33 protein-coding genes (1 of these 33 running past the window's edge) are annotated in these 41,713 nt (G+C 73.6%); 20 read left to right on the top strand and 13 right to left on the bottom strand.

Annotation, left to right across the window (positions count from 1 at the left end; all coding sequences use genetic code 11):
* Nucleotides 1-1,798, bottom strand: a 1,798-nt coding sequence (locus Q0795_RS01810; protein WP_298885754.1) for a hypothetical protein, incomplete at its 3' end; no start/stop codon positions are given.
* A gap of 205 nt (nucleotides 1,799-2,003) precedes the next feature.
* Here Q0795_RS01810 and Q0795_RS01805 point away from each other — a divergent pair.
* The 8 genes from Q0795_RS01805 to Q0795_RS01770 all read left to right on the top strand — a co-directional run bounded on the left by Q0795_RS01805 (nucleotide 2,004) and on the right by Q0795_RS01770 (nucleotide 11,990).
* Entirely contained in the window at nucleotides 2,004-3,434 is a 1,431-nt protein-coding gene (locus Q0795_RS01805; RefSeq protein WP_298885753.1) for a mycothione reductase, read from the top strand.
* A 9-nt stretch (nucleotides 3,435-3,443) separates the two neighbouring features.
* Entirely contained in the window at nucleotides 3,444-4,907 is a 1,464-nt protein-coding gene (ahcY, locus tag Q0795_RS01800; protein WP_298885750.1) for an adenosylhomocysteinase, read from the top strand.
* 34 nt (nucleotides 4,908-4,941) lie between these two features.
* Nucleotides 4,942-5,619: an MtrAB system response regulator MtrA gene (mtrA, locus tag Q0795_RS01795; RefSeq protein ID WP_298885748.1), complete on the top strand. Its 678-nt coding sequence runs from the start codon at nucleotides 4,942-4,944 to the stop codon at nucleotides 5,617-5,619.
* Nucleotides 5,588-7,255 (top strand): MtrAB system histidine kinase MtrB, encoded by a 1,668-nt coding sequence (gene mtrB / locus Q0795_RS01790; protein WP_298885746.1) that lies wholly within the window; start codon nucleotides 5,588-5,590, stop codon nucleotides 7,253-7,255. Before mtrA ends, mtrB begins: the two co-directional genes overlap by 32 nt.
* On the top strand, nucleotides 7,255-9,033 hold the full coding sequence (locus tag Q0795_RS01785; protein ID WP_298885744.1) for an LpqB family beta-propeller domain-containing protein: 1,779 nt from the start codon (nucleotides 7,255-7,257) through the stop codon (nucleotides 9,031-9,033). The genes mtrB and Q0795_RS01785 overlap by 1 nt, the downstream gene beginning before the upstream one ends.
* Before the next feature lie 29 nt (nucleotides 9,034-9,062).
* Complete coding sequence (locus Q0795_RS01780; RefSeq protein ID WP_298885742.1) at nucleotides 9,063-9,821, top strand: ComF family protein; 759 nt, start codon at nucleotides 9,063-9,065, stop codon at nucleotides 9,819-9,821.
* A 158-nt stretch (nucleotides 9,822-9,979) separates the two neighbouring features.
* Complete coding sequence (gene raiA, locus Q0795_RS01775; protein WP_366942443.1) at nucleotides 9,980-10,684, top strand: ribosome-associated translation inhibitor RaiA; 705 nt, start codon at nucleotides 9,980-9,982, stop codon at nucleotides 10,682-10,684.
* Between the two features lie 100 nt (nucleotides 10,685-10,784).
* Nucleotides 10,785-11,990, top strand: a complete 1,206-nt coding sequence (locus tag Q0795_RS01770; protein ID WP_298885739.1) for a crosslink repair DNA glycosylase YcaQ family protein — start codon at nucleotides 10,785-10,787, stop codon at nucleotides 11,988-11,990.
* A gap of 27 nt (nucleotides 11,991-12,017) precedes the next feature.
* Here Q0795_RS01770 and Q0795_RS01765 read toward each other — a convergent pair whose 3' ends face one another.
* Nucleotides 12,018-13,862: a GNAT family N-acetyltransferase gene (locus Q0795_RS01765; protein ID WP_298885737.1), complete on the bottom strand. Its 1,845-nt coding sequence runs from the start codon at nucleotides 13,860-13,862 to the stop codon at nucleotides 12,018-12,020.
* An 18-nt stretch (nucleotides 13,863-13,880) separates the two neighbouring features.
* Here Q0795_RS01765 and secA point away from each other — a divergent pair, with 18 nt between their 5' ends.
* The gene (gene secA / locus Q0795_RS01760) at nucleotides 13,881-16,619 is read left to right on the top strand and encodes a preprotein translocase subunit SecA (protein WP_298885735.1); all 2,739 of its coding nucleotides are present in this window, start codon (nucleotides 13,881-13,883) and stop codon (nucleotides 16,617-16,619) included.
* A gap of 22 nt (nucleotides 16,620-16,641) precedes the next feature.
* On the opposite strand, the gene Q0795_RS01755 is transcribed toward secA, so the two are convergent.
* Both Q0795_RS01755 and Q0795_RS01750 read right to left on the bottom strand, forming a co-directional pair.
* On the bottom strand, nucleotides 16,642-17,190 hold the full coding sequence (locus tag Q0795_RS01755) for an Rv3235 family protein (RefSeq protein WP_298885733.1): 549 nt from the start codon (nucleotides 17,188-17,190) through the stop codon (nucleotides 16,642-16,644).
* Nucleotides 17,187-17,966 carry a LysM peptidoglycan-binding domain-containing protein gene (locus Q0795_RS01750; protein ID WP_298885731.1) on the bottom strand — a complete coding sequence of 260 codons (780 nt, stop codon included), beginning with the start codon at nucleotides 17,964-17,966 and terminating at the stop codon, nucleotides 17,187-17,189. The genes Q0795_RS01755 and Q0795_RS01750 overlap by 4 nt, the downstream gene beginning before the upstream one ends.
* Before the next feature lie 151 nt (nucleotides 17,967-18,117).
* Between Q0795_RS01750 and Q0795_RS01745 the strand changes: the two genes are divergently transcribed.
* A complete protein-coding gene (locus tag Q0795_RS01745; protein ID WP_298885729.1) occupies nucleotides 18,118-18,663 on the top strand; it encodes a hypothetical protein in 546 nt (181 codons plus the stop codon).
* A gap of 53 nt (nucleotides 18,664-18,716) precedes the next feature.
* Here Q0795_RS01745 and Q0795_RS01740 read toward each other — a convergent pair whose 3' ends face one another.
* Complete coding sequence (locus tag Q0795_RS01740; protein WP_058891674.1) at nucleotides 18,717-18,932, bottom strand: helix-turn-helix domain-containing protein; 216 nt, start codon at nucleotides 18,930-18,932, stop codon at nucleotides 18,717-18,719.
* Nucleotides 18,933-19,075: 143 nt separating this feature from the next.
* On the opposite strand from Q0795_RS01740, the gene Q0795_RS01735 reads away from it, so the two are divergent.
* The 4 genes from Q0795_RS01735 (at nucleotide 19,076) to pruA (ending at nucleotide 23,428) form a co-directional block, all read left to right on the top strand.
* Entirely contained in the window at nucleotides 19,076-19,759 is a 684-nt protein-coding gene (locus Q0795_RS01735) for an SAF domain-containing protein (RefSeq protein ID WP_298885725.1), read from the top strand.
* Nucleotides 19,756-21,171 (top strand): P-loop NTPase, encoded by a 1,416-nt coding sequence (locus Q0795_RS01730; RefSeq protein ID WP_298885723.1) that lies wholly within the window; start codon nucleotides 19,756-19,758, stop codon nucleotides 21,169-21,171. Before Q0795_RS01735 ends, Q0795_RS01730 begins: the two co-directional genes overlap by 4 nt.
* A gap of 107 nt (nucleotides 21,172-21,278) precedes the next feature.
* The gene (locus Q0795_RS01725; RefSeq protein ID WP_298885721.1) at nucleotides 21,279-21,773 is read left to right on the top strand and encodes a hypothetical protein; all 495 of its coding nucleotides are present in this window, start codon (nucleotides 21,279-21,281) and stop codon (nucleotides 21,771-21,773) included.
* A 26-nt stretch (nucleotides 21,774-21,799) separates the two neighbouring features.
* A complete protein-coding gene (gene pruA, locus Q0795_RS01720; protein ID WP_298885719.1) occupies nucleotides 21,800-23,428 on the top strand; it encodes an L-glutamate gamma-semialdehyde dehydrogenase in 1,629 nt (542 codons plus the stop codon).
* Nucleotides 23,429-23,492: 64 nt separating this feature from the next.
* Here pruA and Q0795_RS01715 read toward each other — a convergent pair whose 3' ends face one another.
* A complete protein-coding gene (locus Q0795_RS01715; protein ID WP_298885717.1) occupies nucleotides 23,493-23,996 on the bottom strand; it encodes a DUF2505 domain-containing protein in 504 nt (167 codons plus the stop codon).
* Nucleotides 23,997-24,000: 4 nt separating this feature from the next.
* Nucleotides 24,001-24,519, bottom strand: a complete 519-nt coding sequence (locus Q0795_RS01710; protein WP_298885715.1) for a hypothetical protein — start codon at nucleotides 24,517-24,519, stop codon at nucleotides 24,001-24,003.
* A 141-nt stretch (nucleotides 24,520-24,660) separates the two neighbouring features.
* On the opposite strand from Q0795_RS01710, the gene Q0795_RS01705 reads away from it, so the two are divergent.
* Both Q0795_RS01705 and Q0795_RS01700 read left to right on the top strand, forming a co-directional pair.
* Nucleotides 24,661-29,460 carry an NAD-glutamate dehydrogenase gene (locus Q0795_RS01705; protein ID WP_298885713.1) on the top strand — a complete coding sequence of 1,600 codons (4,800 nt, stop codon included), beginning with the start codon at nucleotides 24,661-24,663 and terminating at the stop codon, nucleotides 29,458-29,460.
* A gap of 19 nt (nucleotides 29,461-29,479) precedes the next feature.
* Nucleotides 29,480-30,985, top strand: coding sequence for a sensor histidine kinase (locus Q0795_RS01700; RefSeq protein ID WP_298885711.1), 1,506 nt, complete (start codon nucleotides 29,480-29,482; stop codon nucleotides 30,983-30,985).
* Nucleotides 30,986-31,032: 47 nt separating this feature from the next.
* On the opposite strand, the gene Q0795_RS01695 is transcribed toward Q0795_RS01700, so the two are convergent.
* Nucleotides 31,033-31,281 carry a WhiB family transcriptional regulator gene (locus Q0795_RS01695; protein ID WP_010148753.1) on the bottom strand — a complete coding sequence of 83 codons (249 nt, stop codon included), beginning with the start codon at nucleotides 31,279-31,281 and terminating at the stop codon, nucleotides 31,033-31,035.
* Nucleotides 31,282-31,647: 366 nt separating this feature from the next.
* On the opposite strand from Q0795_RS01695, the gene Q0795_RS01690 reads away from it, so the two are divergent.
* Nucleotides 31,648-32,856, top strand: a complete 1,209-nt coding sequence (locus tag Q0795_RS01690; RefSeq protein ID WP_298885709.1) for an amidohydrolase — start codon at nucleotides 31,648-31,650, stop codon at nucleotides 32,854-32,856.
* 277 nt (nucleotides 32,857-33,133) lie between these two features.
* Here Q0795_RS01690 and Q0795_RS01685 read toward each other — a convergent pair whose 3' ends face one another.
* The 4 genes from Q0795_RS01685 to Q0795_RS01670 form a co-directional block, all read right to left on the bottom strand.
* Nucleotides 33,134-33,919: a (2Fe-2S)-binding protein gene (locus Q0795_RS01685; RefSeq protein ID WP_298885707.1), complete on the bottom strand. Its 786-nt coding sequence runs from the start codon at nucleotides 33,917-33,919 to the stop codon at nucleotides 33,134-33,136.
* Nucleotides 33,920-34,049: 130 nt separating this feature from the next.
* Complete coding sequence (ppdK, locus tag Q0795_RS01680; RefSeq protein WP_298885705.1) at nucleotides 34,050-36,710, bottom strand: pyruvate, phosphate dikinase; 2,661 nt, start codon at nucleotides 36,708-36,710, stop codon at nucleotides 34,050-34,052.
* Between the two features lie 62 nt (nucleotides 36,711-36,772).
* A complete protein-coding gene (locus tag Q0795_RS01675) occupies nucleotides 36,773-37,627 on the bottom strand; it encodes a pyruvate, water dikinase regulatory protein (RefSeq protein WP_298885703.1) in 855 nt (284 codons plus the stop codon).
* A 47-nt stretch (nucleotides 37,628-37,674) separates the two neighbouring features.
* Nucleotides 37,675-38,025: a DUF4282 domain-containing protein gene (locus Q0795_RS01670; RefSeq protein WP_298885701.1), complete on the bottom strand. Its 351-nt coding sequence runs from the start codon at nucleotides 38,023-38,025 to the stop codon at nucleotides 37,675-37,677.
* Between the two features lie 60 nt (nucleotides 38,026-38,085).
* Here Q0795_RS01670 and miaA point away from each other — a divergent pair, with 60 nt between their 5' ends.
* Nucleotides 38,086-39,042 carry a tRNA (adenosine(37)-N6)-dimethylallyltransferase MiaA gene (gene miaA / locus Q0795_RS01665; RefSeq protein WP_298885699.1) on the top strand — a complete coding sequence of 319 codons (957 nt, stop codon included), beginning with the start codon at nucleotides 38,086-38,088 and terminating at the stop codon, nucleotides 39,040-39,042.
* Between the two features lie 5 nt (nucleotides 39,043-39,047).
* Nucleotides 39,048-40,277: a cation:proton antiporter gene (locus Q0795_RS01660; RefSeq protein WP_298885698.1), complete on the top strand. Its 1,230-nt coding sequence runs from the start codon at nucleotides 39,048-39,050 to the stop codon at nucleotides 40,275-40,277.
* Here the strand turns inward: Q0795_RS01660 and Q0795_RS01655 are convergent.
* Nucleotides 40,257-40,904 (bottom strand): methyltransferase, encoded by a 648-nt coding sequence (locus Q0795_RS01655; RefSeq protein WP_298885696.1) that lies wholly within the window; start codon nucleotides 40,902-40,904, stop codon nucleotides 40,257-40,259. The two genes, Q0795_RS01660 and Q0795_RS01655, sit on opposite strands and share 21 nt — an antisense overlap.
* 128 nt (nucleotides 40,905-41,032) lie before the next feature.
* Here Q0795_RS01655 and hflX point away from each other — a divergent pair, with 128 nt between their 5' ends.
* Nucleotides 41,033-41,713, top strand: the 5' portion of a protein-coding gene (gene hflX / locus Q0795_RS01650) for a GTPase HflX (protein WP_298885694.1). The gene runs 870 nt beyond the window's last position; the window shows 681 of its 1,551 coding nt (coding positions 1-681); the start codon lies at nucleotides 41,033-41,035; its stop codon lies beyond the right edge, outside the window.

Here is a 41,713-nt window from a genome sequence, read left to right as displayed (position 1 = left end):
CGCCGGGGTCGTCGGGCTGGACTCCGGAGGGGGCGCCGGGGTCGTCGGGCTGGACTCCGGAGGGGGCGCCGGGGTCGGCTCCCGCGGGGCCGGATCCGGCGGTGTGGGCGCGGCGGGGTGCCGGCGGGGGCTGCCCTCCGGCGGGGCGGCGCGGGATGAACATCCAGCGCGACAGGGGCCCGCCGTGATCGCCGGCTCCGGGGTGGTCGTCGTCGTCGGTGAGGAGGGCGTCGGGTCCTCGTGCGCCGAGGGCGTCGTAGAGCGCGCGGTTGAGCACGTCGCGCTGCTCGTCCGGGTCGGGTGGTGGCGGGGGGTCGGCGGTGCGGCCCGGTCCGGACGCTGACGGCCGCGTGGTCGGTGCGTAGTGGCGGTAGTCGTGGGTGCGGGTGGTGGTCGTGTGACCGAGCAGGGTGGTCCAGGTCAGGTCGCGAAGGTCGTTGATGCGGGCGGTGGCCCAACCGAGCGTCTTCAGCTGGTGCGGCCGCCTGCCGAGGGCGACGAGGTTGGTCTCGGCCGTCGGCCCGCCCAGCGGCTGCCCCTCCTCGTCCGACCCGCCCCAGGGGCTGACGTGGTCGAGATCGCAGGTGGTGCCAGGGTGCCGCGTGCCGGGAGCGCGCGAGTGGACGTCGGCCGCGAGGACCTGCCGACGCATGTCCGCGTCGGGCCGGTAGGTGGTGAGGGTGCGTTCGACGAGGCGCCCGTCGGCGGGGTCGCTCAGGATCCGGCTCAGGGTGGTGTCCGGCGTCAGGGCGAGCTCGCGCGCATGGCCGGGGGTGAGGGCTGCGGGATGTGCTCCGAGCAGGTGTGCCACGTCGCGGCCGGACCGCTCGTCCTCCCCGACATGGGTGCACGCCGGGCTGCCGGTGAGGGTGTCCCAGGGCAGCACCACCTGGAGCTGGACGGTCGGCATGCCCGTGATGACGCGGGCGATCCTGTCCAGGTCCGGCACCTGCAGGTCGCGCCACCCCGACGAGTCGTCTTCGTCGGGCAGGGGAAGCTGCCCGTGGACGAGCAGAGCAGCGGTGATGTCGGCGCGGAGCTGGTCCAGGGTGCGGAGGTCGCCGTGCTTGCGCAGGAGGCGGGCAGCCCGCTCGATGCGGGAGTGTGCGGCGACGATGGAGATGAGGGGTCCGGTGACGGACAGCGTGGCGGTCCCGTCGGCGTCGACGACCACGCTGGCGCGGCGCTGGCGGTAGGCCTCCCGGCGTCGGTCGCGTTCGGCCTGGACGTCCACCCCCTCGGCACGGGTGGCCTCGCGTTCCAGCGCGGCCCGGTAGTCCGCGGCGTGCCACGGGCTGTCCCTCAGAAGGTCGTCGGGAGTGAGGCGTTCGGGTGCGGCCGTGGCGGCCTCGGTGCCGAAGAGGGACTCTGCGACCAGGGACGCGTCGTCGGAGGAGAGTCGTGCGCAGCGGCGCCAGAAGTCGCGGACCATGCCCCACGTGACGTCACCCCTGTCGAGGGCTCCCAGCACCGGGGTGCGGACACCCCTGGGTGCACAGGCGACACCCACGAGGTGCCGCGCCTCGACGACCCCCAGTCCGAGGGTGGCCTCGATCTCCGCGCACGCGGCTCGCTTGGCCTCGGACCTCCACGCCCGTCGTTGCGCGTCGGTCAGCTCCTCCACGGTGGCGAACCCCTTGTCCGCGAGCAGCGCCGCCCCTGTGGTGGCGACCACGATCCGCGCGGCCTCGATCAGCCGCGCGTCCAGCCCGGCCCGCGCGGCGCCGATCACCCCCAGCACCCCGAGGACGGCATGATCCGGCTGCTCGTGTGACGACTCGACCACCGATGCGGCCACGACACCCACCTCCCCCGAGGATCTGCTCCATCCCGCCGGCCCGGCGGGTTCCTCCCAGTCTAGTCGAACACATGTGCGAAAGCAACCGTTCCAGGCTACGCGCCGCTGTGCCATCTCGCCGGACATCGGTGACGCTGCTCCCGCGGCCCGTTGGGTCGACCCCACCTCGGGTGGCGTGGGTCCCGGGGCGAACTACGCTGACCAGGTGAGCGACACCACCCACTACGACCTCGTCATCATCGGCACCGGCTCCGGCAACTCGCTGGTCACCCCCGAGCTGGAGGGGCGGCGCATCGCCGTCGTCGAGGGCGGGGTCTTCGGCGGCACCTGCCTCAACGTCGGCTGCATCCCCACCAAGATGTTCGTGTACGCCGCGGAGGTGGCCTCCACGATCCGCGACGCCGCGCGGTTCGGCATCGACGCGAGCCTGGACCACGTGCGGTGGACCGACATCCGGGACCGGGTCTTCGGTCGGATCGACCCGATCAGCGACGGTGGCCGGGACTACCGCGTCGACGGGGAGCACACCGAGGCCTACCTCGGTCACGCCCGGTTCGTGTCCGACCACGAGCTGGAGATCGAGATCACCCGCCCCGGCGGCCACCACGAGCTGGGCTCGGTGCACCGCATCACGGGCGACCAGGTCGTCATCGCGACCGGTTCGCGACCCCACGTCCCCGACGTCGTCCTCCGCTCGGGGGTGCCCTTCCACACCTCGGACACCGTCATGCGCCTGCCCGAGCTGCCCGCCAGCCTGGTCATCCTCGGCGGCGGTTACATCGCCGCCGAGTTCGCCCACATCTTCTCCGCCCTGGGCGTGGCGGTGCGGATCGTCACCCGCGGCGACGGGCTCCTGCGCGCCCTCGACGCGGAGCTGGCCGCCGCCTGGACGGACCTCGCGCGGGCCCAGTGGGACGTCCGCACCGGGGTCGAGGCCGTCTCGCTCGAGCAGGGGGAGTCGGAGATCGAGCTCACCCTGTCCGACGGCTCGACGGCGAGCGGGGAGGTGCTCCTCGTGGCGACGGGACGCACCCCGCACACCCACGACCTGGGGCTGGAGCACACCGGGGTGGCCACCCACGACGACGGACGGGTCGTCGTGGACCGCTTCGGCCGCACCGGCGTCGCCGGCGTGTGGTCGCTGGGCGACGCCTCCTCCGAGCACCAGCTCAAGCACGTCGCCAACCACGAGGCCCGGGTGGTCGCCCACAACCTCGCCCACCCCGACGACCTGCGGGCCTTCGACCACCGGTTCGTGCCCGCCGCCGTCTTCACCCACCCGCAGATGGCCTGCGTCGGACTCACCGAGGCCCAGGCGCAGGACGAGGGGTATGCCGTGACCACCAAGGTGCAGCGGTTCGGCGACACCGCGTACGGCTGGGCGATGGAGGACACCACCGGGCTGCTCAAGGCGGTGGGCGATGCCGCGACCGGGCGACTGCTCGGGGTGCACGCCATGGGCCCGATGGCCAGCACCCTCATCCAGCCCGCCATCCAGGCGCTGAGCATGGGCCCGTCGGTGACCGCCCACGAGCTGGCGCGGGGCCAGTACTGGATCCACCCGGCGCTGTCCGAGGTGCTGGAGAACGCGCTGCTGGGCCTGCACGTGCCGGGGGACGTCGGGGACGCCACGTAGCATGACCCCATGCCCGACACCATGACGACGACCGGTACCGCGCTCGAGCACCGGGTCCGCGACCTGGGGCTCGCCGAGCAGGGACGCCACCAGATCCGGCTCGCCGAGCACGAGATGCCCGGCCTCATGGCCCTGCGCGAGCGCTTCGCCCACGAGCAGCCGCTGGCCGGTGCCCGGATCGCCGGGTCGCTGCACATGACCGTCCAGACCGCCGTGCTCATCGAGACCCTCGTCGCGCTCGGGGCGCAGGTCCGCTGGGCCTCCTGCAACATCTTCTCCACCCAGGACGAGGCCGCCGCCGCGGTGGTCGTGGGCCCGCACGGCAGCCCGGAGGAGCCGCAGGGCGTGCCCGTCTTCGCCTGGAAGGGGGAGACGCTGTCGGAGTACTGGTGGTGCACGACCCAGATCATGCTGTGGCCGGACGCACCCGGCCCCACGCTCATCCTCGACGACGGGGGCGACGCCACGCTCCTGGTGCTCAAGGGTCGGGAGTGGGAGCGGCAGGGGGCCGTGCCCAGCCCGCAGCAGGAGGACCCGGAGGAGTGGAAGGTCATCCTGGAGACCGTGCGCGCCTCCCTGGCGCAGGACCCGCAGCGCTGGACCCGGGTCGCCGAGGGCATCCGTGGGGTCTCGGAGGAGACGACCACCGGGGTGCACCGGCTCTACCAGCTGCACGAGGCCGGAGAGCTGCTCTTCCCGGCGATCAACGTCAACGACGCGGTCACCAAGAGCAAGTTCGACAACACCTACGGCTGCCGACACAGCCTGATCGACGGCATCAACCGCGCCACCGACGTGCTGATCGGCGGCAAGGTCGCGGTGGTCTGCGGCTACGGTGACGTCGGCAAGGGCTGCGCAGAGGCGTTGCGCGGTCAGGGTGCCCGGGTGATCGTCACCGAGATCGACCCCATCTGCGCGCTCCAGGCCGCGATGGACGGCTACCAGGTCGCCCGCCTGGAGGACGTCATCGGCTCGGCGGACTTCGTCATCACCGCGACCGGCTGCAAGGACGTCGTCACCCCGCAGCACATGGCCGCGATGAAGGACAAGGCCGTGCTGGGCAACATCGGGCACTTCGACAACGAGATCGACATGGCCGGCCTCGCCCGGGTGCCGGACGTGCAGCGGGTGGAGATCAAGCCGCAGGTGCACGAGTGGACCTTCACCGACGGGCGCTCGATCATCGTGCTCTCCGAGGGCCGCCTGCTCAACCTCGGCAACGCCACCGGGCACCCGAGCTTCGTCATGTCGGCGAGCTTCGCCAACCAGGTGCTGGCCCAGATCGAGCTGCACACCCGCATCGAGTCCTACCCGCTCGGCGTCCACACGCTGCGCAAGGAGCTCGACGAGGAGGTCGCGCGGCTGCACCTGGCCTCGGTCGCGGCCGACCTGACCGAGCTGACCAAGGAGCAGGCCAGCTACCTCGGGGTCGACGTGGCCGGCCCGTTCAAGCCGGAGCACTACCGCTACTGATGCTGGTGCAGGGGCACAGACGCAGGAGGAACCCGTGAGCGCTCGAGTACTCGTGGTCGACGACGACCAGGCCCTGGCCGAGATGCTGGGCATCGTGCTGCGCAAGGAGGGCTACGAGGTCGCCAGCTGCGCCGACGGGGGACGCGCGATGCCGATGTTCCGTGAGTTCCGTCCCGACCTCGTCCTCCTGGACGTCATGCTGCCGTCCAAGGACGGGATCGAGGTATGCCGTGAGCTGCGCGCCGAGTCCGGGATCCCCGTCGTCATGCTCACCGCCCGCACGGACACCAAGGACGTCGTGCTGGGCCTGGAGGCCGGCGCCGACGACTACGTCGTCAAGCCGTTCAAGCCGCAGGAGCTGCTGGCCCGGATCCGGGCGCGGCTGCGCCGCACCGACACCGGCGACGACACCCGGTTGCAGGTGGGCGACGTCCAGATCGACGTGGCCGGGCACGAGGTGACCCGGTCCGGCGAGCAGATACCGCTCACCCCGCTCGAGTTCGACCTGCTCGTGGCGCTGGCGAGCAAGCCCACACAGGTCTTCGACCGGGAGTCGCTGCTGGAGCAGGTCTGGGGCTACCGCCACGCGGGCGACACCCGGCTGGTCAACGTGCACGTCCAGCGGCTGCGGAGCAAGATCGAGAAGGACCCGGAGAACCCCCAGATCGTGGTGACGGTGCGTGGCGTCGGATACAAGGCCGGGCACCCCTGACGAGGGCGCCACCGGGCGGCGGGTGCTGACCTGGTGGCGGGGTTCGTTGCGGGCGCGCGTCGTCACCTCGACGGTCCTGGTCGGCACCCTGCTCGCCCTCCTGCTCGGCACCCTGCTCTACCAGCAGGTCTCCCGCGGGCTGGTAGAGCAGGCCGTGGACAGCGCGGAGCGGGACGCCTCCCAGCAGGTCGCCAACGCCCAGCGGGCCTTCGACTCCACCGACCGGCGGGACGACAGCGGACTGCGGGGTCTCGCCGAGGAGCAGATCCAGTCGATGAGCGGCCCCTCGGCCGCGGACGGGCGGCGGGCGCTGCTGCTGCCCGCCCTCGACAACACCAGCGGCGTGGTGGAGCGCATGTCCACCGGGGTCCTCGCCGAGGACGTGCCCGACGCGCTGCGGGAGGCGATCGCCCAGGACCCGGCCAACCAGCAGGTCATGGTGGTCCCCGTGTCGCTCGGCGAGGGGCAGGAACGCACGCCGGCCGTGGTGGTGGGGTCGCGGGTGTCGTTGCTGCGCGCGGGTCCCTACGACCTCGTCCTCGTCTACCCGCTGCTCCGCGAGCAGGAGACCCTCGACCTCGTCCGCCAGCTCTTCCTCCTCGGCGGGCTGGGGCTGCTCGCCCTGGCCGTCGGCCTGGCGCTCCTGGCGACCCGCATGGTCACCCGGCCCGTGGAGGAGGTCGCCAAGGCGTCCCAGGAGGTCGCGCAGGGGCACCTCGACGAGCGGCTGCCCGTCGTGGGCAACGACGAGATCGCCCAGCTCGCGACCTCCTTCAACACGATGGCCGACTCCATCCAGCACCAGATCCGCGAGCTGCGCTCGCTGTCCCAGCTGCAGCAGCGCTTCGTCTCCGACGTCTCGCACGAGCTGCGCACCCCGCTGACGACCATGCGGATGGCCGGCGACGTGCTGCACGCCTCGCGGGAGGACTTCGCGGCGCCGGTCGCGCGGTCCGCCGAGCTGCTCGACCAGGAGATGGACCGGTTCGAGGAGCTGCTCGCCGAGCTGCTGGAGATCAGCCGCTTCGACTCCGGGGCCGCCACCGTGGAGCGCCACGAGGAGGACATCCTGCCGGCCGTCCTCTCCGCGGTGCAGGGGGTGCAGACCCTCGCCGACAAGGTGGGCACGGTGCTGCGGGTGCACGTGCCCAGCGACCGGGTCGAGGTCTGCATGGACGGTCGCCGGGTCTCGCGCATCCTGCGCAACCTGCTGACCAACGCGGTCGAGCACGGCGAGGGGCTGCCGGTGGACGTCACCGTGGCCAGCAACCCCCAGGTGGTCTCGGTCAGCGTGCGCGACCACGGCATCGGGCTGACCGAGGAGCAGCGCCTCCAGGTCTTCGACCGGTTCTGGCGGGCCGACTCCGCCCGCGCCCGCACCACCGGCGGCACCGGGCTCGGGCTGGCGATCGCCCAGGAGGACGCCCGCGTGCACGGCGGGTGGCTGCAGGTCGGCAGCCGGCCCGGCGAGGGCGCGTGCTTCCGCCTGCTGCTGCCCCGCGCCCATACCCACGTCATCGCCGACGAGCCTCCGGAGGTGCCCTCCGGGCCCGGGCCGGTCGGTGGCGCCACCGCCGCCCGGGACGCCGAGGTACCACCCGTCGTGCTGGCGCTGGACACGAGAGAGGACGACTGATGCGCACCCCCCTGGTCGCGGTGCTCGCCGCCACCGCACTCATCACCGCCGGCTGCTCGGGGCAGCTCCCGACCAGCTCCGCACCGCGGGCCGGCCTGCCGGTCTCCCAGCAGTCCGAGCGCGAGGTCGACCGTCTCCTGCCCCCCGCCCAGCCTGGTGCCGGGCCGGTCGAGGTCGTCGAGGGGTTCCTGCGGGCCAGCGAGGGCTTCGCCGGGGACGACGACGTGTCCCGCTCCTACCTCGCGTCCGAGCTGGCCAGCAGCTGGGTGCCGACCGCCACGGTCGTCGTCTACGAGGGCGACGCCGAGCTCACCCTGCTCTCCGAGGACGAGGTGAGCGTGGAGCTCGACGTGGTGGGCCGGGTGGACGCCGAGGGGCGGCTCACCGAGCAGGCCCCGCAGACCTCGACCCAGACCTTCGGGCTGACCGAGGTCGACGGCGAGCCGCGCATCAGCACCTTCCCCGACGACGCGGGGCTGTGGCTCTCGGACACCGCCTTCGAACGGGTCTTCCGGCCGACGGTGCTGTCCTACCTCAACACGCAGGAGGACGTCTTCGTCCCCGAGCTGCGGTGGCTGGCCGACAGCGAGGGCCTGCCCACGGCGCTCACCCGCGCCCAGCTCGGCCCCCTGCCCGGCTACCTGGAGGGTGCCGTCAGCACGGCCGCGAACGAGTCGGTGCGGCTCGCGACGCCGGCCGTGCCCGTCGACCCCTCGACCCTGGTCGCCACCGTCAACCTGCAGGGCGCGACGCTGGCCCAGGACGAGACGCGGGCCGCGGGGCTGAGCAGCCAGCTGGCGCACAGCCTGCTGGGGCTGAGCTCGGTGGCCGGGGTGGACGTGCAGGCCTCCGGCCAACCCCTGCTGCTGGACGGCTCCGAGGGCCCGATCACCGCCGCCACCGAGCTGCCCTACGCCGAGGTGGACCGGCAGGTCTCGCAGGTGCTGCTGCGGGTCGGGGAGGAGCTCATCCTCGTGGACCCCTCCCAGTACGCCCTGCGCGACCTCGACGTCCCCGACGACGTGGTCCTGCCGCAGGTCGAGCTGCGGTGGACGGGCCTGGCCGCCACGGAGGGGCTGGGCGACCTGGCCGCGGTCTCCGTCGACGGCACCGCCTTCCGGCGGTGGCGGGGGGAGCGGGTGCACACCAACGAGGGCATCGGTGACGACCTCGGTGCTCCCGCGGTGGACCCGCAGGGCGCGTTCTGGGTCGGCGGCGTGCACCGCAGCAGCCAGACGCCCCGCGTGTGGGTGGTCGACGCCGCGCAGCTCGACGCCGTGGCCCGGCCCGTCGAGGCCGACTGGCTCGAGGACGAGGACCGCGTCGAGGCGGTGTCGATCTCGCCCGACGGCAGCAGGGCCGCCCTGGTCGTGGGCCCGGCGGCGACCGAGGAGACCGAGGAGGCGCCGGTCCACCGCCTGCTGGTCAGCGGCATCGTCCGGGACAACGCCGGCCGTCCCCGGGGGCTCACCACCCCGCTGCCGGTGGCGACCCACCTGCGCGACGTCTCCGCCGCGCACTGGAGCGCCGCGGGCGAGCTGGTGCTCGTCGGGCAGCGCCAGGAGGACCTCGAGCCGCAGGCCTTCCGGCTGGAGCTCGGCGGATGGCTGGAGCCCCTGGGCGAGCTCCCCGGTCTGGTCGACGCCGTACCGGTGCCGCGGGTCACCGGCGTGGAGGTCATCGCCCGCACCCAGGACGGCGGGGTCTACGTCCCGGAGGGACAACAGGGCTGGCAGCCCGTCCGCAACGGGGACCAGGTGGTGGTCCCGGGCGGCTGAGGCGCCGCGGCGTCAGGCGCAGCAACGTTGTGGACAGCCGCACGGCCGGCCCGGGGGTGCGACCCTGGGGTATGCCGTGGCGGCCGGGGGAGGACCTGCGTGCCCTGCTGGAGCTGGTCGCCCCGGCAGGGTGCGCCGGCTGCGATCGGGCGGGGCACCGTCTCTGTCCGGACTGCCTGGGGCAGCTGCGCGCGACGGGCCCACGCCCCTGGTGCCCCACACCCTGCCCGCCGGGCTTCCCGCCCACCTGGTCGGGCCCGGCCTACCAGGGCGCCCTGCCCTCCCTCGTCGTCGCCTGGAAGGAGCAGGACCGGGTGGACCTGACGGCGGCCCTCGGGGACGTGCTGCGTGGCGTGGTCGCCGCCGCCGTCGCGGGTTCCTCGGAGCACCGGGACGCCCTCCGGGCCGGCCGCCCGGTGGCCGTGGTCCCCGCGCCGTCGGCCCCGGCCAGCACCCGCGTCCGGGGCCGCTCTCCGGTGCGCGAGCTCGCCGTCGTCGCGGCCGGGACGCGGCGCGCCGTGGTCCCGGCCCTGGTGCTGACCCGTGCCGTGGCCGACCAGTCCGGGTTGTCGGCCGGGCAGCGGGCGGCCAACCTCGGCGGCGCCGTCCGGGTGCGCCCCACGTCGGTGGGCGCTCTCGTGGGCGTGCCGTGCGTCGTCGTGGACGACGTCGTCACCACCGGCGCGACGCTCGCCGAGTGCGCCCGCGCGCTGCGTGAGGTAGGGGCGGCAGGGGTGGTCGCGGCCACCGTGGCGGCGACCGTCCGCCGCGGGCGCGCCGACCCCTAGCCCGCCCTACCGTTCACGGTCGAGCCGGACTAGTGTGGGTTCATGAAGCACCTCGCGAGCAGACGTGAGGGGGTGAGGCCGGTCGAGAGCAGGCGCCGTCGCCGACGCCATACCCCGAACCACATCGTCTTGCATGGAGGTTATTGATGGAACTCAGCGTGACTGGTCGCAAGAGAGACGTGCCCGAGCGCTTCCGCCGCCACATCGAGGACAAGCTGGACAAGGTCCCTCAGCTGGCCCCCCGGGTCCGTCGCACCGACGTGGTGCTCACCCGCGAGACCAACCCGCGCCAGGCCAAGGAGGCCGAGCGCTGCGAGATCACCTGCTACGTCCACCGGACCGTGGTCCGGGCCGAGGCCGCGGCGGACGAGGAGTACGCCGCGCTGGACCTCGCCATGGGCAAGCTGGCCGAGCGGCTGCGCCGGCTGGGTGACAAGCGGCGGGTGTCCCACACCGGCAAGCACCGTCTTCCCTCCGTCGCCGAGGCCACCTTCGGACTGCCCACCGACCCGCTCGCCGAGCAGGACGCCGACGAGGAGCAGGAGCCCGGGCGCAGTCCCGAGGAGGCCGTCGACGAGGACCTGCAGACGCGCGGCAACAGCCCCATCGAGATCCGCGAGAAGGTGCACGCGTCCCCGCCCATGACCGTGGGCGAGGCGCTGTCGCAGATGGAGCTGGTCGGCCACGAGTTCTTCCTCTTCCACGACGCGGACGCCGACCGGCCGAGCGTGGTCTACCGCCGCCGCGGCTGGTCCTACGGCGTGCTGCGCCTGGACCGCGTCGAGGCGGACGGCGACACCGACGGCGACGAGCACGCCGGACAGCACGGCACGGGGGAGCGGACCCAGGCGGTCGCCTCCTGAGACCAGGGCCCGCACGGCCCCGACGCACCGGCCCCGGGGACCACCCGCACGTGGTGGCCCCGGGGCCGGTGCGTCGGAGGTCCCTGGCAGGGTGGTCCCCGTGCTGACCCTCACCCCGGCGCAGGCCCGTCGTGTCGCGCTCGCCGCCCAGGGCTTCGGCCGGGCCAGACCGGAGGACCCCGGCACCCGCCAGCTCACCGGCGTCCTGGACCGCCTCGGTGTCGTCCAGATCGACAGCGTCAACGTCCTCGCCCGCAGCCAGTACCTGCCGTTCTTCTCCCGCCTCGGCGCCTACGACACGGCCCTGCTGGACCGCATGCGGGACGGCGCGGGGGTGCGCGGCGGCGCCCGCGCGGGTCGCCGCATGGTCGAGGTCTGGGCGCACGAGGCGTCGCTCGTCCCGCTGGCGACCTGGCCCCTGCTGGGCTTCCGGATGCGCCACCCCCGGGTCCTCGCGCGTCGCGAGCAGCTGCGGGACCAGCACCCGGGCCTGCTGGAGGCGGTCGGCGAGGTGGTGGCGGAGCACGGGCCGCTCACCGCCCGCGAGGTCGAGGTGCACCTGCCCCACGGCGCGACGCGCCGCAACGACCACTGGGGGTGGAACTGGTCGGCGGTCAAGACCTCGCTGGAGTCGCTCTTCGCGACCGGCGAGCTCACCAGCGCCGCGCGGACCAGCCAGTTCGAGCGACGGTATGCCTGCACCGAGCGGGTCCTGCCCCCGGAGGTCCTGCGTCGCGCACCCGGTGAGCCGGACGCCCCCGACGAGCTGGAGTCGGTGGTGGAGCTGCTGGCCGTCTCGCTGCGGGCGCACGGGTTGGGCAGCGCACGCTGCCTCGCCGACTACTTCCGGGTGCGCGGGCCGGTGGTGGCGACCGCCCTCACGAGGCTCGAGGCGCAGGGCCGGGCCGAGCGGGTGCACGTCCACGGCTGGGACCGGCCGGTGTGGCTGGACCCCCGGGCCCGACGACCTCGGCGGGTCGAGGGTGCCGCCCTGCTGAGCCCGTTCGACTCCCTGGTCTGGCAGCGCGAGCGGGTGGAGCAGCTCTGGGACTTCCGCTACCGCCTGGAGATCTACGTCCCCGCGCCGCAGCGGGTGCACGGCTACTACGTCCTGCCCTTCCTGCTCGACGAGCACCTCGTGGGGCGGGTCGACCTCAAGGCGGACCGGGAGGTGGGGGTGCTCCGCGCGCGGGCCGTCCACTGGGAGCAGGGCACCGACGTGGCGCACGCCGCTCCCCGGCTGGTCGCCGAGCTGGAGACGATGGCCGGCTGGCTGGGCCTGGGAAGGGTCGACCTGCCGATCTGAGGAGGTCACCCGCCGGGTCGGCCGTCCTCACCCCGGGGCAGCCACCTCCTGCGCCAGCAGGTCGAGACGCACCAGGTCCTCGACGGTGCCGTCGCGCAGGACCTCGGCCTGACGGTCCCGTCCCACCTCGCGGAGCCCCGCCGCGACCGCGACGCGCTGGCTGGCCAGGTTGCTGCCCGCCGCCTGCACCCAGACCCGCCGTAGGCCCAGGCCCTTCTCGGCCTCCGGTGCGAGGGCATACCGGATGACCGCGCGCACCGCACCCGTGGCCACGCCGCGGCCGCGGGCGTCGGGGTGGGCCCAGTAGCCGATCTCCCCGGGCGTCCCCGAGGCGGCCGCCTCGGTGAGGCTGACCGCGCCCAGCACCCGGTCGTCGGCCGCGTCCGCCACTGCCCAGGTGCGGCGCTCGCCGCGCTCGCAGGCCTCGGCGCAGCTCTGGAGGAAGGCCGCCGCCTCCGGCTGGCCGTACGGGTCGGGCAGCTGGGGGAGGTACTGCCGGGTGAGCGGGTCGGTCACCGCCTCGACGATCCGGTCCTCGTCCCCGGTGCGCCACGGGCGCAGCACCAGGGGGTCGGCGCGCAGCGTCGGGACCCCCGGTCGTGACACCGGCGGCGGGCCCGGTGCCGTGCCGGAGGGCGCGGGTGGGTGCTCGGCGGCCGCGACGGCAGGGGGAGGACCCGGCAGCTCGGCGGACCCGGCGGCCTCGTCGCCGAGCAGCGCGAAGCGGGCGGTGCCGTGCCTCTCGCCCCCGGCGGCGTACACGCACGACAGCGGCTCGGTGACCGTCCACCGGAAGCCCGCGCGCAGGAGCGCGCGGTGCGAGGCGTCGTTGCGCTCGTCGGTCTGGGCCGCGATCCGGTGCACGCCGAGCTCTGTCACGGCATACCGGGTGACCAGGCGCAACGCCCGGGTCACCGCCCCCCGCCCGCGAGCGGTGGGGAGCAGCCAGTAGCCCACCTCGGCGCACCCGTGGGCGAAGGGGTCCAGCAGGTCGAAGAGGGAGATGCCGCCGAGGGCCACGTCGGAGCGGGCGTCGGCGATGCACCAGGTCAGGCTGTGCCCGAGCAGGGCCGACTCGAGCCGGGCCCCCGTCCAGGCCCGCACGGACTCCTCGCCGGACCCCGGCAGGACCGGGCCGAGGAACTGCCGGGCCACGTCGTCCACCGACACCAGGGCCGCCGTGTCGTCGGCGTCGGCCCGCCACGGACGCAGTCGGACGTCGCCGTCCGCCTCGGTCAGCACCGGGATCTCCCGCCACGGGTATGCCGGCTCCCGCGGGTCGTCCCGGTGCAAGGTCGCGATCCACCCGTCGCGAGGGGCGGTGTCCTGGTCCCACCCCGGCACCAGTCCCCGGACCGGCACCGGCACGGAGAACCCCAGCCGCCAGGAGACCCGTCGGGAGGCCCAGTGGCCGACCTCCGCGCGCCAGCGCGCGAGGACCACGTCGTCCTCGTCGAAGGCGTGGTCGAGCGCCAGGCCGAGCGCCCGCGTGGCGACCCCGCGGCCACGGTGGTCCGGATGGACGGCATACCCGACCTCGGCGCCCCCGTGGCCGTCCGGGCGGTACTCCACCAGGCCGGCCGGACGCCATACCTGATCCGCGTCCGGCCCGGTGGCCCCCTCGGCGGACTCCTCGACGACCCAGCGCCGTGGGGCCCACCGGTGCCGGCCGGCCCACCCGTCGCGGGCGACCGCCACCCACGCCCGTGCCGCGCCCGGGTCCCGGACAGGGACGGCGTCGCCCCACCTGCGCGCCTCCGCGTCGGCCCCCAGGTCCACGAGCAGCGCGACGTGCCCCTCGTGCGGCGGGACGATCCGCCACCCCTCCTGCTGGCGCACCGGCCCTACGCTCGATGCGGCATCCTCAGCCATGCCCGTTAGCCTAGACGCGTGCCGAACCTGTTCGAGAAGATGCTGCGCGCCGGGGAGAAGTCCGCGCTGCGCCGACTGGAGACCGTCGCCAAGCAGGTCAACGCCCTCGAGGAGGACTTCGAGGGCCTGTCCGATGGCGAGCTGCGCGAGGAGACCGACCGGTTCAAGGCGCGGCTGGCGGACGGCCAGACCCTGGACCAGCTGCTGCCCGAGGCGTTCGCCGCCGTGCGGGAGGCCAGCAAGCGCACCATCGGCAAGCGCCACTTCGACGTGCAGATCATGGGCGGCGCCGCGATGCACCAGGGCAACGTCGCGGAGATGCGCACGGGCGAGGGCAAGACGCTGGTCGCGACCCTGCCGTCCTACCTCAACGCGCTCACCGGTCGCGGCGTGCACGTCATCACCACCAACGACTACCTCGCGCAGTACCAGTCCGAGCTCATGGGACGCGTGCACCGCGCCCTCGGTCTGGAGACCGGGTGCATCCTGTCCTCGATGACGCCCTCGCAACGCCGTGAGCAGTACGCGATGGACGTCACCTACGGCACCAACAACGAGTTCGGCTTCGACTACCTGCGCGACAACATGGCGACCTCGCTCAAGGACCTCGTGCAGCGCGAGCACCAGTTCGCGATCGTGGACGAGGTCGACTCCATCCTCATCGACGAGGCCCGCACGCCGCTCATCATCTCCGGCCCCGCCGACCAGCCGACGAAGTGGTACACCGAGTTCTCCAAGGTCGTCCGTCGGCTGGAGCGCGGCGAGGCCGCCGACCCGTTGCGCGGGATCGAGTCCAGCGGTGACTACGAGGTCGACGAGAAGAAGAAGACCGTCGGGGTGCTCGAGCGCGGCATCGAGAAGGTCGAGGACTACCTCGGCATCGACAACCTCTACGAGTCGGCCAACACCCCCCTCATCGGCTACCTCAACAACGCCATCAAGGCCCGGGAGCTGTTCACCCGCGACAAGGACTACGTCGTCATGGACGGTCAGGTGATGATCGTCGACGAGCACACCGGCCGCATCCTCCCGGGCCGCCGCTACAACGAGGGCATGCACCAGGCGATCGAGGCCAAGGAGGGGGTCGAGATCAAGAACGAGAACCAGACCCTGGCCACGGTGACCCTGCAGAACTACTTCCGGATGTACGACAAGCTCGCCGGGATGACGGGCACGGCCCAGACCGAGGCCGCCGAGCTGCACCAGATCTACAAGGTCGGTGTGCTGTCGATCCCCACCAACAGGCCGATGATCCGGCAGGACATGCCGGACCTCGTCTACCGCACCGAGGAGGCGAAGTTCGGCGCGGTGGTCGACGACATCGTGGAGCGTCACCGGGCCGGGCAGCCGGTGCTCGTCGGCACCACCTCGGTCGCGAAGTCGGAGTACCTCTCCGACCAGCTGCGTCGGCGCGGGGTGAGGCACGAGGTGCTCAACGCCAAGCACCACGAGCGGGAGGCCTCGATCGTGGCCGAGGCGGGACGCAAGGGCGCCGTCACCGTCTCGACCAACATGGCCGGCCGCGGCACCGACATCATGCTCGGGGGCAACTCGGAGTTCCGTGCGGTGACGGCGCTGCAGGCCCGCGGGCTGGACCCGCACGAGACCCCGGAGGAGTACGAGGCGGCGTGGGACGAGGCGCTCGCCCAGGCCGAGGCGTCCGTCGAGGCCGAGCACGAGGAGGTCACCGAGCTCGGCGGTCTCTACGTCCTCGGCACCGAGCGGCACGAGTCGCGCCGCATCGACAACCAGCTGCGGGGCCGCGCCGGCCGTCAGGGCGACCCGGGGGAGTCCCGCTTCTACCTGTCCCTGCAGGACGACCTCATGCGGATGTTCAACGCCGCGCTCGTGGACCGCGTGATGTCGACGTCGGGGATGCAGGACGACGTGCCCATTGAGTCCAAGATCGTCTCCCGGTCCATCGCCAGCGCGCAGAGCCAGGTCGAGGCCCAGCACTTCGAGACCCGCAAGAACGTCCTCAAGTACGACGACGTGCTCAACCGCCAGCGCGAGGTCATCTACGCCGAGCGGCGCCGCGTGCTCGAGGGGGAGGACCTGCACGAGCAGGTCCGCCACTTCGTCAACGACGTCGTCGGCGACTACGTCACCAGCGCGGGGGGTGCCGGTCTGGCCGACGGCATCGACCTCGAGGCGCTGTGGCAGGAGCTCGGCCGCGTCTACCCGGTCGGTCTGCACATCGAGCAGATCGTCGAGCGGGCCGGGAGCCGGGCCGGCGTGACCACCGACCTGCTCGTCGAGGAGCTCACCAGCGACGCCCAGCACGCCTACGACGAGCGCGAGGCCGAGCTCGGCGAGGAGGTCATGCGCGATGTGGAGCGACGTGTCGTGCTGCAGGTCCTCGACCGCAAGTGGCGCGAGCACCTCTACGAGATGGACTACCTCAAGGAGGGGATCGGGCTGCGCGCCATGGCGCAGCGTGAGCCGCTCGTGGAGTACCAGCGTGAGGGCTACCAGCTCTTCCAGGCGGTCATGGAGGCGATCAAGGAGGAGTCGGTGCGACTGCTCTTCCACGCCCAGGTGTCCGCGGCCGGAGGCCCGCAGGCCCAGCAGCCCGCGTCGCGGCAGGGGCTGACCTTCGTCGCCCCGGGTGAGAGCGGCGACGTCCAGGCCAGCAGCGTCCGGGCGGACGGCAGCCACAGCGACGGCGCGCCCAACGGGTCGGCGCCGACCGACCAGGGGCAGGGCCAGGGCAACCGGGCCCAGCGCCGGGCGGCGGCGCAGCGGGGCCGCAGCTGACCGGCTCCGGACGACCGGGCACCTAGCCCAGCTCCAGGGCGGTGATGACCCACCGCCCGTCGACGCCGCTCATGCGCAGGGCCAGGGCTCGGACCCTGCCGTCGAGGTGCACGACCGCCGCGACCTCGCACACCCCGTCGGCGGGGTGGCAGGCCAGGAGGGCGCGGACGACGGGCGGGCCGCTGCGGCAGCGGCCCCGCCGACGGGCCAGCGTCGACCGGCGGGCGACGCGGTCGCGCACCTCCGGGGCCAACCAGCGGGAGAGCTGGTCGACGGGCCGGGTGCCGGCGCAGATCTCCAGCAGGGCCCGGACCATCCGGTCCGCCCAGGGGCGGGCCTCCGGGAGGTCGTGGGTGGCGGTGGCCTGCGGGCCGAAGTAGCTGTCGTAGGCCCCGTGCCGGAAGTCGACCGCCAGGGTCCCCTGGACGTAGTCGTCCCCGTGCGGGGCGGCCTGCGCCTCGGGGTGGGTCCAGTCGGCGCCCTCGGCAGGAGGCTCCGGGACGTCGACGACCCGCAGGTGCAGCACGCCGGGGGTCGGGATCGGGGTCGGGGTCCTTGTCACCTCGTTCACCGTCCGTCCTCCGCGGTGCCGGGCACGGTGAGCTCCTGGCCGGGGAGGATGAGGTCCGGGTCCGGGCCGATGGTGGCGAGGTTGGCGGCGTACCAGCGTGGCCACTCCTGCGCGATGTCGGCGGAGGTGGCCTGGGCTCCGAGGTGCCGGGCGGCCAGGTCCCACAGGGTGTCGCCACGCCGGACGACCACGTGCTCCGGGAGGTCCCACTGCCCGGCAGCGCGTCCGCCCACGAGGTCGACCTGACCGCGTGCAGGGGCCTCGGCGGGGACCGGGCCCGGGGTCCACCCCGGGAGGGGCACATCCCCGGGGTCGGGGGGCGAGGGCATCGGCCCGCCCGGTGCGGCCTCGCCCGTCTCGGCGCGGTGGTCGTCGGCGCGGTCGTCCGCACCGTTCGGGGCCGTCGCACAGACCGGCGCGGCGGCGGCACCGGGGCCTCCGGCTCCCGTCGCGAGGAGGACGAGCAGCGCCGTGGCGACGCGGACCGAGGGCGAGGTGGGCGGGAGCGGGCGCGCGGATCCGGCGGCCGGACGCACCCGCCAGGCCGCGACGAGGAGCACCGCGGCGACCCACAGGAGCAGGGCGGTCGCCAGGGTGAGCATGGCCCCCAGCACGGCCGCGCCCGGGTCCGGGGTCCCGCGGGTCGACCACGTGGTCACGGCCTGCCGGCCGAGCACCCCCGCCGCCACCAGCGCGGTGGTGGCGGCGACACCTCCCCAGGCGCTGGCCCGCCAGCCGACCGGCGGGCCCCCGACCCGCCTCCGTGTGGTGTCCATGGCGTCCCTTCTCCGGCGTGCCTCTGGGGCACGATGCGTTCGTTTGCGTTCATGAGCGTCCGATGACGGCAATTTACGAGCGGTCCGACGGGGCGTCAAGACCTGTGGATGACGGGCGGTGAGGTGCGGTGCCGCCTGGCACCATGGGGGTATGCGCTGGGAGCAGCTCTTCGCGGACCTCGAGGGCCAGCAGGCGGACTGGGCACGGCGGGAGAGGGCGGCCGAGGCCGCCGAGCACACCCGCGCCGAGCACGGTCGCGTCGTCCTGGGGGACCGGCTGGCTGCCGATGTCGGGCGGGTGCTGCGCCTGGGGGTCCGCGGGGTCGGTGTCCTGGAGGCCAGGCTGGTCGACGTGGGCCCGGACTGGATGCTGGTGCACGAGGTGAGCTCCTCCTCGCACCAGGAGCGTCTGGTCGCGACCGCAGCCTTGCTCTCGGTCGAGGGGCTCAGCGGTCGGGTGGACGACCGGCCACGCCGCTACGGCCTGCGTCACGCCGTGCGCGCGCTGAGCCGGGACCGGGCTCGGGTGCGGGTGTTCGACCAGGGTGGGGACCACCTGAGCGGCACCGTGGACCGGGCGCTCGCCGACCACCTGGACCTGGCGCGGCACGCCGACGACGAGCCGCGCCGACCGGGCGCGGTCCGGGGTGTGGTGGCCGTGCCCTACGGCACCATCGCCATGGTCCAGCGGCTCTGACCGGGGGCAGGGTGGTGCCTCAGGGCCGTCGGCTCAGGGGCCTGGCCATCGACTCAGGGGCCGTCGCCCAGGTGCAGAGACTCGCGGGTGCGGGTGTACATGCGCTGGATGTAGGCCTCGAGCTCGGCGGCCTCGACCCGCCAGACGCCCCGTCCGCCCAGCTTGACCCCGGGCAGGTCCCCGGACCGCACCAGGGCCTTGACCTGCGACAGGGACACGTTGAGGGTGTCCGCCACGTCGGTGAGGGTCAGGAATCTGGGCCCGGCCACGCGGGTCTCCTCTCGTCGGTCCTGACCACGATGGTACGGATTCCTCCCCGCGTCCCGAGGGGCCTGTGGACGACGAGAGGTGAGGTGGGGGCCCGGGGCGCTATCGTGCCGTTCGGGCCGACAGGGACGAAGGGGGCCTCGAGATGGGACCGACAGCGACGACGCAGGACGGGCCGGGGCGCACCGCGCGCCGGTTGCAGGCGCCCGGGTGGCGTGACCTGCGCCTGGTGGTGGGGGTGCTGCTGGTGGTGCTCTCGGTAGCAGGTGGTGCCCGCCTGGTGTCCGGCCTCGACGACACCCGGCCGGTCTACGCGGCGGCGCGGGACCTGCTGCCCGGCCAGCCGCTCTCTGGCGCTGACCTGGTCACCGTGCAGGTACGGCTCGGGGACTCCGCGGAGCACTACCTGGACGCCACCGACCCGGTGGCGGGCGGCACCTACCTCGTGCGCCGGGTCGCGGCCGGGGAGATCGTGCCCGCGGCAGCGGTCGGCACGCAGCGGCAGGCGCTGGACAAGACGGTCAACGTCCCGGTGGACGCCTCGACCGTCGCCGGTCTGCAGGTCGGGACGGAGGTCGACGTGTGGGTGAGCCGGCGCGACCCGGAGGCCGCGGGGGAGGTCTACCGCGACCCCGAGCTGCTGCTGCCGGGGGCCGTCGTCGACCGCGTCACCGACCAGGCCGGCGGGCTGGGCGCGTCCCTGGGGCGGACCCCGGTGGCTCTCGTCGTCCCGGCGGACCGGGTGGGCGACGTCATCGCGGCCGTGGACCAGGACGCTCGGTTGACCCTGGTCCCGGCGCCCCGCAACCAGGGGGAGCAGGGCGGGTGACTCGTCCGCTGGTCACCGCCGTGGCCCCCCGGTGGGAGAGCCAGGTCGCGGCCCTGCTGGCCGGGTCCACCCAGGCGCGGCTGGTACGCCGATGTGCCGACCTGCCCGAGCTGCTCGGCGTCACCCGGGCGGGCCTGGCGGACGTCGTCCTCGTCTCGCACGACCTGCGCGGTCTGGACCGGGACGCGGTGCTGGACCTCGGCGCCGCCGGCGCGCACGTCGTGGGGGTGCACCCGCGCGACGACCCGGAGGCGGCCCGCACCCTGCAACGGCGCGGCGTCATCTCGGTGCTGGAGGTGGAGAGCAGCACCCCGGACCTCGACGCGGTGCTCGCCTCGCTGGGGCGGGCGGACCCCTCCGACGACGTCCGCGGACCGACCGGGTCACCAACCGGGTCCGCCACGCCCGGGCCCGCCGAGCACGACCCCGGCCCCGGACGGTTCACCGACCCGGCCGCCCTGCTCGTCGAGACCGGTCCCGAGGGTGTGCGGCAGGACGACGCCGGGCCGGGCCCGACCGCCGGGACGGAGCAGGAGGACCTGCCCCGGCAGGACGGCTCGCCCGAGGGTGAGGTCGTGGTGGTGTGGGGGCCGCACGGGAGCACCGGCCGCACCACCGTGGCCGTCAACCTCGCCGCCGAGCTGGCGTCCGCGACGACGCAGGTCCTGCTCGTGGACGCGGACACCTACGGTGCCGGCGTGGCGCAGGCGCTGGCCGTGCTCGACGAGTCGCCCGGGGTCGCGGCTGCCGCCCGCGCCGCCGACCAGGGCACCCTGGACGCGGACCACCTCGTGCGCCTCGCCCCTCGGGTGCGTCCCGGGCTGCTCGTCCTCACCGGGCTGCCCCGCGCCGACCGGTGGACCGAGCTGCGGGAGAGCGCCCTGGCCGACATCTTCCAGCAGGCCCGGTCCGTCGCCCGCTGGGTGGTGGTCGACGTCGCGCCGACGGTGGAGCAGGACGAGGAGCTGTCCTTCGACACCAGCGCACCGCGGCGCAACGGGGCCGCGTTGTGCGCCCTGGAGGAGGCCGACCGGGTGCTGGTGGTCGGCACCGGCGACCCGGTGGGCCTGCAGCGGCTCGTCCGTTGCGTCGACCAGCTGCCCGGTCTGACCCGGGCGAAGGCCCAGGTGGTGGTGACCCGCGTGCGCCCCGGACCGGTCGGCCCGGAGCCTGGCCGTCGGATCACCGAGACCCTGCGGCGCTTCGCCGGTGTGGGCCAGGTGCACCTGGTCCCCGAGGACCGCGACGGCGTGGACGCGGCCCTGCTGCACGGGCATACCCTCGCCGAGTCACGCCCCTCCAGCCCGGCACGGGAGTCGATCCGCACCCTGGCTCATCTGGTCAGCGGTCGTCGCGGCTCCGTGGACGCCTCGCGCTCGCGCTGGTGGCCGCGCCGCCGGACCCGTACCTGAGCTGCGCCCCGTCGCCCCACCCGCCGGGACCCGGCCGACGTCTGACACCATGACGGGGAGGCCGCTGCCGGCGGCCCGGCCCGGTGACCCTGACGAGGAGGTCGGCGATGACGACCGTGCGGTGCTACGTGCCGTTGACCGGCGACCAGCTGGCCGCCCTCGCGCAGGACCGTCGCCTGGCCGGTCCGGTGCGGGCGACGGCGGTGACCGAGGTGCTGCGGGCCCAGGAGCCTGGCGCGGACGGGGACGAGCTCGAGTACGCCGCCACGCAGGTGGCCGCCGAGGACGCGGTGCGCTCCGGCGTCCCGGTGGTGCTGGCCGCCGTCGACGCGGACTCCGCGCTGGTGACCGCCGCTCCCGTGGACGACCTGTGGATCGAGGTGGCGTCCGTGGACCTGCCCCGGGTCGCGGCCCTGCACCTGGGCGACGACGTCGTCACCGGCGACCCCTCGCTGCTGGCGGACCACGACTCCCGGGACATCGAGCTGTCGTGGTTCGACACCACTGAGCTGGACCACGTGCTGGAGCTGGTCCGGCGGGCCGAGCACGCCGGACGGGGCCCGGCACCGACCGAGCGACCGACCGACCCACCGACCGACTGACCGACCCACCGCGAGGAGATCACGCCATGGATGGCATCGTCGACGTCCCCAGCCCGCTCAACGAGCCCGTGCTCGGCTACGCGCCGGGGAGTGCCGAACGAGGCGCCCTCGAGGCAGCGCTGGCCGAGCTCGCGGCCAGCCCGGTGGACCTCCCGCACGTCATCGGCGGCTCTCCCGTCGTCGGGGGCGGCGCCGCGATCGACGTCGTGCAGCCGCACGCCCACGCCGAGGTGCTCGGGACGATGCGGGACGCCACCAAGAAGGACGCGCGCGCGGCCATCGAGGCGTCCCGGGAGGCAGCGCCGGCCTGGCGGGCCATGTCCTTCGAGGAGCGGGCCTCGATCTTCCTCAAGGCGGCCGAGCTGCTGGCCGGGCCGTGGCGCGCCCGCATGAACGCCGCCACGATGCTCGGCCAGAGCAAGACCGCCACCCAGGCCGAGATCGACTCGGCCTGCGAGCTGGCCGACTTCTGGCGCTTCAACGTCCACTACGGGCGGCAGCTGCTGACCGAGCAGCCGATCCGCAACTCGCCCGGCACCTGGAACCGCATCGACCAGCGTCCGCTGGAGGGCTTCGTCTACGCGGTGACGCCCTTCAACTTCACCGCGATCGGTGGCAACCTCCCCACGGCCCCGGCCCTCATGGGCAACGTCGTGGTCTGGAAGCCGGCGCCGACGCAGCAGCGGGCGGCGAGCCTGATGATGGACCTGCTCGGCGCGGCCGGCCTGCCCGACGGCGTCATCAACATGGTGACCGGCACCGGGCCGGCCGTCTCCGAGGTGGTCCTCGAGAGCCCCGACCTGGCCGGCATCCACTTCACCGGGTCCACCGCCGTCTTCAACATGCTCTGGCAGGGGGTGGCCTCGAACCTCGGGACCTACCGGTCCTACCCCCGCATCGTGGGCGAGACCGGGGGCAAGGACTTCGTCGTGGCCCACCCCAGCGCCGACCCCGAGGTGCTGCGGACCGCCCTCGTGCGGGGAGCCTTCGAGTTCCAGGGCCAGAAGTGCTCCGCGGCCTCGCGGGCCTACATCCCGGCGTCGCTGTGGCGGACCCTGCGCGACGACCTCGCGCAGACGACCGAGGGCATCCCGGTCGGTGATGTGCGGGACCTGTCCAACTTCATGGGCGCCGTCATCGACGCCAAGGCCTTCGCCAAGCACCGTGACGTCATCGAGCGGGCGCACGCGGACTCGGGCGTGGAGGTCGTCGCGGGCGGCACCGTGGACGACTCCGTCGGGTGGTTCGTGCGCCCCACCGTCGCGGTGGTCGAGGACCCCACGCACCAGATGCTCACCACCGAGTACTTCGGCCCCATCCTCACCGTCCACGTCTACCCGGACCGTCAGTGGTCCTCGATGCTGGACCAGATGGAGTCCGTGGCGCCCTACGCCCTCACCGGTGGCGTCATCGCGCAGGACCGGTCCGCCGTGGGGGAGGCGGTGGAGCGGCTGCGCTTCGCGGCCGGCAACTTCTACATCAACGACAAGCCCACCGGCGCGGTCGTCGGCCAGCAGCCGTTCGGCGGCGCGCGTGCCTCCGGAACCAACGACAAGGCGGGTTCTGCGGCCAACCTGCAGCGGTGGATCAACACCCGGGTCATCAAGGAGACCTTCGTCCCGCCGACGGAGTACCGCTACCCGCACATGGGGTGAGCGGTCGGGCGTGAGTGGTCGGGCGTGAGGGGTCAGAGCGGCTGAGCGACCGGCCCCCGGGCGCTCAGCCCTCGGCCAGCCACTCCCGCGCGACCCGCTCCTCCAGCTGGACGATCTCGCGCATCCGCTCGGCGACCATCGCCTCCACGCGGCGTCCGAACAGCGGGACCCGCGCCTCCAGGTCGCCGTCGACGACGTGGTCGGTCACCTGCGGTTCGGAGCCCCGCCGCAGGTGGATGCCGCCGGTGAAGGTGATCGGCAGCCCCGGCATCTCCAGGCTCATCGCGCCCTCGCGCTCGCCGTCGGCGTCCGGCGACCCCCAACGCACCGTCTCGACCACGAGCAGCCGGGGGCCGACGAGCCCCTTGGCCATGTCCGGTATGCCGTCGCTCGGCAGGTGCCGCTGCGTCGTCACGGTCGTGGTGCCGTCCGGCGCGGTCTCGACCTGCACCGTCTGGTCCAGCGACCCCGAGCGCTCGCAGCGTCGGACCTGATAGGCGTGGTCGGTCAGCATCTCGAAGGTGCGCTGCGGGTCCGCGGGGTGGCGGATCGTCTCGGTGATCCTCATGGCCTCACCGTACGTCCTGGCCGCCCGGCTCGGGGAGCGCAGCGCGCCATCGACGGTGCAGGCCGTGCAGCCGCCGCAGGACGACCCCCTTGTCGGCCCGGGTGAGGGCCCCGCTGCGGGTCCGGTCGGCGACCCGGTCCAGCAGGTCTCCGAGCTCGGTCATCACCGTGGCGGCCTCCTCCACCCAGGGTGCCGGATGGGGGAGCAGCTCCCCGGCCAGGGCCCGCAGGCGCCCTGCGGCGGCCCGGCAGCCGGCGTGGTCGGGCAACCGGTCGGCCCCCCCGATGGCCCCGACGACCAGGGGCTGCGGCCGGGGCCGGTCGCGGTCGGTCGCGGCGTCCGCCAGGACGTGGGCGACGCCGTCGAGCAGCGCCTCCACGAGACCGCTGGCCTCGGACCACCCGAGGTCGGGCGCCAGGGCGCTCACCTCCTCGGCGGCGCGCAGCAGCACGGCGGGACGAGACCCCGCCCCCGACGGCTGCCGGGCAGCCGTGGGCCCGGGGGGCCGGTCGATCCCGGTCATGGGCCCACCCTAGGGGGCGCGCGGGGCCGGTCAGGGGGTTGTCCCCAGGCGGGTGCGCAGGCGGGGAGCCGAGTAGGGTGGCCGAGCAGGCGCACGTCGGGGTGCGCCGGACGCCCGCGACCCGAGGAGTGCACGCGCACGATGACGTCGACCGACACGCTCACCGACCGGTTCTTCCACCACCTGGCCGCCACCGAGCTGGCCGGTCGCCAGCAGGAGCAGCGCGAGGCGATGGCGGGCTCGATGGCCGAGCTGTCCGAGGGGCGGGACGCGGGCCGCGCGGCCATCCGCGTCCTCAACCCCACCCTCGACTCCGGTGGCTGGACGAGCCGCCAGACGGTGGTGCAGGTCGTGACCGACGACATGCCCTTCCTCGTCGACTCGGTGCTGGGCGAGGTCAGCCGGCACCGGCTGTCCGTGCACCAGCTCCTGCATCCGCAGGTCGTGGTGGACGAGTCCACCGGCGACGTGCTCGACCTCGACCCGCAGGACGTCGGTGAGGGGCAGCGGGTCGAGTCCTGGATCCACGTCGAGGTCGACCGGGTGCCGGAGCCGGAGGACCGGGCCACGCTCGAGGACGACCTGGGCCGGGTGCTCACCGATGTCCGCCGCGCCTGCCGCGACTGGGGGACGATGCGCCAGCGCGCCCGCGCCATCGTCGACGAGCTCGAGATCGGTCCTCCCCGGTCCGTGGACCGCGACGAGATCGCCTCGACCGTGGACTTCCTCACGTGGATCGACGACCACCACTTCACCTACCTGGGCTACCGCAGCTACGACCTCGTCGAGACCGACGACGGTCTCGCGCTGCAGGCCGTCGCAGGCAGCGGTCTGGGGATCCTGCGGGACGCGGCCGACGACCCGGCGCCCACCGTGCTGCGGCCGGAGGCGGCCCGCACGGCACGGGACCCCCGGCTGCTCACCGTCACCAAGGCCAACACGCGGGCCACCGTCCACCGGTCGGTGCCCCTGGACTACATCGGGGTCCGCCGGTTCGACGAGCGCGGACAGGTCGTCGGTGAGCACCGCTTCCTCGGCCTGTTCACCCAGAGCGCCTACGCGGAGTCGAGCCAGCGTCTGCCGATCGTCGGCGCCAAGGTCAAGCAGGTGCTCGCCGAGTCCGGTTTCGCTCCGGACAGCCACTCCGGCAAGGACCTCCTCAGCGTCCTGGAGGCCTACCCGCGCGACGAGCTGTTCCAGGCTCCGGTGGAGCACCTGGCCGCGACCGCCGGCGACGTGGTCCGTCTCCTCGAGCGTCCCGCGGCCAAGGCCTACGTCCGGGCGGACGAGTTCGGCCGGTTCGTCAGCGCGCTCGTCTACCTCCCCCGTGACCGCTACAACACCGCCAACCGGCTCCGCGTGCAGACCCTGCTGGAGGAGACCTACGGCGGGGAGTTGGCCGACTACGCCACCCGGGTCGGGGACGGGCCGCTGGCGCAGCTGCACTTCGTCATCACCGTCCCGCGGGACAAGGACCTGCCGGAGATCGACCAGCGCGAGCTCCAGGAGCGGCTGACCGCCGTGACCCGGACCTGGGTCGAGGGGCTCGCGGACGCCGTCGCCGCCCACGTCGAGGACGAGGGGGCCACCGGCGACCTCGTGGCCCGGTTCGCCGACGCCTTTCCGGAGGCCTACAAGGAGGACTTCGACGGCGAGGCCGCCTATCTGGACCTGCAGCGTCTGGGGGAGCTGCACGGCAGCGACGCCTCGGCCCGCCCGCACGTCTACCGGGCCCCGGGGGAGGCGCCGACCGAGCGACGGCTCAAGGTCTACCGCTCCGAGGAGATGTCGCTCACCCATGTCCTGCCGGTCTTCGCCGACCTCGGCCTGGAGGTCACCGTCCAGCGGCCCTACGAGCTGGACGGCAGCAACGAGGACGGCTCACCCGACTACATCTACGACTTCGGGTTGCGGGCCCCGACGGAGACGGTGTGGGACGGGGGAGAGCACCGCACGGAGGACGAGGTGGCGGCGGCGTTCGAGGACGCCTTCACCGCGGTATGGGGCGGGTCGGCCGAGTCCGACACGCTCAACTCCCTGGTCCTCACGGCCGGCCTCGACTGGCGGCGCGTGGTCATCCTGCGCACGCTGGTCCGCTACCTGCGCCAGGTGGGCACCTTCAGCCTCGACTACCTCGAGGAGGCGCTGGTCACGAACCCCGACATCGCCCGGCTGCTCATCGAGCTGTTCGAGGCCCGGTTCGACCCCGACGCCCACGGCGCGGACGAGGAGCGGGCCGCCCGCACCCAGGAGGTGGCCGAGGACATCGCGAGGGCGCTGGACGAGGTCGCCAGCCTCGACCAGGACCGCATCCTGCGCTCCCTGGTGGCCGTCGTGCAGGCCACCCTGCGCACCAACTTCTACCAGCTGGGCACCGACGGCCGGCCCCAGGCGTGGGTGAGCCTCAAGCTGCTGCCGCGCGAGCTCGACCTGCTGCCCGAGCCCCGCCCGGCGTTCGAGATCTGGGTCTACGCCCCGCGGGTCGAGGGCAGCCACCTCCGGTTCGGCCCGGTGGCCCGCGGCGGACTGCGCTGGAGCGACCGGCGCGAGGACTTCCGCACCGAGGTGCTCGGTCTGGTCAAGGCGCAGATGGTCAAGAACGCCGTCATCGTCCCCACCGGGTCCAAGGGTGCCTTCTTCCCCAAGGACCTGCCGGACCCGGCGGTCGACCGCGGCGCCTGGCTGGAGGAGGGGAAGGCGGCATACCGCACCTTCATCAGCGGCATGCTGGACGTCACCGACAACCGCGTCGGCACCGACATCGAGCCGCCGGAGCGGGTGGTGCGCCACGACGGGGACGACCCCTACCTGGTGGTGGCCGCGGACAAGGGCACGGCGACGTTCTCCGACATCGCCAACGGGGTGGCGCGCGACTACGGCTTCTGGCTCGACGACGCCTTCGCCTCGGGCGGCTCGGCCGGCTACGACCACAAGGGCATGGGCATCACCGCCCGTGGCGCGTGGGAGTCGGTGAAGCGGCACTTCCGGGAGCTGGGGCTGGACACCCAGAGCACGGAGTTCACCGTGGTCGGGGTCGGTGACATGAGCGGCGACGTCTTCGGCAACGGCATGCTGCTCTCGGAGCACATCCGCCTGGTCGCTGCCTTCGACCACCGCCACATCTTCCTGGACCCGGACCCGGACGTCGCGAGCTCCTACGCCGAGCGCCAGCGCCTGTTCGAGCTGCCGCGGTCCAGCTGGGCGGACTACGACACCTCCCTCATCAGCGAGGGCGGGGGGGTCTACCCCCGCTCGCAGAAGTCCATCCCCATCACCGCGCAGGTCCGCGAGCGGCTCGGCCTGGACGAGGGCGTCAGCACGATGACGCCGCACGAGCTCCTGCGGGCCATCCTGCTGGCGCCGGTGGACCTGCTGTGGAACGGCGGCATCGGCACCTACGTCAAGGCCTCCACGGAGACCGACCTGCAGATCGGCGACCGCGCCAACGACCCCATCCGGGTCGACGGGCGGCAGCTGCGGGCCCGCGTGGTCGGCGAGGGTGGCAACCTCGGTCTGTCCCAGCGGGGCCGCATCGAGGCCGCGCTCGCCGGCGTCCACGTCAACACCGACGCGATCGACAACTCCGCCGGCGTGGACACCTCCGACCACGAGGTCAACATCAAGATCGCGCTCACCCCGTTGGTGCAGGAGGGGGTCCTGTCCCTGGAGGACCGCGACGAGCTGCTCGCCTCGATGACCGAGGAGGTGGCCCGCAAGGTCCTGCGGCACAACTACGAGCAGAACGTGCTCCTCGGCAACGGGCGCCTGCAGAAGGGGGTCATGGCCACGGTCCACCAGCGCCTGATCCGCTACCTCGGTGAGCACGCCGGACTGGACCCCGAGCTGGAGTTCCTGCCCGACGAGAAGGAGTGGGCGCGGCGCGAGGAGGCGGGGACGGGCCTCACGGCACCCGAGTTCTCGGTGCTGGTGGCCTACGCCAAGCTCGGCCTGAAGACCGAGCTGAGCGAGACCGAGCTGCCCGACGACCCGGCGCTGCTCGACTCCCTGCTGCACTACTTCCCGGGGCCGCTGCGCGAGCGGGCACGGGAGCAGATCCTGGAGCACCCCCTGCGCCGGGAGATCGTCGTCAACGAGATCGCCAACGCCATGGTCAACCGGGGCGGCGTCTCCTTCGCCTTCCGGGCCCAGGAGGAGACCGGCGCGACCGTGGCGCAGATCACCCGGGCCTTCCACGTGGTGCGCTCGGTCTTCGGGCTGGCGGACTACACCGCCGCCGTGGAGGCGCTGGACAACCGGGTGCCGACCGACATCCAGACCGAGCTCTACCTCGAGGTGCGGCGGCTCCTGGACCGCGCCACCCGCTGGTTCCTCAACAACCGCTCGCTGTCGACCGGCATGGACGAGGAGATCGAGCGGTTCGCCGAGCCGGTCCAGGAGCTGGTCCCGCGGCTGGGCGACCTCCTCCAGGGCCACGAGCGTGAGCGGTGGGCCCAGCGGGCGGAGTGGGCCAGGGCCAACGGCATACCGGAGGACCTCGCGCAGCTCTATGCGTCCCTGCTCGACAGCTACTCGCTCCTGGACGTCGCCGAGCTCGCGGGCGAGATCGACCGCGACGTCATGGAGGTCGCCGAGATCTACTTCGGGGTCTCCGAGGCCTTCCGCATCGACGACCTGCTCACCCACGTCTCCCACCTGCCGCGGGAGGACCGCTGGTCCTCCCTGGCGCGTGGCGCGCTGCGGGACGACCTGTACGGCGTCATGCGCGGGCTGACCCGCACCGTGGTGGAGCGCACCGGGACGCAGGAGGCCGAGGACTCCCTCGAGCGGGTGCGAGAGTGGATGGCGGAGAACCGGGAGGCTCTCGTGCGCACCAGCCAGGTGCTGCGCACGGTCAGCGGCATGAGCCAGCCCGACCTGGCCCCGCTCTCGGTGGCCCTGCGGACCCTGCGCGGACTGGTCCGGCAGGGATCCGCCGACTGACCTTTGCGACAATCGCCTCGTGGCTGTTCTGCGGGAGACCCTGTCGCGCTCCTCGATGTCGGGTGCCGACATCGACTGGGTGCACCGCCTCGTCGGCGACTGGCAGATGCTGGCGGACCTGGCGTTCGCCGACCTGACGCTCTGGCTCCCGGTCCAGCGCGACGACGTCGCCGACCCGCATCTGTCGCCGTGGTTCCTGGCCGCCCACGCGCGGCCCTCCACCGGGCCGAACTTCTACCACGACGACGTCATCGGTGAGGCCCCGGGAGCGGCGCGCGAGCGCCTGCTGACGCAGGTGATGGAGACCGGCCGCTCCTCGACCCCCGACGAGGTGGGCTACGTCCGGGAGCAGTACGTCCCGGTCGTGCGCACCGGCCGCCCCATCGCGGTGCTCATCAGGCATACCGACCTGCAGAACATGCGTCAGCAGGGGGGCCTGGAGGTCAACTACCTCCAGATCAGCCAACAGCTGTTCTCCATGATCGCCGAGGGTGCCTTCCCCATGGACCACGTGGCGACCGGGGTGGGCCGGGGCACGCCCCGGGTCGGGGACGGTGTGCTGCGGCTCACGGCCGACGGGCTCATCGACTACGCCAGCCCCAACGCCGTGTCGGCGCTGCGCCGGCTCGGGCACACCGATCACGTGGGCGGCGCGGACCTCGCCCAGATCGTCTCGACGCGGCTGACCCCTGGGGCGACGGTGGACGAGACGGTGCCGCTGGTCCTCACCGGCCGGGCACCGTGGGGGACCGAGATCGAGACCTCCTCGGTCAACCTCACCCTGCGCTCGGTGCCGCTCACCCACGGAGGGCGGCGGGTGGGCGCGCTGCTGCTCATGCGCGACGTCAGCGAGATCCGTCGGCGCGAGCGTGAGCTGCTGAGCAAGGAGGCCACGATCCGGGAGATCCACCACCGGGTCAAGAACAACCTGCAGACCGTGGCCGCCCTCCTGCGGCTGCAGTCCCGGCGGCTCGACGACCCCAAGGCGCAGGAGGCGCTGGCGGAGGCGGGGCGGCGCCTGTCCACGGTCGCGCTGGTGCACGACACGCTGAGCCAGGCGTTCTCCGAGCGGGTCGACTTCGACGACGTGGCCACGCGCATCCTGCGGGCCACCGTGGAGGTCGCCTCCACGCAGGCGGTGGTGGAGACCGAGCTGGACGGGTCCTTCGGCCTGCTGCCGCCGGACGACGCCACGCACCTGGCGATGGTCCTGGCCGAGCTCGTCCACAACGCGGTCGAGCACGGGTTCGAGGAGGGGGAGCGCCCCGCCACGGCGTCTCGGGTCGTGGTGAGCGCCGCGCGCACGCGGGACGAGCAGGGGACCGACGTGCTGGAGGTGAGCGTCGCGGACAACGGGCGGGGCTACGCCCCCGAGGCCAGCGCCCGGCAGGGAGCAGGCCTGGGCACGCAGATCGTCGAGGCCCTCATCAGCGACCTGCGCGGACAGATCGGCTGGGAGACGACGGAGCCGCACGGGACCGTCGTGCGGTTCACCGTGCGGCTGCGGGGCTCCGCCACCGGTTGAGGGTCACGGCCTCCTCCGGTGACGGAGTGCTCAGGGGTGGTCGGGGGTCAGCTCGCTCGTCGCGCGCGCGCCTTGCGCCGCTTGAGCGCCCGGCGTTCGTCCTCGGACAGCCCGCCCCACACACCGGCGTCCTGCCCAGTCTCCAGCGCCCACTTGAGGCAGGTGTCGATCACCGGGCAGGTGCGGCAGACGGCCTTGGCCTCCTCGATCTGCTGCAGCGCCGGACCGGTGTTGCCGATCGGGAAGAAGAGCTCGGGGTCCTCTTCCAGGCACGCCGCGCGGTTGCGCCAGTCCATCAGTGTCTGCTCCTTGGTCTGCGCCCGTTCAAGGGCGTCCTCTCGTCGTCGCCCACGTCCGGGGTCCAGGGGTGTCCGGCGGGCGACGACACCTCTTTGTTCCGTCTGCGTGAGCGGTGCCGGATCAGGGTATGGCGCCGCTGTCTCTGCTTGGGCCAACGCCAGGCCCAAGGACAGTGTTCCCGATCTTCCCATCGCGACACGCCGTAGCACAAGGGTGAACCGCCGACCGTGCCGCGTGAGCCGGTGAGGGATCAGTCACACCCGTCCCACGACGAGGGGGCCGCAGCGGGGGTGCAGCGGGGGCCACCGGGGCCGCTGCGTAGGGTGGGAACGATCCGGATCCGTCGCTCTGAAGGAGTTCCTGTGCCCAGTCCCCGACCGTCCCTGGCCATCGTCGGTGCCCGTGTCGTCCCGGTCGAGGGCGAGGTGATCGAGGACGGAACGGTGCTGGTCCGCGAGGGACGCATCGCCGCCCTGGGGCCACGTGCCCAGGTCGACGTCCCGGACGACATGGAGGTCGTCGACGCGGCAGGCTCCTGGCTGCTCCCCGGTCTCGTCGACGCCCACGTGCACCTCGGCGTGTGGGAGGAGGGGGAAGGCTGGGCCGGCCTGGACGGCAACGAGACCACCGACCCGGTCATGGCCGCCGCCCGGGCCATCGACGCCATCAACCCGCGCGAGCAGGGCTTCGACGACGCCCTCGGGGCGGGGGTCACCACGGTCAACGTCAACCCCGGGTCGGCGAACCCGATCGGGGGCCAGGCGGTGGCCCTCAAGACCTACGGCCGCTACGTCGACGAGATGGTGCTGCGCAACCCCAGCGGCATCAAGGCCGCGCTCGGGGAGAACCCCAAGCGCGTCTACGGCGAGCAGAAGAAGACCCCGGCCACCCGGCTCGGCGTCGCCCTGGTGCTGCGCAAGGCCTTCGCCGCCGCCCGGTCCTACCAGGCGAAGGTCGCGGCGGCCGGGGACACCCCGGTCGAGGCGGACCTCGTCAGCGAGGCCCTCGTCAAGGTCCTCGAGCGCGAGATCCCCTGGCGGCAGCACTGCCACCGGGCGGACGACATCGCCACCGCGATCCGGCTCGCCGAGGAGTTCGGCTACCGGCTCGTGCTGGACCACGGGACTGAGGCATACCTCGTCGCGGACCTCGTCGCCGAACGCGACATCCCGGTGCTCTACGGCCCCATGATCGTCAGCCGCTCCAAGGTCGAGGTGCGCCACCGGAGCCCGAAGGCGCCCGGGATCCTCGACCGGGCCGGCGTCCAGGTGTCGATCATCACCGACCACCCGGTGGTGCCCATCGACCACCTCATCACCCAGGTTGCGCTCGCCGTGCGCGAGGGCATGGACCGGGACGCCGCGCTGCGCGCCGTGACCGTCAACCCGGCCCGGGTCCTGGGCGTCGAGGACCGGGTCGGCTCGCTCGTCGTGGGCAAGGACGCCGACCTGGCCCTGTGGTCCGGGGACTGGCTCGACCTGCAGTCCCGGGTGCTGAGGACGTGGATCGACGGGGTCGAGGTCTACGCCTACGACCAGCAGAGCGGCACCGGCACCGTCCGCCCCCGCTGAACCGTCCGCCCCCGCTGACCGGGGCCCCGCCGCCCGGATGGGCCGGGGCTCGGTGGCCGCACCTCCAGGTGCAGACGCGTCCAGGCCCCGGTGCTCGTTCCCCAGACTTCCGTGCGCCCTCGGTGGGAAGTCTGTGCAGGGGATCGCAGCCTGAGCACGTCATCGGCACCCTGTGCATGCCGTCTACCGCATGCACAGGGTGCCGTAGGCATGCACAGGGTCCCGTGGGCGTGCACAGGGTCCCAAGGCAGGCACAGCCGGGCCCCGGCGGCCCCGGTCAGTGGCCGGGTGTGACGAGGTGGGCGTGGGTGGGGGCCCGGACGCAGTCGGGGCACAGCCCGTGACCGGGTATGCGGTCGAACAGGCAGCAGCCGGCGCGCAGGAAGGCCTCGTCCGCCCGCTCCATGGGTCCGCCGGTCCCGGGCGGCAGGCCCGCCCGGGACCGGGTGGCGCCACCGGGGGCCAGCCCGGGCGCGGTCAGCACCAGGCGCACCACCGCCCAGGCGGTGGCCGCGGCCCCGGGCCTGGCCGTGGCCAGCACCCGCGCCGCCCCGACGAGGCTGGAGGCGGCGTTGCTCAGCAGCACCCGGGGTGGGACGCGACCCACCCGGGAGCACGCCGCGTCCAGGTCCGCCAGGCTGCCGTCCACGACGGTGCGGGCGAGCTCGGCGGCGGTCTCGCGCGGTCCGGACACGGTGCACCACGGCGTCCCCTCCGCCAGGGCCAGCGGCACGTCCCCGCGGTGGCCGGGGGAGCCGAGCAGGTGGCGCGAGCGCAGGTCGGGCACCGCTCCGTGCAGCACCGCGGCCGCCAGGCCCACCGACCACAGGCGCGAGGCGAGACCGACCTGCAGAGCCGACATCGCCACCTTGCCGTCGACGTCGGCCGGGTCCTGACCGGTGCCCTGCGCCAACGCACGCCGCACCTGGTCGAGTCGCGCCGCCAACGGCGCATCCCCCAGCAGCTCGTCGAAGGGGACGGCGTCGGTGCCCGTCGCGTCGGTGAGCACGAAGAACCCGCCGAGCCGTGCCAGGTCGGCCCGCACGTCCTGCGACCGACTCATCGCTCGCCCCCACCCGCGCGGCCGGGCTCCCGTGGGGATGCCCGTTCCCATGCCCGGGTCGCGGCACGAGGCGGGTCGAGGGGCGACCGCTCGCCGGGCCACGGTCGGGCGGCGCAGCCGGGTGCCCGGGTCAGGACGGGTCCCGCTGCGCCAGCACCGCCCGGGCCGCGGCGAACCGCGCGATGGGGACGCGGTAGGGGGAGCAGGAGACGTAGCTCAGCCCGAGCTCCTCGAACAGTCCGATGGAGGCGGGGTCGCCCCCGTGCTCCCCGCACACGCCCAGCTTGAGGTCGGGCTTGGTCGCCCGCCCGCCCTCGGCGCCGAGCCGGACCAGGCCCCCGACCCCGTCCCGGTCGATCGACTCGAACGGGTTGTGCGGGATGACCTCCTCGGAGACGTAGGCGGAGAGGAAGCCGCCCTCGGCGTCGTCCCGGGAGATGCCGATCCCGGTCTGGGTCAGGTCGTTGGTGCCGAAGGAGAAGAAGTCGGCGTGCTGCGCGATCTGGTCGGCCACCACGGCGGCGCGGGGCAGCTCGATCATCGTGCCGATCGTGACGTCGAGCTCGGCGCCGGCGCTCTCCAGCTCCTCGGCGACCGCGCGCTCGACGACGGCGCGCTGCGCCTGCAGCTCGGAGGCGTAGGCCACCAGCGGGACCATGATCTCCACGCCGGCCGTCTGGCCCTCGCGCTCGCGGACCGCCAGGGCCGCGCGGATGATGGCCCGGGTCTGCATCTCGGGGATCTCCGGGTAGAGCATGGCCAGCCGGCAGCCGCGGGTGCCGAGCATGGGGTTCTGCTCGTGCAGGCGCTTGACCTGGCCCAGCAGGGTCCGGGCCGTGGTCAGCTCCCCGGCGTCGCCGCCGGTGAGCTCCAGGCGCTGCACCAGCAACGACTGCTCGACGAGGTCGGGGAGGAACTCGTGCAGCGGAGGGTCCAGGAGCCGGACGGTGACCGGCAGCCCCCGCATGGCGGTGAAGATCGCCTCGAAGTCCTCCTGCTGCATGGGCAGGATGGTCTCCAGCGCCGCAGCGCGGTCCTCCTCGGTCTCGGCCAGGATCATCCGTCGGACGGCCGGCAACCGGTCGGCCGCCATGAACATGTGCTCGGTGCGGCACAGGCCGATCCCCTCGGCCCCCAGCTCGCGCGCCTTGGCGGCGTCCTCGCCGGTGTCGGCGTTGGCCCGCACCCCCAGTCGGCGTACCTCGTCGGCCCAGGTGACGATGGCCTCGAAGTCCTCGTTGATCTGCGGGGGCACCAGCTCGAGGGCCTCGCCGTAGACCTCCCCGGTCGAGCCGTCGAGGGTGATGAGGTCGCCCTCGGAGAAGGTGTGCTCACCGATGGTGAGGGTGCGGTCGGCGGTGTTGATGCGGATGCCGCTCGCCCCGGCGACGCAGGGCTTGCCCATGCCACGTGCGACGACCGCCGCGTGCGACGTCATACCTCCGTGGGCGGTGAGCACCCCCTGGGCGACGATGACGCCGTGGATGTCGTCCGGCGTCGTCTCGTAGCGGACGAGGACGACCGGCTCCCCGGCCCCGCCGCGGGCGGCCGCGGTGTCGGCGTCGAAGACGACCTCGCCCACGGCGGCGCCGGGGGAGGCCGGCAGCCCCTTGGTCACCGGGCTGCGGCCGTGCTCGGGGTCGATGGCGGGGTGCAGGAGCTGGTCCAGCTGGCCGGGCTCGACGCGCTGCAGCGCCTCCTCCTGGGTGAGGACCCCCTCCCGGACGAGGTCGCGGGCCACCCGGAGCGCGGCGGCCGCGGTCCGCTTGCCGTTCCTGGTCTGCAGCAGGTAGAGCGTGCCCTCCTCGACGGTGAACTCGATGTCCTGCATGTCCTTGTAGTGCGACTCGAGGTCGTGCATGGTCTGGACGAGCTGGGAGTATGCCTCCGGCAGCACCGTCTCCATCTCGGCGAGCGGCTTGGGGGTGCGGATCCCGGCGACGACGTCCTCGCCCTGCGCGTTGACGAGGAACTCGCCGTACAGCTCCTGCGCGCCGGTGGACGGGTTGCGGGTGAAGCAGACCCCCGTCGCGGAGGTGTCGCCCCGGTTGCCGAAGACCATCTGCATGACGTTGACGGCCGTCCCCAGGTCGTCGGGGATGCCGTTGGCCCGGCGGTAGACGCGGGCGCGCGGGGTGTCCCAAGAGTTGAAGACGGCCGAGATCGCCCCGCGCAGCTGGTCACGGGGGTCGGTCGGCAGGTCGCGGCCCAGCTCGCGGCGGGAGACCTCGAGGTAGGTCTGCACCAGCTCCTGGAGGTCCTCGGTGCTGAGGTCGGTGTCCTGCTCCACGCCCCGGCGGGCCTTGAGCGAGGTCAGCTCGTCCTCGTAGGCGTGCGGCGCGACCCCCTCGACGACCTCGCCGTACATCTGCAGGAAGCGGCGGTAGGAGTCCCACGCGAAGCGCGGGTTGTCGGACTCGGCGCCCAGGGCCTCGACGGTGTCCGCGCCGATACCGAGGTTGAGGATGGTGTCCATCATCCCGGGCATGGAGACCACGGCGCCGGAGCGGACGGAGAGCAGCAGCGGCCGCTCGCCCCCCAGGGTGCGTCCCGTGCGCTCCTCCAGCCGCGCGAGCGAGGCGAGCACGTCCTCCCACAGGCCCTGTGGCCACTCGCCGCCGGCCTCGGTCGTGGCGATGCAGGCCGCGGTGCTCACGGTGAACCCGTCGGGGACGGGGATGCCGAGGCGCTTCATCTCCGCCAGGTTGGCACCCTTGCCGCCCAGGAGTCCGCGCATCTGCGCGTTGCCCTCGGACATGTCGTAGAGGTAGGTCTGTGTCTCTCCGGCCATCTCTGCGCTCCTCGCGGTAGGGGCGGGGCCCCGTCGCCCCGTGCCGTCCTGTGGGACGGAGCCTACCGGGAGAACGAGGAGCCGCCGGAGGCCGCCTCACGGCGCCGCTGCACCACCTCGATGACCCTCCCGGCCGCCTCCTCCAGGGCCAGGTCCGTGGTCTCGATGACCGGGCAGCCGAGGCTGCGCTGCAGCTGGGCGACCTCGTCGAGCTCGTCGAAGATCTTCACCAGGTCGGTGTAGCCGTCGCGGTGGTTCTGGGGGCTGCCCATGGCCCGCACCCGCCGACCGCGGATCTGCTGCAGCCGCTCAGGGTCGATGGTGAGGCCGACGATCTTCCACCGCTGCACCTCCTGCAGCTGCTGCGGCGGGGCGATGCCGGGGACCAGCGGGATGTTGGCGGTGCGGTAGCCGAGGTAGCCGAGGTACATCGACAGCGGCGTCTTGCCGGTGCGGCTCACCCCGATGAGCACGATGTCGGCCTCCCGCAGGTGGTTGGACAGGTTGCCGTCGTCGTTGGCGATGGCGAACTCCATCGCGGCGACCCGCTTGAAGTAGTCCTCACCGACCCCGACGGGGCGCACCACCCGCTCCGGCGCCTGGCCGGTGACGGCGGACAGGGCGGTGACCGCCGGCTCGAGGAGGTCGGCGTGCGGCAGCCCCTGCTCCTCGCACAGCTGGGTCACCCGGACGCGCAGGGCCTCGTCCATCACGGTGGAGAACACGACGGTGCGGACCTGCTCGGGCCGCATCCGGGCGAAGGAGTCGTGCAGGCCGTCCAGCGAGGACTGCCGGGGGTGCCGGATGATGCGCACGTCGTGGTCGGCGTACTGGGCGGCGGCCGCGCGGGCCACGCGGGCGGCGGTGTCGCCGGTGGAGTCGGCGATGATGTGCAGCTCGACCGGGGGGCTCGACATGCTGATGAGGGTATGCCCTGACGTCGTCGCCGGCGTCGCGACGGTCCTCAGAGCCGACCGCGGTGGTGCACGTCCTCCGAGAGCCGGATGACGGCGTAGTAGAGCTCCAGGCTCATGCGCACGAACGCCAGGTAGACCAGCCCGATGACCGGGGAGGCGAGCAGGAGGAACAGGCCCACGACGACGCTGGCGCCCCCGTCGAACATCGTGACCAGGCCGCTGATCGCGAGGCCGATCGTCAGGAGGGCGACCAGCACGGTCGCGATGACGTAGACGATCTTGACGATGCTGGGGGTGATGAAGGTGTCGAAGTTGAAGTCGAAGAGCGCCTTGAGCCCTGCCGGGGCGGCCGTGCGCTGGGGCTGGTCGGGGTTGCCGTAGGGCTGCTGTGAGGTCATACGCACCACGGTAGTACCATCCCGCCCCTCGCGTCACGCACCAGATGTCACACTTCGCGTATGCAGCCCGCCGCCCCCGCCGTCGACGTCGCCGCATCCCGCCACCCGGTCGTGGCGGTGGTGGGGCCGACGGCGACCGGCAAGTCCGACCTGGGGGTGCAGCTCGCGCTCGCGCTGGACGGGGAGGTCGTCGGGGCGGACGCCGCGCAGCTCTACCGGGGGATGGACATCGGGACCGCCAAGCTCACGACGGCGCAGCGACGGGGGGTGCCGCACCACCAGCTCGACGTGCTCGACGTGCGCGAGGAGGCCAGCCTCGCGGCCTACCAGCAGGCGGCCCGGGCGGACGTCACGGCGATCCGGTCCCGGGGCCGCGTCCCGGTCGTGGTCGGCGGGTCCGGGCTCTACGTCCGGGCGCTGCTCGACCGGCTGGAGATCCCGCCCACCGACCCCGAGGTCAGGGCCCGGTGGGAGGGCGAGCTGGCGGAGCGCGGCGTCGAGGCGCTGCACGAGGAGCTGGCGCGACGGGATCCCGACGCGGCAGCCCGGATCGAGCGTCGCAACGGACGACGGGTCGTGCGGGCGCTGGAGGTCGTCGAGCTGACCGGGCGGCCCTTCAGCGCGACCCTGCCGACCCGCGACCTGCTCGAGCCCACCGTCCTGCTGGGGCTGCGGGCCGACCGCGAGGTGCTGGACCGGCGGATCGCCGACCGGGCGGCGCGGATGTGGGCCGACGGGCTGCTGGCGGAGGTCCGCGGGCTCGAGGCGGCGGGGCTGCGCGCGGGCCGCACGGCCTCGCGGGCGGTGGGCTACGCCCAGGCGCTGCGCCAGCTCGACGGCGAGCTCGGGGAGCAGGAGGCGGTCGAGGACACGGCGGCCGCGACCCGTCGCCTGGCCCGGCGTCAGCAGTCGTGGTTCGGCCCCGACCCCCGGGTCGTCTGGCTGGACCACGACGACCCGGCCCTGCTCGAGCGCGCGCTCGGCGTGGTCGCGCGTGCCGCCGGCACGGCAGGATGAGCGCCATGGAGCTGGTCCCGCTCGCCGCCCCCTCGGCGTCCCCCACCTCGGACTCGGCGCTGCTGTCGATGTTCTGGATCGGCTGCGTCCTCGTGATCTCACCGGTCGTGGTGCGGGCCTCGCGCGGGCTGCTGCCGGACGTCGTGGTGCTCCTGGCCCTGGGCTGCCTCATCGGGCCGAGCGTGCTGGCGCTCGCGGAGGTCGGGTCCGGGGTCGGGCTGGTGCGCGAGCTCGGCCTGGGGCTGCTCTTCCTGCTCGCCGGCACCGAGATCGACCCGGCCACGCTGCGGGCCCGTCAGGGACGGCAGGCGGCGCTCACGTGGCTGCTGTGCCTCGTGCTGGCCCTGGGCCTGGCCTGGGCGCTGGTCCCGGACGAGAGCCTGGCCGCCGCGACCGTGCTGGCCATCGCGGTCACCTCCACCGCGCTGGGCACCCTGCTGCCGATCCTCAAGGACCGCGGCCAGCTGGACTCCCCGCTCGGGACGGCGGTGCTCACGCACGGGGCCGTGGGCGAGCTCCTGCCGGTCGTGGCCATGGCCCTGCTCCTCTCGACCCGGTCGACCTGGGTGTCGGCGGGTGTCCTGCTGGCCTTCTTCGCGGTCGCCGCGCTCGTGGCGGTCGTCCCGCACCGCGTGGTGATGCGGGTCCCGGGCATCCGGGCGGCCCTGGTGGAGGGCGCCGACACCACGGCCCAGACGGCCATCCGGGTGACCTTCTGGTTGCTGCTGACGCTCATGGCCGCGGCCAGCGTCTTCGAGCTCGACGTCGTGCTCGGGGCCTTCGCCGCCGGTTTCATCATCCGGGCCGTCCGTCCCCGCGGTTTCGAGGCCTACGAGGAGCGTCTGGAGGGCGCCGCCTACGGCTTCTTCGTGCCGGTGTTCTTCGTCACCTCCGGCATGAACGTCGACGTCGCGGCGGTCGTCGCGCAGCCGCTCCTGCTGCTGGTCCTGGTCCTCATGATCCTGGCGCTGCGCGGCCTCCCCGTCTGGCTGCGTGAGCGGTTCACCCGGACCGGCTCCGGGCTCACCGACCCGGCCGACCGGCGGCGGCTGGCGCTCTACGCGGCGACCGGGCTGCCCATCATCGTGGCGGTCACCGAGCTCGGCGTCTCCCGCGAGCTCATCCCCGGCGAGGTCGCGGCGGTGCTCGTCGCCGCCGGCGCCGTCACGGTGCTCGTCTTCCCGTTCCTCGCCCGCCCCGCCGCGAGCAGGCGCTCAGCCCCGGCCGACGCGTAGCACCCGGAAGCCCTTGCTGCTGGCCTCGCGGCTCACCCGCACCGGCCCCATGGCACCCGGCAGGGTCGAGATCAGCCACGTCTGCAGGGAGTCGGCACCGAGGTTCTTCTGGACGACGAGGTATGCCGCCGCCTCCTCCTGGTCCGACAGCCGGGGCAGCCAGGTGAGGAGCAGGTCGTGCAGCGCCTGCTTGCCGACGCGGATCGGAGGGTTGGACCAGACCAGGTCGAAGCGCACGTCCGGGTCGACGTCCTCCGGCCGGGTCACCAGCACGTCTGCGCGGTCCAGCAGCTCGGCGTTGCGCCGGGCGAGGTCGAGCGCCCGCTCGTTGACGTCCACCGCATGCACCCGGGCGCCGGGGGACTCCAGGGCCAGCGTCAGCGCGAGCGGTCCCCAGCCGCACCCCAGGTCGAGGAACCTCCCGTGCGCCGGGGGTGGCGGCGCGTGCTCGAGCAGGACCCGGGTCCCCCTGTCGATGCTGTCGGGCGAGAAGATGCCGGCTGCGGTCACCAGCTCGTGCTCGCGGCCGGCCAGCCGCACCCTCAGGGGACGCAGCGCGTCCGCGGAGGCGGGCCGCGCGGAGAAGTAGTGGTCGGCCGGCTGCTGGGGGCTGTCGTCCGTGCTCATCGGCGGTCAGTCTCCCACGGCGGCCGGGCCGGCCGAGGCAACAAATCGGTGGCCCGCGGCGTTGACCTGGTGAGAGGCTGGCGGGGAGCCGGCCGCAGGCATACCGTCTGCACGACCTGAAGGAGATTATGACCGCACCACGCACCGACCCGACCGGCACCGAGGGCGGCCGCCTGCTCGACCGCCGCGCCGAGGCCCTGATCGACGACGACGCGATCGACCTGCGCGAGGGGGACTGGGGCAGCTGGGGTGAGACGCCCGAGGGCGCGGACCCGGACGAGCGCGGGGACCTGGACCGGGACGGCGACCAGCTGGACCGGGAGGAGCGCGCCGCGCTGCGCCGCGTCGCCGGTCTGTCCACCGAGCTCGAGGACGTCACCGAGGTCGAGTACCGCCAGCTGCGCCTGGAGCGCGTCGTCCTCGCCAGCGTCTGGGAGGACAACGGCCAGACCACCCTCGAGGACGCCGAGAACTCGCTGCGCGAGCTCGCCGCGCTGGCCGAGACCGCGGGGTCGACCGTGCTCGACGGGGTCATCCAGCGTCGGCAGAAGCCGGACCCGGCGACCTACCTGGGCAGCGGCAAGGCCGCCCAGCTGCGCGAGATCGTGGCCGCCGAGGGGGCCGACACCGTCGTCTGCGACGGCGAGCTCGGCCCGTCCCAGCGGCGCGCGCTGGAGGACGTCGTCAAGGTCAAGGTCATCGACCGCACCGCGCTCATCCTCGACATCTTCGCCCAGCACGCCAAGAGCCGCGAGGGCCGTGCCCAGGTGGAGCTCGCGCAGCTGCAGTACCTCCTTCCGCGCCTGCGT

Origin of the sequence: uncultured Serinicoccus sp. (assembly GCF_947487915.1) — a bacterium.
In the GTDB taxonomy this organism is placed as follows: Bacteria; Actinomycetota; Actinomycetes; order Actinomycetales; family Dermatophilaceae; genus Ornithinicoccus.
Note: the sequence above shows the minus strand (reverse complement) of the source record. Positions and strands in the feature narration are given on the sequence as shown.

What these genes read in the sequence shown, in the direction of transcription:
- ahcY (WP_298885750.1), top strand. Translation starts at nt 3,444, where the DNA reads ATGCCCGACACCATGACGACGACCGGTACCGCGCTCGAGCACCGGGTC.
- Q0795_RS01785 (WP_298885744.1), top strand. Translation starts at nt 7,255, where the DNA reads ATGCGCACCCCCCTGGTCGCGGTGCTCGCCGCCACCGCACTCATCACC.
- Q0795_RS01765 (WP_298885737.1), bottom strand. Translation starts at nt 13,862, where the DNA reads ATGGCTGAGGATGCCGCATCGAGCGTAGGGCCGGTGCGCCAGCAGGAG.
- Q0795_RS01750 (WP_298885731.1), bottom strand. Translation starts at nt 17,966, where the DNA reads ATGGACACCACACGGAGGCGGGTCGGGGGCCCGCCGGTCGGCTGGCGG.
- Q0795_RS01745 (WP_298885729.1), top strand. Translation starts at nt 18,118, where the DNA reads ATGCGCTGGGAGCAGCTCTTCGCGGACCTCGAGGGCCAGCAGGCGGAC.
- Q0795_RS01735 (WP_298885725.1), top strand. Translation starts at nt 19,076, where the DNA reads ATGGGACCGACAGCGACGACGCAGGACGGGCCGGGGCGCACCGCGCGC.
- Q0795_RS01725 (WP_298885721.1), top strand. Translation starts at nt 21,279, where the DNA reads ATGACGACCGTGCGGTGCTACGTGCCGTTGACCGGCGACCAGCTGGCC.
- pruA (WP_298885719.1), top strand. Translation starts at nt 21,800, where the DNA reads ATGGATGGCATCGTCGACGTCCCCAGCCCGCTCAACGAGCCCGTGCTC.
- Q0795_RS01715 (WP_298885717.1), bottom strand. Translation starts at nt 23,996, where the DNA reads ATGAGGATCACCGAGACGATCCGCCACCCCGCGGACCCGCAGCGCACC.
- Q0795_RS01710 (WP_298885715.1), bottom strand. Translation starts at nt 24,519, where the DNA reads ATGACCGGGATCGACCGGCCCCCCGGGCCCACGGCTGCCCGGCAGCCG.
- Q0795_RS01705 (WP_298885713.1), top strand. Translation starts at nt 24,661, where the DNA reads ATGACGTCGACCGACACGCTCACCGACCGGTTCTTCCACCACCTGGCC.
- Q0795_RS01695 (WP_010148753.1), bottom strand. Translation starts at nt 31,281, where the DNA reads ATGGACTGGCGCAACCGCGCGGCGTGCCTGGAAGAGGACCCCGAGCTC.
- Q0795_RS01685 (WP_298885707.1), bottom strand. Translation starts at nt 33,919, where the DNA reads ATGAGTCGGTCGCAGGACGTGCGGGCCGACCTGGCACGGCTCGGCGGG.
- ppdK (WP_298885705.1), bottom strand. Translation starts at nt 36,710, where the DNA reads ATGGCCGGAGAGACACAGACCTACCTCTACGACATGTCCGAGGGCAAC.
- Q0795_RS01675 (WP_298885703.1), bottom strand. Translation starts at nt 37,627, where the DNA reads ATGTCGAGCCCCCCGGTCGAGCTGCACATCATCGCCGACTCCACCGGC.
- Q0795_RS01670 (WP_298885701.1), bottom strand. Translation starts at nt 38,025, where the DNA reads ATGACCTCACAGCAGCCCTACGGCAACCCCGACCAGCCCCAGCGCACG.
- miaA (WP_298885699.1), top strand. Translation starts at nt 38,086, where the DNA reads ATGCAGCCCGCCGCCCCCGCCGTCGACGTCGCCGCATCCCGCCACCCG.
- Q0795_RS01660 (WP_298885698.1), top strand. Translation starts at nt 39,048, where the DNA reads ATGGAGCTGGTCCCGCTCGCCGCCCCCTCGGCGTCCCCCACCTCGGAC.
- Q0795_RS01655 (WP_298885696.1), bottom strand. Translation starts at nt 40,904, where the DNA reads ATGAGCACGGACGACAGCCCCCAGCAGCCGGCCGACCACTACTTCTCC.